The sequence below is a fragment of the Amycolatopsis sp. NPDC104587 genome, from assembly GCF_055583645.1.
Genome location: NZ_JBVJNO010000009.1, coordinates 437,623 through 492,225 on the forward strand (window position 1 = coordinate 437,623; position 54,603 = coordinate 492,225).

The following is a 54,603-nucleotide window of genomic DNA, read 5'->3' on the forward strand; positions in this document are numbered from 1 at the left end:
GGCGGTGGTCATGCTGGCACGCAGCATGATCCGCAGGCCGGCCTTGCCGCGGCCGATGATCGGGAAGAAGATCGGCGAGACGTAGAAGCCGTTGCGGAAGAGGTCCTGGGCGAGCCGGACGGTCGCGTCCTCCGATCCCACGCGGACGAACCGGATCGGCAGGCCGTCGCCGCGTTCGCCGGTCTCCACCAGGCGGTCGAAGAGCGCGATGTTGTCTTGCAGCCGCTGCTGCAACGCGGTCAGCTCGTCGGTGCGGTGCAGCTCGGCGGAGGCGAGCAGGCCGCCGAGGCCCGCGGTGTTGATCCGCTGCGACCACATCAGCGGGCCGCCGTTGCGCTGCGCGGTGTCCAGCCGCCACTGGGAGCCGCGCTTGCCGAGGAAGATCGCGCCGCCGGAGGCGCCGAACCCCTTGTTGAGCGAGGTGATGATGATCGTACGGTCGTTGATCTGCCCGAGTTCCTCGAGGACGACGCCGCGGCCGCGGTGGCCGACCGTCGAGATGCCGTGGGCCTCGTCGAAGACCAGGAACAGACCGTACTTCTCCTGCAGGGCCAGGAGTTCCTTGACCGGGGCCTGGCCGCCGGTGCTGTAAACGCCGTCGGCGACGTAGGCAACTCGCTTGTGCTGCTTGCACAGCGCTTCGAGCGCTTCTACGTCGTTGTGCGGCACCACCGCGACTTCGGTTTCGTCGGCGACGCTCGGCTTCATCGCGTTGAGGCAGAAGTGTGCGTTCTTGTCGAACACCATCAGCGGCGGCTCACCTTCGGTGAAGATCCCGGAGGCGACCAGCGGCAGCGCCGCCCACGCGGCGGCGGCGCACGAGTTGAGCGTCACGGCTTCGACGTCGAACAGTTCGGACAGTGCCGCCTCGGCGTCCTTCAGCGCCCCGAAGCGGACGCGCATCCGGGACGTCGAGGTGTTGAGCGCTCCTTCGGCGAGCACGGCGTCGGCGGCGGCCCGCACCAGCTTCGGGTGCGTGTCGAGACCGAGGTAGGAGTAGGACGACATGTTGACGAACTCGTGGCCGTCGGCCAGCGCGCGGTGGCGGCCGTCGCCGAGTCCGGCGACGACGACGTCGAACAGGCCGGCCTTGTCGGTGACGTCCCAGAAGTCGTCACTGATCCGGGCGGACTTCTTGATGTTCAGGAACGAGTGCACGGGTTCTCCTCGAGCTCAGTAGGTGTGGAAGCCGCGGCCGGTCTTGCGGCCGAGGTGGCCGGCCTCGACCAGCCGGGAAAGTGACGGCGGTGCCGCGTAGAGCGGCTGTTTGAACTCCTCGTGCAGCGCGTTCGCGATCGCGGCGACGACGTCGAGGCCGATCAGGTCGGCCAGCCGCAGCGGGCCCATCGGGTGCGCGCAGCCCAGCTCCATGGCCAGGTCGACCTGGTCGGCCGGGCAGTAGCCGGTGTCGACCATGCGGATCGCGGAAAGGAGGTACGGGATCAGCAGGGCGTTGACGACGAAACCGCTCTGGTCGGCGACGGTCACCGGCTGCCGGTCCAGGGTGTGCTCCGCGAAGGCCGTCACGCGCTCGGTCACGTCGGCGGCCGTGGCCGGCGCCGGGACGATCTCGACCAGCCGCAACGCCGTGACGGGGTTGAAGAAGTGCAGGCCGAGCACGCGCTCGGGGCGCGCCGTCGCGGCGGCGAGCCGGGTGATCGCGATCGCCGACGTCGTGCTGGCCAGGATCGTGCCGTCGCCGGCGATCTTGTCCAGTGTGGCGAACAGCCCGAGCTTGAGCTGCTCGTCTTCGGGGATCGCCTCGACGACCAGGTCGCGGTCGCCCAGTTCGGCCAGGTCCGTACCGACGCTGATCCGCGCGAGAGCGGCGTCGCGCTCGGCGGCGGTCAGCTTCCCTTTCTCGACCCGGCGGCCGAGCGACGCGGCGATCCGCGCCGGGGCCGACGTCAGTGACGCCTCCCGCGAGACCGCCAGCCGGACGTCGAGGCCCCTGGTGGCGCACAGCTCGGCGATGCCCGCGCCCATCGTGCCCGAGCCGACCACGCCGACTCTGCTGATTTCGTGCACACCCACTTGTTTCCCCGCATTCTGCCGTGCCGCGGCCATGGACGGCCCGGCGTGAAGGAATTTGTCCTGTTCAGGAACGAAATGCCCGATCGTTCTCACGAAAGGGTGGCCACCGATCCGGAACCCGCCGGAACGAGCCCACGCCGATTCCGTCGTGGCACCCCAGTGCCCCGGTTCACTTCACCCCAGCCGCGGCGTTCGCCAGTCTGCCCATGACGGGCCCCGCCGCGCCATGGGGGCCGCTCCCCCAACTTTCTCCGGGTTCCCCGACACGGTCCGCTGAAGTCCGGCTGAGCTGCGAGAATCCCGCACAGCGGGCAATGGCCTGCACCACCGGTGCGGCCGGGTCACGATCCACGGGCGGGACCCTCCGGTGTCAACCCCCGAACGGACGATTCACGATCTTGCCGCCGTCTCCGGGGCGGATCGGAAACCTGGGGGAACCCGCCCCATGCCCTTATCAGAACCCTGGCCGCGAATTCCAGTATCCGGTCCGGCTTGGCGTCGCCGGGGTTGTCGTGTATCTCCGTCGAGGGGGCCGGATAGCTGGGGGAGCAATTCGATGGGTGAATGCGATTATTCCGATGATCTTGCGCTTTTCCCGGCATGCTGATCCGCTCGCCCGAGCTGGTCGGCCGGGACGGGGAGCTGCGCGAGCTGGCCGGCGCGTTCGACGACGCGCTGGCCGGGCGCAGCGGCGCGGTCTTCCTCGCCGGGGAGAGCGGGATCGGCAAGTCCCGCCTCGCCCGTGAAGCGGCGAAGAGGGCCGCCGGCCGCGGCGCCCGGGTGCTGCGTGGGCAGGGCAGCGCGGTCGGCCCGGTCGTGCCGTTCCGGCCGCTGGCCGAGGCGCTGCTGTCGCTGACCAGGGACGCCGAGCCGGTCGATGTCGCCGAGCTCGGCCCGTACCTGTCGGCGCTGGGTGTGCTCGTGCCCGACTGGCGCGGCGGCAGCGGCGACGATCCGGCGCCGCCGTTGCTGGTGGTCGCCGAGGCGGTGCTCCGGCTGCTGGCCGTGGTCGGCCGGGCCGGCGGCGTCGTGCTGGTCCTCGACGACCTGCACCACGCCGATGCGGAGACACTGTTCGTCCTGGAGTACCTGGTCAACAACCTGGAGTCGGCCCGCGTCCTGCTGATCGGCACGATCCGCGACGGCGTCTCGGGCGCCCGCGACATCGCCCGTTCCGCGGCCCGCCGCGGCGCCTGCGCAGTGCGCACGCTGCACCCGCTCGGCCCCGGCGCCGTGCACGAGCTCGTCACGGCGTGCCTGGAGACGGACCGCACGCGGGTCCCGGCCGAGACCGCCACGCACCTGGCGCAGCTCAGCGCCGGGATCCCGTTTGTGGTCGAGGAGCTGCTGCACGAGCTGGTCCGGGACGGGGTGCTGGCCGAACGGGAAAATTGCTGGTCCGTGGCCGATGCGGGCAGCGTTCCCGCCGCGCTGGCGAGCAGCGTCGCGATCCGGATGGCCCGCCTCGGCCCCGACGGCGCCGTGCTGCTGGCCGTCGCGGCGGTGCTCGGCCCTCGCTTCGCCGCGCCGGTGGTGCAGCGCGCAGCCGAGGCCGACGACCGGACCGTGGCGGCGTTCCTCGACGCCGCGATCAACGCGCAGCTCGTCGAGCCGGACCCGGCGGCGATCGGCTGGTACGCGTTCGGGCACCCGCTGACGGCGGAAGCGGTCCTCGCGCAGCTCGGCCCGGCGCGACGGGCGGAACTGGCCCGGCTGGCCGCTGACGCGGCCGAACAGGCGCACCCCGGCCTGCCCGGCGACTGGTGCGCCCGGGTCGCCGAACTGCGTCGGCTGGCGGGCGACCGCGCCGCGGCCGGACGGCTCTTCGCCGACGCCGGGCAGCGTGCACTCGAGACAGCGGCAGCGGGCACCGCGGTCACGCTGCTCGACCGCGCCGACGCCCTGCTGACCGAAAGCCCGGACCTGCCGCTGCGCGCCACTGTCCTGGAAGCGCTCATCCACGCCCTCGGCGAAACCGGCCAGACCGACCGCGCGTTCGCCTTGGCCGCGCGGTTCTCCGAGGTCGGGGTGTTCGACCGGGCCGCGGTCCTGCACGCCGGGCTGGCCTGGGCGGCCTGCCTGGCCGGCCGCCACGACGACGGCCTCGCCCAGGTGACCGCGGCCCGCGCCCGGCCGGGGCCGGACCGGCAGCGGCCGGCGGTCGACGCCGCGCACGCCCTCCTGCTGCTCGACAGACCCGGCCGCGCGGGCGAAGCAGCGGCTCTGGCCACAGCCGCACTCGCGCAGGCGGAGCGGCACGACGACCCGGTCGTCGCCTGCCAGGCGTTGCTGGCGCTGGGCACGCTGGCCCGCGAGCGGGACCCGGACGAGGCGCGCGGCCACCTGGATCGGGCTCGCCGGCTGACGGAGACGCACCGGATGCCGTTGTGGCGCACGCACGTCCTGGTACGGCTGGGCGAGCAGGAAGCGCTGACCGAGGGGGACACCGGCGGCCTGGTCCTGGCCCGGCAGCAGGCCGAACGCGGCGGCTCGGTGGCGGCGGCCCACGTGGCCGACGTCGCGATCACCCTGTACGGCCCCGTCCTCGGCGGCGAGTACCGCGCCGCCGAGCAGCGGCTGACAAGGAAACCCGGTGGTCGTGCCCCAGTCGATCCGGGACACGCCGTCCTCCGGGCGGTGTGCGCCGCTCACCAGGCCGACCGCGCGAGCATGACGGAGGCGATCGCCGAGGTGCGCGCCCATCGCGGTGACCACCACCCGGACCTCGCGTTGAGCCTCGGGCTGGCGCAGGCCGTCTGCGCCTTGCTCGAAGAGGATCGCGACCGGGCCCGGCGCGACCTGAAGGCGGCCCGCGAAGCCGGCGCGTCGCCGCTGGCCGGACAGCACGGGCTGGCGCTGCTGCTGGACGTCCTCGCCGGTGATCTCGGCCCGGATGAGCTGGCCGCGGCGGCCGCGGCTCCCGCGAGCCGCCTGCGCTGGAACCGGCAGTTCACCGTGCTGGCGCAGGCCGTGTCGCATGGCCGTCACGGCGACACCGCCGGCGCGGAAACCGCGGCGAAGGAGGCCCGGGATGCGGCGTACCCGTACCGGATGGCCACGCACCTCGGCGCTCGCCTGGTCGCCGAAGCGGCGCTGGCCGACGGCTGGGGCGACCCGGTCCCGTGGTTGCGAGCGGCCGAGGAGTACTTCCACGAAGCGGCGGTCCCCGTCGTCGCCGGAGCGTGCCGCTCTCTGCTGCGCCGCGCCGGCGAAGCCGTGCGGCAACGCCGCCCGGGCCTCCACCGCCTCCCGCGCGAGCTGCGCGACGCCGGTGTCACGGTGCGGGAGTACGACGTCTTCCGGCTGCTGGTCCACCGCCTCGGCAACACCGACATCGCCCGGCGCCTGCTGATTTCCCCGAAGACGGTGGAAAAGCACGTGTCGAGCTTGATGACGAAGACGAAGCTCCCCGACCGCGTGACCCTGTACGACTACGCGGCGACGCTCAGCGGGTGAGCCCGCTGACGAGCAGGTCGAGCTGGTACTCGAAATCCTGAACGCAGTCGCCTGCCGCCAACGCCGGGAGCACGCGGTGCAGGCTAGGCAGTTCCCCGGCCGTCACCATCCGCCGGAACCACGCGCTCACCGGCTCGGCCCGCTCGGCCTTCACACCGGCCCCGGTCGTCCCGGTGAGCACCGAGCCGAACAGCATGCCCAGCAGCGACCGGTAGGCCCGCGCCGCGGCGTTCTCGTCCAAGCCCGCGTCGAGCAGGGCACGCAGGAGCGCGTCGATCACCCGCAGGGCCCCCGCCGAGCGCGGGTTGGCGTCCTGCGCGGCGAGCGCCCGGACGACGACCGGATGCCGCGTGAAGCTCGCGTGCAGTCCTTCGGCCAGCGAGCGCAGCCGTGCGTCCCAGGGCAAGGCGGGGTCCGGGAGCGCCACTTCCTCGAAAGCGCGCGCGGTGAGGCCGTCCAGCAGGTCACCCTTGTTCGTCACGTGGTTGTAGAGCGACATCGCCTCGACACCGACAGCCGACGCGACCTTGCGCATCGACAGCGCCGCCAGTCCCTGCTCGTCGGCCAGCCGCAAAGCCGCATCAAGGATCTTCTCTCGATTCAGAGACATACTTACAGTGTATGCATACGCTGTAAGTATGGATGCCGACACCGTGCTCACGACCACCCGATCCGTCCGCCGCAAGCTCGACCTGACCCGCGACGTCCCGCAGGACGTCCTGAACGACTGCCTCCGCATCGCCCAGCAAGCGCCGGCGGCGGGCAGCATGGCGGCGCAGTTCCGCTGGCTTCTCGTCCGCGACGCCGACACGAAAGCCGAGATCGCCCGCTACACCCGCGCGACCGCTGAAGCGTCGTGGGCGAAGTACGGCCACCTCGTCGAGAGGCGCGCGCTGGAGTCCGCCCAGTACCTCGTCCGCAACCTCGAACGCGTGCCGGTGCTGGCGATCCCCTGCATGATCGGCCGCCCACCGGCCGACGCGTTCTCCCAGTCCGCCTACTTCGGCTCCGCCTACCCGGCCATCTGGAGCTTCCAGCTCGCCCTGCGCTCCCGGGGCCTCGGCAGCTCGATCTGCGGCTACCACCTCCAAGACCACGAAGCCGACGTCTCCGCCGCGCTCGGCATCCCCGCCGACGTCACCCAGATCAGCCTGCTTGCCGTCGCCCACACCACCCAGCGCGATTTCCGCGCCGCCGCACGCCCGGACCTGGCAAGCACCGTCTACTTCGACTCCTGGGGCACGAACGACCCGGAAGGTGAACGCATTTCCACATCCTGAGCACGGGTGCGATGGCGGCGGGATTCGGGATAGCTGTGGAGTACCCGAAGCGCCGGAAGGGGTGCGCACGGCATGAAGTTCCTGTTGATCACCCTCATCACGCACGTTCCCGACGCCGTCACGGGCGTCCTCGCGCCTGCTCACGCACGACTGCGCGACGTCGTCGCCAACGCGGAACTCGCCGAAGAGCTGGGCTTCGACGGCTACGGCGTCGGCGAGCGCCACGAGCGCCCGTTCATTTCGTCGTCGCCGCCGGTGGTGCTGAGCCACATCGCCGCCCGGACGTCCCGGATCCGGTTGTTCACCGCCGTCACCACACTCAGCCTGCTCGACCCGGTGCGGGCGTTCGAGGACTACTCGACGCTGGACAACCTCTCCGGCGGCCGGCTCGAGCTGATCATCGGCAAAGGCAACGGCGCCGCCCAGCGCGAGCTCTTCCACGTCACGCCGGACGACCAGTGGGACCGCAACGCCGAGGGGTACGAGCTGTTCCGGCGGCTGTGGCGGGAAGACAAGGTGACCTGGTCGGGACGCTTCCGCCCGTCGCTGGCCGACGCCGAGGTCTGGCCGCGGCCGCTGCAGCAGCCGATCCGCGTGTGGCACGGCAGCGCGACGAGCCGCGATTCCGTGGACCTCGCCGCGCGGTGGGGTGACCCGCTGTTCTCGGCGAACGTCACCAACCCCCTCGAGCCCTACGCCGAGCTGGTCCGGCACTACCGCGAACGCTGGGCCCACCACGGCCACGACCCGGCGGCCGCGCTCGTCGGCGCCGGCACCGCAGGCTTCCACGTCGCCCGGACCTCACAGGAGGCACTGGCGACCTACCGGCCGATTTTCGAGAGCCGGCTGGCCATGCAGACGAAGCTCGGCCTGGAGCCGGTGTTCACCACGCTCGAGGACTTCGTCGAGCGCAGCTCGGCCCTGGTCGGCAGCCCGGCGCAGATCATCGACAAGGTGCTGCGCTACCGCAAGGAACTCGGGCATCAGGTCATGCACCTGCACGCCGACCGCGACGGCCTCACCACCCGCCAGCACCGGGACGCCCTCGAACTGTTCCAGTCCGACGTCGCTCCCGCGCTGCGTCGCGAGATCCCCGCTCCGCCGTGGCCCGCCTGAAAGGTTCGCTCATGCCCGAAGTCCCGCTCTCCGTCTTGGACCTCGTCCCGATCAGCTCCGGCTCAACGGTCACCGAAGCCGTCCGCAACACCGTCGACCTCGCCCGGCAGGCCGAACGGTTCGGCTACCAGCGCTACTGGTTCGCCGAGCACCACCTCAACCCGGGTGTCGCCGGCGCATCCCCGCCGGTGCTGATCGCTCTCGTCGCGGGCGCCACCGAACGCATCCGGCTCGGGTCCGCCGGCGTCCAGCTCGCCCACCGCACGCCGCTGGCCACGGTCGAGGAGTTCGGCCTCATCGAAGCGTTGCACCCCGGGCGGCTCGACCTCGGCCTCGGGCGCAGCGGCAAGCAGCTGGTCCGCGAATACGCCGCCGCGGCCGCCCGGCCCACTTCGCCCACCCAAGCCGCCAACGGCCTGTTGATCCCGCCGAAGCCGGACTTCAGCGGCCTGGCCCGATCCGCGCGGATCGGCGTGACCTTCGGGCTGCTGCAGCAGCCCGGCGCCGAGTCCCCCGACTACGGCGAACAGGTCGACGACATCCTCGCATTGCTCGCCGGCACCTACCGCTCCGGCGACGGCGTCGATGCCCACGCCGTGCCCGGCGAAGGCACCCGAGCACAGCTCTGGATCCTCGGCAGCAGCGGCGGGCAGAGCGCGTCCGTGGCCGGCCGCAACTCGCTGCGGTTCGCCGCGAACTACCACGTCAGCCCGTCGAGCGTGCTCGATGCCGTCGACGCCTACCGGAAGGCCTTCCGGCCCTCCGACGCGCTCCGGAAACCCTATGTCGCGGTGTCCGCGGACGTGGTCGTCGCGGAGGACGACGCCACCGCCCGCGAACTGGCTGCGGGTTACGGCTTGTGGGTCCGCAGCATCCGCCGCGCCGAGGGCGCGATCCCGTTCCCCACCCCGGAAGAAGCAGCCGCCCATGCCTGGACCGACGAGGACCGCGCGCTGGTCGCCGACCGCGTGGACACCCAGTTCACCGGCTCACCGGCCACGGTGGCGGCCCGGCTGCGGCAGCTGCAGGAGGCGACCGGCGCCGACGAGCTCGTCATCACCACGATCACCCACGACCACGCCGACCGCGTCCGGTCCTACCACCTGCTCGCCGAGCACTGGAACCGGTGAACCAACGGAGAGCTACTTGCGGGGCAGGCCCTGAGGGTTGACCTCCGACGCCGGCAATGCCTCCGACACCAGGTTCCAGCGCTTGAGCACCTCCGCGTACTGACCGTTTTTGATCACCGTGTCCAAGGCCTCCTGCAGCGCCTTGACGAAGCCGTTGCCCTTCTTCGTCATCGCCGCGATGTCGGCCTGGATCGTGCCGCCACCGGAGACCGTGCCGACGATCTTCGTCTTGCCCTCGACCGCCACGTGGTAGGCCGACGTCGGGTTCGGGCCGACGTAGGCGTCGATCCGGCCCGACTGCAGGGCCAGGTAGTAGTCGGAGGTCGCCTGGTAGTACTGGAACTTCACCGGGGCCAGCCCGGCCGTCTTGTTCTGCTGGTCCCAGCGCAGCAGGATCTGCTCCTGGTTGGTCCCCGCGCCGACACCGACGGTGAGCCCGGCGATGTCCTTCGCCTCCTTGACCGCGATGTTCTTCTCGTTCTTGACCTCGAACGCGATCGTGTCCTTGCGGTAGGTCGCGAAGTCGTACTTGTCCTTGCGCTCCTCGGTCACCGTGATGTTCGAGAACCCGGCGTCGAACTGGCGGTTCTCCACCGAGAGGAACAGGTTCTCCCAGGACGAGGCCTGCAGTTCGAGCTTCAGACCGAGCACGTCGGCCACCAGCTGCGCGAGGTCCGGCTCGACTCCGATCACCGTCTTGTCGTCGTCGGCGCGGAACGACAGCGGCGGGGTGCCGTTGCCCGTCGTCCCGGCCACCAGCGTGCCGCGGGAGCGGATGTCGGCGGGAACGAGCGCGGCGATCGCGTCGACTTTCTGCGCCCGGACGCGGTTCTGGTTAGCGGTGATGTTGACGCCGCCCGGCTGGTTCGCCGGGGCGTTGGTGGCCGCCTCCGGGCTACCGCACGCGGCGAGCGCGAACACCGAAGCCAGCACAATCGTTCTCAGTTTCATGACTCTCCTCAAAGGACTTTGTCGACGAAGGCCCGCGTGCGGGCGTGACGGGGGTGGTCGAGGACTTCGGCAGGCGGGCCTTGTTCGACCACCCGCCCCTCGTCGAGGAACACGACGGTGTCGGCGACTTCGCGGGCGAAGCCGAGCTCATGGGTGACGACTACCATGGTCGTACCGGCTTTCGCGAGGTCCCGGATGACCTCCAGGACTTCGCCGACCAGCTCGGGGTCGAGGGCCGAGGTGGGTTCGTCGAAGAGCAGGACGTCCGGTTCGAGGGCCAGCGCCCGCGCGATCGCGACCCGCTGCTGCTGGCCGCCGGACAGCCGCCGCGGATACTCGGACACCTTGTCCTCGAGCCCGACGCGGGCGAGCAGTTCGCGGGCCTTGGCCTCGGCTTCCGCGCGCGGGCGACGCTGGGCGGAGATCGGCGCCTCGACGACGTTCTCCAGCACGGTCAGGTGCCCGAAGAGGTTGAAGTTCTGGAAGACGAACCCGATCCGGGTGCGCTGCTTGAGGATGTCCCGCTCTTTCAGCTCGTGCAGGCGGTTGCCGGAGCGGCGGTAGCCCATCAGCTCGCCGCCGACGCTGATGAACCCGCGGTCGGCGCGCTCGAGGTGGTTGATCAGCCGCAGCAACGTCGACTTCCCGGACCCGGACGGTCCCAAGAGGACGGTGACTTCCCCCGCCCGGACCCGGAGGTCGACACCGTCGAGCACGGTCAACGCACCGAAGCTCTTGTGCACACCGCGCACGTCCACCATGTAGTCCGTGGTCATGACCGCCCCCGGATGGCGCGCAAGCGCTGCAGCGGGGTCGGCGGCAGCGTGCGCTGGGCGCCGCGGCCGAAGTGGCGTTCGACGTAGTACTGCGCGACCGACAGCACCGTGGTCAGCGCGAGGTACCAGGCGGTGGCCACGAGCAGCAGGGGTATCACGCGGCCGCTGCGCGTGTAGATCACCTGGACCTGGTAGAAGAGCTCCGGCAACGCCATCACGTACACCTGCGACGTCGCCTTCAAGAGCCCCACGATCTCGTTGGCCGCGGTCGGCACGATCGTGCGCATCGCCTGTGGCAGCACGATCCGGCGGAACTGCCGTCCGGCCGGGATGCCCAGCGCCGCCGCGGCTTCGCGTTGCCCGGCGTCGACCGAGAGGAACCCGGCGCGCACGATCTCCGCAGCGTAAGCACCTTGGTGCAGCGCGAGCCCGAGGCCGGCGGCGAGGAATGGCGGGATCAGGCTCATCGTCCCGACCGAGACGAACGACGGCCCGAACGGGACGCCGAAGGAAATCTCGTTGTACAGGATCGCGAGGTTGTACCAGAACAGCAGCTGCAGAATGAGCGGGACCGACCGGAAGATCCACGTGTAGGTCCAGCTGACCGCCCGGAGAAGCGGGTTCCGGGAAATGCGCATCAAGGCCAGTATCGTGCCCAGCAGGAATCCCGCGACGACCCCGAACAACGTGAGCTCCAGGGTCAGCGCGACCGCTTCCAAGATCGATTTCTGGAAGACGAACCGGGAGAACGTCGGCCAGTCGAACGCCTTGTTGGTCACCAGCGCGTGCCCGGCCATCGCGACGAGCACGGCCACGACGGCGGCGGCCACCCAGGTCATCGGGTGCCGCGCGGGCACGATCTTGAGAGACTCCTCCGGCGCGGCGGCGGGCGCGGGACGGGTGCCGAGGTCGCTGGTCATCTCGCCCCCACGACGTCGGGAAGCGCTTTCGAGAACGGCAGGCGCGAGGTGGGGACCGCATCGACGTCGAAGTGCGGCGTGTAACCGGTGGCCAGGTAGAGACCACGCGCCTCGGGCTGGTTCGGCCCGGTGGTGAGAAAGATCCGGGTGTACCCGCGGCGCGCGGCCTCGAGTTCCAGTTCGGCGACGACCCGCCGGGCGAGCCCGGCGCCGCGGTGCGCCCGGTGGGTCCAGATCCGCTTGAGCTCGGCGGTCTCGTCGTCGTAGCGCTGGAAAGCGCCGCCTGCGACGGCGTGGCCGCCTTCGACGATCAGGAGCAGCCCACCTTCCGGCGCCGCGAACCGCGCCGCGGGGTACTCGCGGAGTTCGACGTGGACGTCGTCGAGGACGCGGTGGTAACGGGTCGAATATTCGCGGGCCAGGTCGGCGAGCAATGGCCGGACCCGCGGATCAGACTGGGCGACCCAGACGGATTCGGGCATGAGAGTACCTGCTCCGGAAAGAATGGGAAGAAAAGCGTCCGGGACGCTTTTCGCTGGCTCACAGACCTTAGGAAGCCGGGTCGATCCCGGTCAATCCGGCGGCGCCGGGTTCCAGATCCTGGACCTCAGCCCGACACGATGCGCCAGAACGCTTCCCGTTCCCGACGCGACAACGGCACCCGCGGCACGTCGGTCACCGACCGCGGCACCGGCACCGCCAAGCCGGGTTCGAACGGCGGAGCCGGCGGCACCAGTACCCAGCCGGTCCCGGTGAACGCCCGTCCGAGAGCAGCGAGCAGTCGTTTCATCGCGCACCCCTTCCGCCGGAGGACATCTTCCGCGCCCGGTCGCCGCGGACCCAGCGCGTCCACATCCTGAAAGCAGGTGCGGCCGCGCCGGGACACCGGCTAGCTGTGGAGCCATGACACCTCGCAGCCTGCACGTCGCGCTGGAGCTCGACGGTGCGCTTTTACCCCACAGCGTGGTGGAAGCCGCCGAACACGCCGGCTTCACGTTCGCCACCTTCCACGACTCGCCGCTGGGCGGACCGCGGCTCGACGCGACCACGTGTGCCGCCTACGTCGCGACGCTGACCGATCGGATCGGGCTGGCCCCGGCGGTGAACGTCACGACGGCCGAGCCGTTCCACGTCGCCGCTCAGCTCGCGAGTCTCGACCATGCGTCCCACGGGCGAGCCGCGTGGGTGGTCGCCGCCGACAACTCGGTCGAGGCGCTCGCGACAGTGGGTGCGGCCCGGCTCGACGAGGCCGCCCTGCACCACGAAGTCGCCGACGTCGTCGAGGTCGTGAGGCGGCTGTGGGACTCCTGGGACGACGACGCCGTCATCAAAGACATCGCGACCGGACGCTACCTCGACCCGGACAAGGTGCACCACGTCGACTTCACCGGCACCCGGTTCTCGGTCAAGGGCCCGCTGATCACACCCCGGCCACCCCAAGGCCGGCCGGTGGTGCTCGCCCCGGAAGAGCTGGCCGGGGCCGCGCGGCCGGACGTCGTGCTGGTCGGCGGCACCGGTCTCGGCGACGTCCGGGACCGCGCCGCGCGGGCTCGGGAGTCGGGCGCCCCACTGGTGTTCGCGGAGGTCGAGATCGGGTTCACGGCCGCCGAACGGCGGCCACGCGGCGACCGGCTGCGCTACACCGGGTCCGCGACGGGCCTCACCGAGCTGCTCGGCTGGCTCGCCGCGAGCGTCGACGGCGTCCGGCTGTTCCCCGTGGACCCGGTGGCCGGCCCGCCGGTACTGGCCGGTGAGGTGCTGCCCGCCCTGCGCGCGCAAGGTCTGCTCGTCCCGCCGGAACCCGGGGCCACCCTGCGGACGTCGCTCGGCCTCCCGCGCCCGGAAAGCGTGTTCGCGTGAGCGCGCGGCTGCACCTCGGGGTGTTCTACACCGGTGTCGGCCCGCACTACCTGTGGGACGACCCGTCGAACGCGCCGCACACCGAAGTCGACACGTACGTCTCGGTGGCCCGCACCCTTGAGCGCGGCCTGTTCGACGCGTTCTTCCTCGGGGAAGGCCTGCGGGTGCGGGAGAACCGCGGCCGGGTCCACGCGCTCGACGTCGCCGGGCGTCCGGACGCGATCACGCAGCTGAGCGCGCTGGCCGCGGCCACGACCCGCATCGGGCTGGTCGCCACGCAGAACACGACGTACAACTTCCCGGCCGACCTCGCCCGCCGGCTGTCCTCTTTGGACTTCCTGTCCGGCGGCCGGGCGGGCTGGAACATCGTCACGACCGACAACGCCTGGACCGGCGCCAACTTCCGCCGCGGCGGCTGGCTGGCCCACGAGCGCCGCTACGAGCGCGCCGAGCAGTTCGTCGAAGCAGCCCTCGCGCTCTGGTCCGGCGGCGGGCTGGTCGACCGGCACACCGACTTGGTCAGCCTGCGCGCGACGCCGACCGTGCCGCCGAGCCCGCAGGGCCGCCCGGTGCTGTTCCAGGCCGGGGACTCCCCCGGCGGCCGCGAACTGGCGGCGAAGTACGCCGACGTCGTCTTCTCCGCCAACACTGCCTACGACAAGGCCGTGGCCTACGCCGAGGACCTGCGCGCCCGGCTGGCGCGGCACGGCCGCTCCGCGGACGCCGTCCGGATCCTGCCCGGCGCGACCGTCGTCCTCGGCGACACCCCGGCCGAGGCGGCCGAGCGCGCGGAGGACATCCGGCGGCGGCAGATCAGCCCGCAGCGAGCTGTCGCGTTCTTGGAGCAGTACTGGGGCCAGGACCTGTCCGGCTACGACCCACACGGGCCACTGCCGGACATCGAGCCCGCCGAGGGTGAGCTGGACCCGTCCCGCGGGACCATCTCCATCGAAGACCGGACCGGCAAGCTCGACCGGATCCGGCGGTGGCGGGAGCTGGCCGAAGCGAAGAACCTGTCCATCCACCAGCTGGTACTCGAGGTGCAGCCACGCCGGCACGGCTTCGTCGGCACCCCGGGCCAGGTCGCCGACGAATGGGCGCGGTACGTCCGCACCCGGGCGGTCGACGGCTTCAACATCAGCCCGCACCTGGTCCCGGCCGCGCTGGACGACGTCGTCGAGCGGCTCGTCCCGGAGCTGCAGAACCGCGGCGTCTACCGAACGGAGTACGAAGGCACAACCCTGCGGGAGCACCTCGACCTGGCCTGACGCAGCGGCGAGTGAGGCGGGACGGACGGGACTTCGCTACCCCGTCCCCGGGCGGGTCGACGAGCCACGACCACTCGCGACATCGACGCGGTAGCGCCGAACTCCGCCGAGGCTCTCGAGGACTCCGCCTCGCCGTTCGATCGTCTTGGCCGAAGCGGTGTTGTCCGCCGCGCAGACGAGCACAACGTGGTCCATGCCGCGCCGGGCTGCCTTCGCCAGCATCTCGCCCAGCGCCCACGTGCCCAACCCGCGTCCCCGAGCGGACGGCCGGATGCCGTAGCCGATGTGACCGGCTCGCCGGACGAACTCACCGTTTCCGTGGCGCAGGGCGATCCCGCCGAGCACCAGACCGTCCTCGACGATCCACCGGTACGCGCAGCTCGCGTCGGCGGCGAGGCGGGCGACCCACGCGGAGAACCCCGCCGGGGTTCGGACCTCGTCGGTGGCCAACAGGCCGAAGCCGTCTTCGTGCAGGCCTGGTCCCCACTCCGCGTGCGCCTCGAGCCAGGCGGCGTGCAGGCGTTCGGCGGGCGCGACCAGGCGGGGCGGGGCGTCAGTCACCGAAGGCCGCCCGGTGGGCTGTGGCGCAGTGGGCCGTGAGATCGGCTGGGACGACAACGCTGCCGGTGATCGTCATCCCAGGTTCGAGCGGGATCGCGCGCACCCGGGTCGAGCGGAGCTGCGCCACCTGGTCGGCGGGCAGCACCGTCCAGCTGCGCGGGTCGGAGCCGACCTCGACGATCGTGTCCCCGACCGTGCCCGCCCGGTGCACCGGCCACGCCGGGACGCCGGCGTCCCGCAGCGCGGTGACCACAGCCGGGTCATGGTCATGAGAAGTCCGAAGTGAACCGTCGGCCAGCTCGGCCACGCCGACGGCTGCGCGACCGGCGGCGGCGTGCCGTGCGGAGACGACCGCGAACAGCGACTCCGTCCACGTCGGCAGCACCCGCAGCCCGGGCGCCACTCCGACGCCCCGCACCAGCGCCAGGTCGAGTTCCCCCTGCCGCAGCGCGTTCAGGCGCGCGGGCAGCGGCAGGTCGACGAGCTCCACGTCGAACCCCGGAGCCCGTTCGCGCAACGCGTCGATCCCGCGTTCCAGGCGGGCGGTGAACTGGCCGGTGCCGGTGCCGATGCGCATGACCCCCGCCCGCGGGACCGCCGCGACCCGGACCCGGTCGGCGGCCGCGAGCGCCTCCCGTGCCGCGTCGAGGGCGCGGTGCCCGGCGGTGGTGAGCCGGACCCGTCGCGGTGAGCGGTCGAACAGCCGGACGCCCAGTTCGCGTTCCAGCCGGGCGATCTGCCTGCTGACCGCGGGCTGGGCGATGTGCAACCGGTCGGCCGCCCGGCCGAAGTGCAGCTCGTCGGCGACCGTGACGAAGTACCGCAACGCCCGTAGTTCCACCGGCCCTCCCCTGCGACGATGCCGTCAGGTTATCGCTGCGCGGCCGCTTCGGTCCTGGTTCTCAGTGGGCGGTCGTGGTGAAGTCGAGGCATGAGCATTGATCTTGGCCTGCTCGGCGCCCACCTGCGCGAGCACGAAGTGAACCCGGCAGCCGCCGCGGAAGTCGAGCGAGCCGGCTACGGCACACTCTGGCTGGACGCCTCACCACCGGCCGACCTCGCCCTCGTGGAGGAGTTGCTCGACGCGACCGCCGGCCTCGTGGTCGGCACGAGCGTGGTGAACGCCTGGACCGCCGACGCGGACACCGTCGCCACCTCCTACCACCGGATCGAAGCCAAGCACCCGGGCCGGTTCCTGCTCGGCGTCGGCATCGGGCACCGCGAAGTCCACGCCGAGTACACCTCGCCGTACGACACGCTCGTGTCCTATTTGGACCGACTCGGTCACGCGGGCGTGCCGGCCGGCCGGGTGGCACTCGCCGCGCTCGGGCCGCGGATGCTGCGCCTGGCCCGCGAGCGCACCGCGGGCACCCTCCCCTGCATGGTTCCCGCGGAACACACCCGGCAGGCGCGGTCGGTTCTCGGTACGGGGAAGCTACTGCTGCCCGGGCATTTCGCCCTCGTCGAACCGGACGCCGGGCGAGCACGAGCGGTCGCCCGGTCCAACCCGCCCGGGCTCGCGCTGGGCGTCACCAACTACGCGAACAACCTCCGACGGCTCGGCTTCACCGAAACCGACCTTTCCCAGGCGGGAAGCGACCGGCTCATCGACGCGCTCGTCGCCCACGGCGACCCGGCCACGGTCGCGGCCCGGCTGCTGGCCCACCGCGACGCCGGCGCCGACCAGGTCGGCGTCTCCCCCCTCGGCGACGACCCGATCGCCACCCTCCTCTCGGTGGCCGAAGCGGTACACGCCGTCAAGGCCGGGTGATCAGCACTCGCCGTGTCCTCGCCGGTTGGCGAGAAGCTCGGCCAGGTGACGCCCGCTCCACTCGCGCATCGCGTCGATCAACTCCACCGAGCTCCTGCCGAGGTCGGTCAGCTCGTACTCGACGTGAGGTGGGTTGGCGTCGTGGTCGAGCCGGGTGACGAGACCGTCGCGTTGCATGTCGCGGAGTGTCTGTGTCGGAACCTTCGCCGTCACCGGCCCGAGGGCCTGCCGGAGCCGGCTGAACCGCAGCGGACCGTCCAGCAGCGACACCACAACCATCCCGGTCCGCTTGCCGCCGACCTACCTGGTCAGTACCGCCGCCGACTACGTCGCTGCGGGCCGGCCGGCCTACGGGACCGCGAAGTCCGCCTTAGCGACCTTCGCCCGGCACGTGGCCGCCGGATGCGTCCGCGACGGCGTGCTGGACGGCGAACGCGGAGCCCTCCTCGCACGGGAGTCCGTACTGGGCCGCGTGCTCGAGCCCGACGACGTCGCCGCCGCGGTCGCGCTGGCCGCCGACCCCGCGCTGCGCGCGGCCACCGGTTCGGTCCTGCGGATCGACGCCGGGTGGTCGGTGCTGGTCGGCGGCCCGACCAGCTGACACCTCAGGTGTACCAGGTCGGCTCCGGCAGTTCGCCGCGCAGCGCGTAGACGCCGACCTCGCGGCGCTTGTACGCCACCGGGTCGTGCAGGGAATGCGTGCGCAGGTTGCGCCAGAACCGGTCCAGGCCGTGCTTCGACGCGCTCGCGCGGGCGCCCGTCAGCTCGAAGATCTTCGTCCCGATCTCCAGGCCCGTCTCGATCACGCGCTGCTTGGCCGCGGCGATCAGCACCGCCAGCTCGCCCCGGACCTCCGGGGTCAGCTCTTCGCGGGGCGCGTGCAGCACGTGCGAGATCGCCGCGCCTGCCTTGTCGGTGAGGGCCTCGGCCGCCCACAGCTTCGCCTGGAGATCGCCGTAGCCGTCGAGGATGTACCACTCCTCGGTCGCGGCGTCCTTGTCGTCGCCACCGTAGGGCCAGGGCCGGGTGCGCTCGCGGGTGTAGGCGAGCCCGGCGTCGAGGGCGCCCTGGGCGATGCCGAGGTAGAAGTTGGTGAACACCAGCTGGATCGCCGGGACGTTGAGCGTGTTGTAGGTGAGCGGGTGGAACTTCCGGTCGACGTACCCGGCCGCGCTCGCCCACGGCACCCGCACGTCGGTGATCGCGACGCTCCCGGACTCGGTGAGGCGCTGGCCGATGTTGTCCCAGTCGTCGTGGAAGACGATGCCCGGCTGGTCGGAGGGCACGATCGCGAAGATGTGGTCCTCGGTTTCGGCGAGGACGCCTTCGAGCACGGTCAGGTCGGAGACCTTGCTGCCGGTGGAGAACGACTTGTGTCCGTTGTAGACGATGTCGTCGCCGTCTTCGGTGATGGTGAGGTCGGAGTCGCGGGGGTTGACCGCGCCGCCGAAGAAGAAGTTGTTGGTGGTGTAGAGCTCTTCGACGGCGGCGATCTGGTCGTCGGTGGCCACCAGCCGCGCCGCCCAGGCCCAGAGGTAGTGGTAGCCGAGCAGCTGGCCGATCGAGCCGTCCGCGCGGGCGATCTCGCGGGTCACGCGGTAGGCGGTGTCCCAGGTCTGCCCGGCGCCACCGTGTTCGGGCGGGCCCAGCAGGGTGACCAGGCCGGCGTCTTTGAGCAGCCGGATCTCTTCGTGCGGGGTGGCGTTGCGGCGGTCGCGCTCGACGGCGTCGACCGCGAGCTTCGCGGCGACGTCCTTCGCGGCCGCGATCCAGTCGGCGGTGGTCTTTTCCTTGGTGGTCACGGGGATCCCTTCGGTGCGCGGGCAGGACGGACCACCCGCGGACCCGGACCGTGCGCGGGCACGACGAAGAGCCCCGGGCGCGGGGTGATCAGGCGGGAATGGTCAGGCGGTACAGCGCGAACCGGCGCCGCGGACGAAGTCGACGTGGCGGCGGCGGGTGAGCTGGGTGCCGTCCATGATCCCGAGTAGACCGGGACGCCACGGGAGTGTCAACGGCCGTCCGCGCGCTGGGACCGTCCCCGCTACGCCGCCGCGTCCTCGGTCACTCCCAGGTCGGCCAGCACGCGCCGGCGGAGGTCATCGTGGTCGGCGTCGCGCGGCCGGTGCTCGGCCACGATCCGGCCGCCGTCGAGCACCAGGACCCGGCCGGCGAGCCGCAGGGCCTCGTCGACGTCGTGGGTCACCAGCAGCACGCCGGGCCGGTGGCGCCGCCAGAGGTCCTGGACCAGGCCGTGCATCGCGATCCGGGTGAGCGCGTCGAGGGCGCCGAACGGCTCGTCGAGCAGGAGCAGGCCGGGTTCACGCACCAGGGCGCGGGCCAGCGACACGCGCTGGGCCTCGCCGCCGGAGAGGGTGAGCGGCCAGTCGTCGGCGTGGTCGGTCAGGTGGACTTCGGCAAGGGCCTTCTCGGCCAGCGCGCGGTTGCGGGACTTCGAGACGCCGTCCTGGCGCAGGCCGAGCACGACGTTGCGCCAGACCTTCCGCCACGGCAGCAGCCGCGGCTGCTGGAAAGCGACCGAGACGGTGCCGCCCACCACGACGTGGCCGTCGACGTCGTCGTCCAGGCCGGCCAGCACCCGCAGCAGCGTCGACTTACCGGAGCCGCTGCGGCCCAGCAGCGCGACGAACTCGCCGCGGTCGACGGTCAGATCGAGTCCCTCGAGGATGGTGCGGTCGCCGAACCGCTTGGTGAGGTCCCGGACCTCGGCTACCGGGTTCGCCACCGCAGCACCTTCCGTTCGAGCAGCCGGACCAGCGCGTCGGTGACCAGGCCGAGCAGGGCGTACAGGACGAGGCCGACCACCACGACGTCGGTGCGCAGGAACTCCCGCGCGTTGTTGATCAGATAGCCGACCCCGGCGTCGGCATTGACGGTCTCTCCCACAATCAGCGCCAGCCAGGCGATCCCCAGCGACTGCCGCAACCCGACCAGCGCCTGCGGCAACGCCCCCGGGATCACCACGTGCCACAACCGCTCCGCGCGGCTGAACCCGAGCGCCCGCGAAGCTTCGACGAGGTCCGGGGCCGCGCCGCGGATTCCCGAGTGGACGTTCAGGTACAGCGGGAAGGCCACGCCGAGCGCGACCAGCACGATCTTGGTCTCCTCGCCGATGCCGAACCACAGGATGAACAGCGGGATCAGGCCGAGGAAGGGCAGCGTGCGCAGCATCTGCACGGGCGGGTCGACCAGCACCTCGCCCCAGCGGGACAGTCCGGCCACGATGCCGAGCACCACCCCGATGACGGCGCCGATCGCGAACCCGGCGCCGACGCGGCCGAGCGACACGGCGAAGGCGTCACCGAGTTCACCGCTGCGCGCGACTTCGACCCCGGCCTGCACGACCGTCCACGGTGAGCTCAGCTTGTCGGGCGGCAGGACGCCGGTCGCGCTCGCGATCTGCCAGGCGGCGATGAGCACCACCGGGCTGATCCAGCGCCGCAGATCGGGCCGCCGCGACGACTTGCGCGACGGACCTTCAGTGCGTTTGCGGGCTCGCGCGAGCACGCCGGTGGTGGATATCGACACGGATTTCTCCCTGGGGAAGTGGCGGGTCAGCCGAGGATCGACCGGCCCAGGCCGGTCAGCACGGCGTCGTCCTGTGGGGTGTGGACGCGGCTGCACAGCACGTCCCGGTAGTGCCGCTGCAGGGGGTTGGCCCGGGTCAGCCCGGGGTTTCCGGCGAGGGCGACAGCCTGCTCGACGGCCTCGATGAGCAGGCGGGTCGCGAGCACCTTGGCAACGCCCGCCGCGGCCCCGGGATCACCTTCGTCGACTCGGCGAGCGAGTCCGAAAAGGACTTCCTCCGCGCCGGTGATCCGGGCGGCGATCTCGCCCACACCGCTCTGGAATCTCGGCAGTGTGGCCAACGGCTTGCCCAGCCCACTCGGCACGCGCTCGCGGAGGAAACCGGTGAGCCAGTCCAGCGCATTCCGGGCGACGCCGAGGTAGAGCGCCGGGAGGGCCAGCGGGAACGTCAGGACCGACGGCCGCTGAACGTCCGGTGTGGACAGTCCCGCGGTCGCGCCTCCGGCGATCGGGACGTCGGTGAACACCACGTCGTGACTCGCACTCGCGCGCAGGCCGAGGTGGTCCCAGGTCGGCTCGATCTCGATTCCGGGGGTGTCGGCGCGGACCAGGAATCCCCCGACTCGCGGTTCGGGTTCGTCGGTTCTGGCCCAGACGACCATCCAGCGCAGCCCGACCGAGCCGGTGGAGTAGATCTTGCGGCCGGACAGGCGCCAGCCGTCCGCGGTCCGGCGCGCAACGGTCGCGGGCAGCCCGCCGCGTGTCGGCGACCCGAGTTCGGGTTCCACGCGTAACGCGTTGATCAGCACGGGCCGCTCGGCGGACTCGGCGAGCACCTCTCGGTAGAGGTCATCGGGCCAGGTCGGGTCGATTCCCTGGGCGGCGTGGATGAACAGCGTCATGGCGGTCACCAGGGCCACCGACGGGTCGCCGCGGCCGAGTTCGGCGAGCAGCCGCGCGGTGTCGAGCACTCCGGCGCCAGGACCGCCGTAGCGCGGGTGCACGGTGGTGGTCAGCAGTCCGGCCGCGTGCACGAGTTCGACGCCCTCGTGCGGGAAAGTCGCGTCGCGGTCGTGCTCCCCCGCCCGCTCGGACAGCCGGGCGACGATCGACGGCAACGCGGACAGATCGGGCTGCGGCACGGTGGCGACGGTCGCGGTCACGAGTTCCTCCGGTCTGCTCGGGGCCTGCGAGGCGCACGATAAGCCGACCGGACGGCCGCGGGCCAGCGACGTCCACCAAATGGACACCCGGAGATGTCCAATTGACAGCGCGACTGCCCGTGTCGTTCGCTACTGAGGCGTTTGCCGTGCAGCGAAAGGAAAGCAGATGCCCGTCGAGTTCGTCGGCATGATCGGCACCCAGGACGCGAGCGAGACCCGGCCGGCGAGAGGACCGGTCGTCGACCCGGCCTACGTCCGCCGGTTCGCCCGGGCGCACGAGGACGGCGGGTTCGACCGCGTGCTCATCGGCTACGGCGCGGGCTGGCCGGAAGGGCAGCAGGTCGCCGCCTACACCGCCGCGCACACCGAGCGCCTCGGCGTGCTGATCGCCCACCGGCCGGGGTTCGTCGCGCCGACGCTGGCCGCGCGCGCGTTCGCCACCCTCGACCACTTCAGCGGCGGACGCGTCGCGGTGCACACCATCACCGGCGGCAGCGACGTCGAACAGGCCCGCGACGGCGACTACCTGCCCAAGGACGAGCGCTACGAGCGCACCGACGAGTACCTGGAGATCCTCAAACGCGCCTGGACGTCCGGTTCCGCGTTTTCCCACCACGGCAAGCACTACCGGCTCGACGACTACACCCCACAGGTGCGCCCGGTGCAGAACCCGCGGATCCCGCTGTACTTCGGGGGTTCGTCGGAGGCGGCCTACCGCGTCGGCGGCAAGCACGCCGACGTGTTCGCCCTGTGGGGCGAGCCGCTGAAGGAGACGGCGGAGCAGATCGCGTCCGTCCAGGCGGCGGCGAAGGCGGCCGGACGGCTCACCCCGCCGGGGATCAGCGTGTCGTTCCGGCCCATCCTCGCGCCGACCGAAGAGCTGGCGTGGGAACGCGCCGAGCGGATCCTCGACAAGATCACGGCCTCCGGGGCGGCGAAGGCGGCGCGGGAGTGGCGTGACGGTGGCCCGCCGACCAATGTCGGCAGTGTGCGGCTGCTGGCAGCGGCGGCGAAGGCCGATCGCCACGACCGTGCACTGTGGACTCCCCTGGCCACCGCGACCGGCGCCGCGGGCAACTCCACCGCGCTGGTCGGCACGCCCGAGACGGTGGCGCAGGCGTTGCTGGACTACGTCGACATCGGCGTCACCACCCTGCTGATCCGCGGCTACGACCCGCTCGACGACACGATCGACTACGGCAGGCACCTGCTGCCGCTGGTGCGGTCGGAGCTGGCCCGCCGCGAGCGCCGGCCCGCCGCGGTGGCCGCCGTATGACGCTCGCCCGGACCGAGGTGGCCCGCTGGGCGCCACCCGCGACGGCGACCGTGCGCGGCACGGTGGTCGTCCTCCCCGGCCGGGGCGAGCACCCCGGCGTCTACGAGCGGCTCGGCACCCGGCTGGCCTTCGACGGCTACCGGGTCGTCGCGGTCGCCGCCGACGGTGACGTCGCCGCCGAGCTCCGCGGCGGCCCGGTGCCGGTGGTGCTGCTCGGCAGCGACACCGGCGCGACCCGCGCCCTGGCGCTGGCGGCGGAACTGCCCGTGCACGCCGTGGTCGCGGCCGGGCTGCCGCTCTCGTGCCCGGCCGGCGACCTGCCTTGGGAGGGGGAACTGGACGCGCGGACGGCGTGTCCGGTGCATCGCGCCCGGCTCGAGGGCGACGAGCGACTGGCGCGGGGCGCGTTGACGCGCGAACCCGCCGGCCCGCCCGCCGCGGTCCCACCCGGACCGGTACTCGTGCTCCACGGCGCCGCCGACCGCGTCGCGGACCCACAGGCCGCCCGCGAGTTCGCCGAGCGCCTCCCCGCGGGCCGGTTCGTGCAGGTCGAAGGCGGGCGGCACGACGTGCTCAACGACGTCGACCACCGCAGCGTCGCCGCCGAAATCGTCCAGTTCCTGGAATGGCTGCGGGCCGGAACGCGCTCACCGGCACTGGTCCGGGGATGATGGCGGGCATGCGCATCTCGGCCAGGGCGGACTACGCGATCAGGGTGCTGCTGGAGCTCGCCGCGGACACCACGCGGCCGATCACCTGCGAAGCCGTCGCCTCCACCCAGGACATCCCGGCCCGGTTCATCAAGGCGGTCATCCGCGACCTGCGCCAGGCGGGCCTGGTCCGCAGCCAGCGCGGCTGCGAGGGCGGCTACTGGCTCGCTCGCCCGGCCGGCGAGGTCACCGTGCGGGACGCCGTGGTGGCGGTCGACGGCGAGTTCCTCTCCGTGCGCGGCGAGCCCCGGCCCGCTCTGGCTTACCACGGTACGGCCGCCGGCCTGACCCCGTTCTGGTCCGACGTCGAAGCCGGGCTCGATGCCATCCTGCGTGCGACGACGATCGCCGACCTGCTCAGCGACGCGACCCCGGTCCGCGTCGCCACGTGAAAGGACTTCGATGACCGACCTCTGGCACCAGCCGCTGCGCCACATCCGCGGCGCCGACCTGACCGGCGACACCAACCAGACCACCGGGATGACCCGCCTTGAAGCGATCTCCGGCAAGACCGTCGGCTCGTCGAAAGTCTGGATGGGCGAGACGCACGTCGCGCCGGTCACCAACTCCGGCGACCACCACCACGGCGAAGCCGAGACGGCGATCTACGTCAAGTCGGGTCACCCGGTGTTCGTCTTCGCCGACGGTGAGGAGGAGATCCGCATCGAAGCCGGGCCTGGTGACTACATCTTCGTGCCGCCGTACGTGCCGCACCGCGAGGAGAACCCGACCGACGAAGAAGCCGTCGTCATCATCGCCCGCAGCAGCCAGGAGGGCATCGTGGTCAACCTGCCCAGTCTGTGGGCCCCGGTCGACGTGCCCGAGGACTGACCCGTGACCCCGGCGCTCGACGTCGTCGAGTACACCGACCCCGCCTGCCCGTGGGCGTGGGGGTCGGAGCCGAAGTTCCGCCGGCTGCGGGCGGAGCTCTCCGGCGTCCGGTGGCGCCGGGTGTTCGGCATCCTGTTTGACGACGACGAAGACCCCGCGCCGGATCCGGTCGCCGAAGCCGCTTGGTATGCGAAGTTCATCGACGGCGTCACCGAGCACACCGGCGCTCCGAAACCGCCGGAGCTGTGCTGGGTGGCGAAGACGAGCTGGCCGGCCTCACTCGCCGCGAAAGCCGCCGAAGCACAAGGGGAAGCCGTCGCCGACCTGGTCTTGAGACGGCTGCGCGAGACGACCTTCGTCCTGGGTACCCCGGCCGACAGCACCGAACGCGTGCTCGCCGCCGTCGAGGACGTACCTGGCCTCGACCTCACGGCCCTGCACGTGGCCATGCTCGGTGACGAAGTCCGCCGAGCCGTGCGCGACGATTGGCGCGAGACGAGGAGTCCGTGCCCGGAAGTCCTCGACATCACCGCGCCCGGGCCGCACAGCGGGCGCGCGAAGCACCTCGAACACCACGTCCGCTACGCCTTGCCGACGCTGACCTTCACCGGTCCCGGCGGCCGGTTCGTCGTGCCCGGCTGGCGCCCGCTGCGTGAATACCTCGACGCCGCAAGGGCAGCGACAGTCCACAGTGGAGTTCTTCCCGGCTCGTGAGAACCCGGGCGCGGGCGTTGACTCCACTCCGCCACGAGGGAAAATAGACACATGCCGGTGACTGATTAGTCCCGGACCCGCCTCCGAATCTCCGCGGCCGACACCGCATTGGGGAGTTCCGTCATGCCCTCGAAACCCCGGCTCGCGCTCCTGCTCGCCGCTCTGCTCGGCCTCACCACGCTCGCGGCCTGCGGTTCGTCCCCATCGGACGCTTCGGGTGAGGTGGTGCTGCGCGTCGGCGACCAGACCGGTGCCACCCAGTCCCGGCTCAAGGCAGCCGGGCTCCTGGACAACCTGCCGTACAAGATCGAATGGTCGCAGTTCGCCGCCGCGGTCAACCTCCACGAAGCCCTGCGCGCCGACGCGATCGACATCGGCGGCGCCAACGACTCCCCCACCGTCACGGCGATCGCCGGCGGCTCCAAGATCAAGGTCGCCGCGGCCTGGAACAACGGCGGCAAGGGCACCTACCTGCTGGTGCCGAAGGACAGCCCCGCCCGTACGGTCGCCGACCTCAAGGGCAAGCGCATCTCCCCGACCACCCGCGGCAGCGTCGCGCACTACCTGGTGATCGGTGCGCTGAAGCAGGCTGGGTTGTCGGACAAGGACGTCACGCTGAACTTCCTCGCCCCCGCCGAGGCGAACGGCGCCTTCTCCACCGGCAACATCGATGCCTGGGCCACCTGGAGCGTCTACGCCGCCCGCGCCCGCGGCGAGCTCGGCGCCCGCGTCCTGTCCGACGGCGCCGGCATCAACAGCGGCCTCAACGTCCTCTCGGCCACCGACAAGGCCCTGGGCGACCCGCGCAAGCGCACCGCCATCCAGGATTTCGCCGGCCGCGTCGACAGGAGCTACTCCTGGTCCAAGGACAACCCCGACGCGTTCGACAAGTGGTACGCCGACTTCGCGCACCAGCCCCTGGCGATCGCCGCGCAGGTCCGCCCGGACGAGACGACCTACCAGCGCATCCCGGTCGACGCCGCGCTCGCCGCCCAGCTCCAGAAGACCTACGACACCTGGGTGCAGCAAGGGCTGTTCCCCGGTGGCAAGAAGCTGAGCGAATACGTCGACTCCGGGCTCGATCCGCGGTGACGCGCGCCCTCGACCGGCCCCCGGCCACGGGGATCCGGTTCCCGTACCGCGCGGTGTCCTGGCTGACCCCGCTGGCCTTGCTCGTCCTCTGGGAGCTGCTCGCGCAAACCGGGATCCTGCCGAAGCAGGTCCTGCCCGCGCCCAGCAGCGTGCTGGTCAAGGCCGGAGATCTGCTGGCCGACGGCGAACTGGTGACGAACCTGCTGGCCAGCCTCCAGCGGTCGGCGACCGGGTTCGTCATCGGAGCGAGCCTCGGCCTCGGGATCGGGCTGCTCGTCGGACTGTCCAAAGTGGCCGAAGCGCTGCTGGACCGCAGCATCCAGATGGTCCGCGCGGTGCCGTTCCTGGCCATCCTGCCGCTGGTCATCGTCTGGTTCGGGATCGGCGAGGCCGGGAAGATCTTCCTGATCGCGCTCGGCACCGCCGTCCCGCTGTACCTGACCACCGTGCTCGGCATCCGGCAGATCGACCCGAAGCTCCTCGAGATGACCGACGTGGTCGGCCTCGGCCGCACCGCACAGATCCGCTGGGTCGTGCTGCCGGGCGCGCTGCCCTCGATCCTCGGCGGCCTCCGGCTGTCGCTCACCGCGGCCTGGCTCGCGCTGGTCATCGCCGAAACGCTCGGCGCGGACGCCGGGCTCGGCTTCATGGCCACCAACGCCCGCGAGTTCCTGCAGACCGACGTGATCGTGCTCGTCGTGCTCATCTACGCCGTGATCGGGATCCTCTGCGACCTCGTCACCCGTCTCCTCGAACGCCGCCTGCTGCGCTGGCACCCCACCTACGCCCGCCTGACCGCCTGAGGACCCGCCATGACGCTCTCCCGACGCACGTTCCTGACCGCCGCCGGACTCACCGCGCTTGCCGCCCCGCTCGCCGCCTGCGGCGGTTCGGCCGGTGGCGCCACCCAGGGCAAGGTCCGGCTGACCTACAGCACCATCTCCGTCCCGAAGTCCCGTGGCGTGCTGGAGAAGACCCTCAAGGACCAGGGCATCACGGTCGAGTGGGTCGGTCCGTTCCCCAACCACGCGCCGACGCTGCAGGCGGTCGTCGGCGGCACGGCCGACTTCAGCTTCGGTGGCAGCACAACCCCGGCCGACCAAGCGATCCTGTCCGGTGCCGACCTCGTCTACGTTGCCTGGGCGACCTCGAACCCGCGGACCACCGCGATCGTCGCCGGCGCGAACACCGGCATCTCGAAGGTCACCGATCTCGTCGGCAAGACGGTCGCGGTCAACAAGGCCGGGCTCGGTGAGTTCCTGCTGGTCGCCGCGCTGGAGAAGTACAAAGTGCCGCGCGAGTCGGTGAAGGTCACCTACCTCAACCCGCCCGAGGCGTCGGCCGCGTTCGGCGCCGGGAAGATCGACGCCTGGGCCATCTGGCAGGGCTTCCGCGAGATCGCCGAGGTCCAGTACGGCGCGAAGCCCATCTTCGTCGACGGCGACGAGCTGGACTTCCAGATCGACTTCACCAGCTACCTCGTCCGCCGCGACTACGCCGAGCAGAACGCCGACACCATCCGTAAAGTGATCGCCGCGTTCCAGGCCGACTACGAGTGGCAGAACCAGCACTACAAGGAATCTCTGGACATCGGCAACGCCGTCTCCCACTACCCCCAGGCGGTGCTGGACAAGATGGCCGCGAAGAACGTCCAGACGAAGCTGGCGTTGATCAACGACGACGGGATCGCACAGCTGCAGCGCGGCGCCGACTGGCTCACCCAGCGCAAGGTCCTCAGTGGCCCGATCACGATCGCCGACCACGCGGTCAAGCTGTGAGCACCGCCGTGCGCGTGCGCGCGCTGACTAAGGGCTTCGGGCCGCGTACCGTCCTCAATGGACTTGACCTCGACATCGCGCCCGGCGAGTTCGTCGCGCTGATCGGCGAGAGCGGCTGCGGCAAGACGACGCTGCTGCGGCTGCTCGCCGGGCTCGACAGTCCTGACGACGGCGAGCTGGCCGCGCCGGCCGAGCGGATGGTGGTGTTCCAGGAACACCGGCTGCTGCCCTGGCGGCGGGTGTGGCAGAACGTCGCGGTCGGCCTTTCCCGCGAAGCCGCGGCCCGCGCGCTGACCGAGGTCGGCCTGGCCGGGCACCTCGACGCCTGGCCGGTCACGCTGTCCGGCGGCGAAGCCCAGCGCGTCGCGCTCGCCCGGGCGCTGGTGCGCGAGCCCCGGCTGCTGCTGCTCGACGAGCCGTTCGCCGCGCTCGACGCGCTGACCCGGATCAAGATGCACGCCCTTGTGCGTCAGCTGGTCGCCGTGCACCGTCCGGCCGTCCTGCTGGTCACCCACGATGTCGACGAGGCCATTCTGCTGGCCGACCGTGTGGTCGCCACGCGGTCCGGCCGGCTCGCCGCCGAGCACCGCGTCGACTTCGACGGCGAACGCAGCCGCGCCAACCCCGCCTTCGACGAGCTGCGCCACCGGCTGCTCGCCGAACTCGGGGTCGCCGAGCTGGCCGAGACCCGATGAACGCCGACGTGCTCGTCGTCGGCGGCGGCCTCGCCGCGACCTGGACCGCCTTGGCCGCGGCCCAGGCCGGCGGGGACGTCGTGCTGGTGGACAAGGGATACTGCGGAACCAGCGGCGTCACCGCGACCGCCGGTGTGACGCACTGGTTCGTCGAACCGTCGCGACACGATCAGGCGATCGCCGAACGGCACGCGCACGCGGGCGGACTCGCCGACCCCGAGCAGGCGCTGCGCGTGCTGCGCACGACGTGGGAACGGCTGCCCACTTTGGACCGCCACTACCCGTTCCCCGTGCGCGACGGGCGGCCTGACCGGACGAACAACGTGCGCGGGCCGGAGTACCTGCGTGCGATGCGCGGTCTCGTGCACCGCGCCGGCGTCACGGTCCTCGACCACCACCCGGCCCTCGAACTGCTCCTGCGCCCGGACGGCTCCGTCGGCGGCGCGGCCGGAGTCCGGCGGCAGGCAGGCGGCGACTGGCAGATCCGCGCGGGCGCGGTCGTGCTGGCCACCGGCGGCACCGCGTTCCGCTCGCACCTGCTCGGCTCCCGCGGCAACACCGGCGACGGCCACCTGATGGCCGTCGAGGCCGGGGCCCAGCTGTCGGGGATGGAGTTCTCGAACTACTACACCCTCGCCCCGGCGTTCTCCACGATGGCGCGGTCGATGTCCTACCTGTTCGGCACCTACACCGACGCCGACGGCCGAGTCATCGACCTGCCCTCCGGTCCGGACCGCAACCGGGTCCTCGGCGCGGCGCTGCTGCGCGGTCCGGTGTTCACGACCCTCGACCGCGCGCCGGGCTGGGTGCGGGACAAGATGCCCGTGGTCCAGCCGAACTTCCTGCTGCCGTTCAGCCGCCGCGGGATCGACCCGTACACCCAGCCCTTCGAGGTGACGCTGCTCGGCGAAGGCACCATCCGCGGCGTGGGCGGCCTGGTCGTCGACGCGGCGGACTGCGCCACGGACGTACCCGGCCTGTTCGCGGCCGGTGACGTCGCGAACCGGGTGCCGATCGTCGGCGCGATCTCCGGCGGCGGCTCGCCCAACTCCGCGTGGGCGGTGTCGTCGGGCACCTGGGCCGGGCGCGCGGCGGTCCGGCACGCCCGCAAGACCACGCCGTCTCCGGTGCGGCCGGTCGGGCGGGCCGGGATCCGGCCGAGCGGGCGTCCGTCCGCAGTGGACACCACCGGCGTGGTCGACATCGTCCGGGAGGAGCTGAACGCCTACGACAAGAACATGTTCCGCGACGAAGCCGGACTCCGAAGCTCCTTGTCTACATTGGATTCTCTGTGGACGGATCTCGAAGCGGGCCTGACCGGGTCCGGGAGGGACGCCGTGACCGCGCGCGAAACCGCGTCCCTGGTCGCCATGGGCCGCTGGGTCAAGACCGCCGCGCTGCGCCGGCGCGAGAGCCTCGGCATGCATTGGCGGACCGACGGGCAGGAGGTCGCCGCGTGATCGAACTCGTCCTCGCCGACCGCTGCATCGCCTGCGACAAGTGCGTCCAGGTGTGCCCGAGCGACGTCTTCGACGCCGTCCCCGACGCCGCGCCGGTCATCGCGCGGCAGTCCGACTGCCAGACCTGCTTCCTGTGCGAGCTCTACTGCCCGGTCGACGCGCTGTTCGTCGACCCCGACTGCCGTACCCCCGTCAGCGTCGACGAAACCGCCGTCCGGGCTTCGGACTGGCCCGCGCAGTACCGGCGCGACTCCGGCTGGGGCCGGGCGCGCCGCACCCACGCCAACGAAAGCTGGCGGATGAGCGACATCTTCGCCGCCGCCCGCGCCCTGGGACAGGAGACCCCGTGACGCTCGAATTCATCGGTTACGCCGCCGGCCGCCAAGCCAGCGAGATCGTCGCCCCCGAAGGCCCGATCATCCAGCCCGGCTACCTGCGCGAAGTCGCCCGCACGCACGAGGAGGCCGGGTTCGACCGCGTGCTGATCGCCCAGTCGGCGAGCAGCCCGGACGGCTTCGTGCTCGCCGACCAGGTCCTCGCCGCCACCGAGCGGCTCGGCGTGCTGCTCGCGCACCGGCCCGGCTTCGTCGCGCCCACGCAGCTGGCCCGCAAGTTCGCCACGCTCGACGCGTTCCACCCGGGCCGGATCGCCCTGCACGTGATCACCGGCGGCGACGACGCGGACCAGGCCCGCGACGGCGACTTCACCGACAAGCCCACCCGCTACCGTCGCACCGACGACTTCCTTTCGGTCGTGCGCCGCACGTGGGACTCATCCGAGCCGTTCGACCACGAAGGCGAGTTCTACCGGATCCGCGGCGGCCTCTCGGACATCCGCCCCGCGCAGGGAATCCCGGTGTACTTCGGCGGCGCGTCCGCCGACGCCATCCGGGTCGGCGCGAAGCACGCCGACGTCTACGCCTTCTGGGGCGAGCCCCTCGCCGGGATCGCCGAACGCATCGAGCAGGTCCGGGCCGCCGCCGGCCGGGACATCGCGTTCAGCGTCAGCCTCCGGCCGATCCCCGCCGCGACCGAGACCGAGGCCTGGGAACGAGCCCGCGACATCCTGCGCCTGACCCAGGATCGTGTCGGCGAGTTCAAGGGCCGCCGCGACTCGAGCGAGGCTGTCGGATCCCGGCGGCTCCTGGAGGCCGCGGCCACCGGCGACGTGGTCGACGAACGGCTGTGGACGGCGGTGGCGAAGACGACCGGCGCCGCGGGGAACTCGACCGCGCTGGTCGGCAGCTACGAGCAGGTCGCGGACTCGCTGCTGGACTACGTCCGGCTCGGGGTCGGCACGCTGCTGATCCGCGGGTTCTCGCCGCTGGCCGACGCCCGCGACTACGGCACGCTCATCAAGCTGGTCCGGGAGAAAACCGACGCGGTTACCGTCGGGGCATGAAACCGAGCACGTCGCACTGGGGCGCCTTCTCCGCCGAGGTCGACGCCGAGGGCCGGTTGCGGGTCGAACCGCACCCGGCCGACCCGGCGCCGTCGCCGCTGCTGGGCAACCTGGCCGCCGCGCTCGACCACCCGACCCGGGTGACCCGGCCCGCCGTCCGCCGCGGCTGGCTCGAGGACGGTCCCGGCCCGGATCCCCGTCGCGGCCGCGACGAGTTCGTCGAGGTCAGCTGGGACGAGGTGCTCGACCGCCTCGCCGCCGAGCTGGACCGCGTCCGGAGAGAGCACGGCAACCAGGCGATCTTCGGCGGCTCCTACGGCTGGGCCAGCGCGGGCCGGTTCCACCACGCCCAGAGCCAGCTGCACCGGTTCCTGAACACCATCGGCGGCTTCACCTCGTCACGGAACTCCTACAGCAACGGGACGTCGTCGGTGCTGCTGCCGCACGTCGTCGGCGACGCGCACGCGGTGCTGCGGCAGGCGTCGACCTGGCCGACGATCGCCGAGCACACCGAACTGATCGTCGCGTTCGGCGGCGTTCCGGAGAAGAACGTCTTCGTCACGCCGGGCGGGGTCACGGTCCACGGCATGCCAGGGCACCTCGCGCGCTACACCGGCCGCGTCGCGCTGCTCAGCCCGCTGCGCGACGACCTCCCGTCCACAGTGGACGCGAGATGGTATCCGATCCGGCCCGCGACCGACACCGCGCTGATGCTCGCCCTCGCCCACACGCTCGCCGCGGAAGGCTTGCACGACAGGCAGTTCCTCGACCGCTACTGCGTCGGCTACCCCGGCTTCGAGCGCTACCTTCTCGACAAGGACCCGGAATGGGCGGCCGGGATCACCGGCATCCCGGCCGCCGACATCGTCGCGCTCGCCCGGGAGATGGCCGCGCACCGGACGCTGGTCACCGTGACGTGGTCGCTGCAGCGCGGCGAACACGGCGAGCAACCGGTCTGGGCGGGCATCGCCCTCGCCGCGATGCTCGGGCAGATCGGCCTGCCCGGCGGCGGGTTCGGCCACGGCTACGGCTCGATGGGCGACGTCGGCGACACCGGACCCGAGCTGCGCGTCCCGTACCTCCCCCAGGGCAAGAACCCGGTCGGCGAGTTCATCCCGGTCGCCCGGATCGCCGACCTGCTGCTGCACCCCGGCGACCCCTACGACTACAACGGTGAGGTCCGCCGCTACCCCGACATCCGGCTCGTGTACTGGGCGGGCGGCAACCCGTTCCACCACCACCAGGACCTCAACCGCCTGCGCGACGCCTTCACCCGCCCGGACACCGTAGTCGTCCACGAACCCCACTGGACGGCCACCGCCCGCCACGCCGACATCGTCCTACCCGCCACCACCGCGCTGGAACGCGAAGACCTCGGCTCCGGCCGACGCGACACCCACGTGATCGCCATGCACCGCATCACCGCTCCCGCCGGAGAAGCACGTGACGACTACGCGATCTTCGCTTCGCTGGCGGAGCGACTCGGCGTCTCGCCGGAGTTCACCGAAGGCCGCACGGCCCGGCAGTGGCTGGAGCACCTCTACGGCGGCTGGCGGGAGACGCCGTCGTTCGCCGAGTTCTGGACCGCCGGGGAACTGCGGCTGCCGCCCGGCCGTGAGCACCACACGCTCTTCGCGGAGTTCCGCGCCGACCCCGATGCCCATCCGCTGCGCACCCCGAGCGGCCGCATCGAGATCACGTCGGCGACCGTCGCCGGCTTCGGCTACGCGGACTGCCCCGGCCACCCGGCCTGGCTGCCACCGAGCGAGTCCGGGCCGCTGTGGCTGATCGCCAATCAGCCGCACACGCGCCTGCACAGCCAGCTCGACGCCGGCGACACCAGCCAGGCGGGCAAGGTGGCCGGCCGCGAACGGATCCGCCTCAACCCGGCCGACGCGGCCGCCCGCGGCATCACAACCGGCGACGTAGTCCGCGTGTTCAACACGCGCGGCGCGTGCCTGGCGGGCGCGGTCCTCGACGACGCGCTCCGCCCGGGAGTGGCCCAGCTCCCGACCGGAGCGTGGTTCGACCCCGTCGACGACCATCCCTCGGGGCCGTTGTGCGCGCACGGCAACCCGAACGTCCTCACCGCCGACATCCCGTCGTCCCGGCTGTCGCAAGGCTGCGCGGGCCAGCACGCGGCCGTCGACGTCGAACGCTTCGACGGCCCGCTCCCGGAAGTACGAGCCCTGCGCCCACCGATCGTGAGAGGACCTCGATGACCGCCTTGCAGCCCGTGACGTCCGACAGCCACCTGCGCGAAGCCTTCGGCTGCTTCCCGTCCGGCGTCACCGCCGTGTGCGCCATGGTCGACGGTGTGCCACGCGGGATGGCCGCGAGCTCGTTCACGTCGGTTTCGCTGGCGCCACCGCTGGTGTCGCTCTGCATCCAGCGGACGTCGTCGACCTGGCCTCTCCTGCGCGAACGGGCCCGGCTCGGCCTCAGCGTCCTGGCCGAGGGCCAGGACGCCGCCTGCCTCAGCCTGTCGGCCCGTCACGGCGACCGCTTCCGCGACGTCGAGTGGGAACCCGGCCCCCACGGCAGCGTGTTCATCAGCGGCTCGAGTGCCTGGCTGGAGTGCTCACTGCACGAGGAGGTGCCGGCCGGCGACCACCTGATCGCCCTGCTGCGCATCCACGGCCTGCACACCGCCGAAAACCCGCCCCTGGTCTTCCACGGCAGTCGTTTCCGCCGGCTCGCCGCGGTGTGACTCCTCAGCCGGGCCGGGCGACGAACTCCAGGGTGCGCCGCTGCTCCTCGTCGGTGCCGACCGGGCTGACCAGCAAGTCGGTCACCCCGGCATCGGCGAACCGGCGGACCGTGGTGGCCACCAGTTCTTCGTCGCCGGCGGTCACGGTGTCCTCGATCCCGGCTTTCCGTTGCTGCCGCAGCAGGCGCCGGTAGCTCGCGAACTCCCCCGCACCGCCGAACCGGGCCCGGATGTCGTCCCGGACCCGGTCCGGGACCGCCGTCACCGACAGCATCGCCGACGCGACCACGCGCGGGGCCGGCCGCCCGGCACGGCTCGCGGCATCGGTGATCTTCGGCACGACGTCGTCGCCCAGCACCTCCGGCCCGGCCCACACCGTCACCGTGCCGTCGGCCAGCTCTCCCGCGATGCCCAGCATCACCGGCCCGAGCGCGGACACGAGCACCGCCGGCGGCTCGGCCCCGGGCACCTCGACCGTCCCCGACACCGAAAGCGACTCGCCGCGGAAGACGACGGTTTCCCCGCGCAGCAACGGGATCAGGGCTTGCAGGTACTCCCGGACGTGCCGCGCGGGCCGCTCGTAGGAGAGCCCGTAGCCGCCCTCGATGATCTCCCGGTGGCTCGGCCCGATCCCCAGCGTCAGCCGGCCGCCGGTCGCCGCCTGGGCGGTCAGCGCCTGACCGGCCAGCGCCAAGGGGTGCTGGGCGAACGTCCGCACGACCGCCGTTCCCAGCCCGATCCGAGGAACGCGCTGCCCGGCGACGGCCGCGACGGTCAGCGCGTCCCACGCCGTCAGCTGCGGGAGGAACGCGCTGTCCAACCCCAGCTTCTCCGCCTCCGCGATGTCGTCGACGATCTCCTCGAGCCCCGCTTGCCCGGTCCCGTACAGCCCGATCCGCATGCCGCCTCCAACCGGAATGTCAGATTCACCTTCCGTCCCGAACGTAGCATAAGATGAATCCAGGATTCCGTTTTGAGAGGAGACCGACCATGCGGGCCGACGCGGTGCGCAACCGCGAACGGATCGTCACCCAAGCCGTGCGGCTGTTCGCCGAACGCGGCCCCGACGTGCCGATGTGCGAGATCGCGGACGCGGCAGGCCTGGGTGTCGGGACCCTCTACCGCCACTTCCCCGACCGGCGGTCGCTCGCAGTGGAAATCGGCCTCGGCGCCCTGCGCGACCTCGCGGAATTCGCCCGAGCCGCCCGCGAGCGCGAGAATTCGGCGTGGGCCGAGCTGCTGGCGGTCATCCGCCACTGCGCGACTCTCCCGCTGGCGCTCGCCAAGTCCCTGACCGCGCTGCTCCCCGAGGACGAGAACCAGACCGAGCTGGAGCACTCGGTCGACACCTTGCTCACCGACATCCTCGTCCGCGCGCAACGCGAAGGCACCCTGCGCGCGGACGTGCCCATCGAGGAAGTCCAGCAGCTGCTGAGCACGATCATCTGCCGCCCGGGCGCCCGACCCGACGACTACCTGACCATCGTCATGCTGGACGGGCTCCGCGCCGGACCGGCTTAGGTCATCGGGGCAGATCGCCGCTGCTGGCGAAATCGAGGCGCTTGGCGACCGACACGGCCTGGTCGGCGAACCGTTCGTAGAACCTGGTGGTCAGCGCACTCGTGACGGCGGCGCGCTGGTCGTGCGGCCACCGATCCCCGGTGATGGTGGCCAGGAGATCGGCGTGGAGGGCATCGACGGCCTCGTCGGCCCGGCGCAGCTCGGCGAAGCCGTCGGACCCGGTGCGGATCTGGGCGGCGACGCGTTCGGCCATGTCCGCGTCCAGCTCGCCCATCCGCTCGAACGTCGGCACGAGGTCGGCCGGCACCGCGTGGCCGGGATGGGCGAAGCGCGCGGTGTCGGCGATGTGCGCAGCCAGGTCCCCCATGCGTTCCACCTTTTCGGCGCAGTACACGACCGCCAGCACGCGGCGCAGGTCGCCGGCGACCGGGGCCTGCAACGCCAGCAGTGCGTAGGCGTCTTCTTCGCATTTCGCCCTTCGCTGGTCGAGCGCGTCGTCCTCGGCGATGACCTGCTGGGCCAGCACCAGGTCCGCGTGCACCAGCGCTGCCGTCGCGTGGCGCATCGCGGACGCGGCCGCGTCGCACATCTCGGCCAGCAGCCCGGTGAGTCGCTGCAAGTCGCTCTGGAAACCTTCGCGCATGGCGGAGGAGTGTAGTGATTCGGAGTGGCACGAGCGTGATCGCCCTGCCGGCAGGTGAGGACTCGTACCGGTCGAAACCAGGGACCGAGCAGATTGCCGCAGTCGCCCGATCGGGCTAATTCCCGCCCAGTCCATGAGCACATTTGCGCATAGCTGCATGCAACGATCCACTCGGCGCATCCGATTCCGTCGAGAAAGGATCACCCATGTCGGTCACAGACGAACTGCTGGCCAACAACGCCGCCTACGCCGAAGGTTTCTCCGGGCCGCTGCCCCTGCCGCCCGCCAAGCACGTCGCCGTGCTCGCCTGCATGGACGCGCGCATCAACGTCTACGGCGTGCTCGGCCTCAACGAGGGCGAGGCCCACGTCATCCGCAACGCCGGCGGGGTCGTCACCGAGGACGAGATCCGCTCGCTCGCGATCAGCCAGCGGCTGCTGGGCACCGAGGAGATCATCCTCATCCACCACACCGACTGCGGGATGCTCACCTTCACCGACGACGACTTCAAAAAGTCCATCCAGGACGACGTCGGCGTGAAACCCGCCTGGGCCGCCGAAGCGTTCGCCGATCTCGACGAGGACGTCCGGCAGTCGGTCGCGCGGATCAAGAACAGCCCGTTCGTCCCGAAGAAGGACTCCGTCCGCGGCTTCGTCTTCGACGTCGCCACCGGAAAACTGAACGAAGTGAACTGACGCGACCGCCGGGCCGGATCAGGACTCGCGGTGACTGTCCGGTCCGGCGGCTTTCTCCGCAGTTCTGGCGAGGATGTCCGCCTCGAGTTCTCGGCGGTGACGTCCGCGAGGACGCACGCAGCCGTTGACCGGCATCGGCGTGGAGGCAGCAACCAGCGGACTCCAGACTTTGACGCTCCCAGTCCGTACCAGCAGGCCCCGCCACCCTTCCATGACCGGCGACCCAGCCAACGTGCTTCACAGATGTCTGCGAAATGCGGCCGACAACGTAGCGAGGCCAAGCAGGCCGCCCGCGGCGGCAAGCCAGAGCCCTGCGACGTACGCAACTCGGATCACCCCGGGCACGAGGATCAGTAGCGCAAGAAGGAGTCAGCCGGGAGGGAGCTCTTCAACGGCGAAAGTCCATCAGGAGCAGCACCGATCCAAAATCCAAAGAACGTCCTCACCGGCTGCTGGGCCCGATCAAGCCATCCGGAGGGGGTGAACACGTACACATCGAAACCGGTGAAAATGGCACGACGATCGTGACGACGTGGCACACCCGGCCGAACCGCACCGAAACCGCTGACAGCTGACCCACGGCGGCGCGACGCGGGTAGGGTGTCGGGGCCGGACGATCCGCGATCGTCCCGGCCGGCACTTGAGCCCCCAGGTGCGCCCGCCCCAGGCGGTGGCACCCGGCCGCCGAGCCTCCGCAGAAAGCAGACCGATGTCCCGACCCGGTGACGGAGCGCTCGGCAGTTCCGAGCCGCCGGTCCCGACCGACTCGGACCTGCGGGCGCTGTTCGGCCAGTCGCCGGCGGTCTTCGCGTCGCTGTCCGGCCCGGACCACGTGCTGGAAGCCGCCAACCCCGCCTTCTTCGACGCGGTCGCCCGCTCCGGCGCGTCGTCGCTGGGCGTTCCCCTCCGCCAGGTGCTGCCGGAGCTGGCCGGCCAGGGCTTCCTCGCGCTGTTGGACGGGGTCTACCGGACGGGAGAACCGGCCACCGGGCGGGACGCGCGGGTGGTGCTGGGGCTCGGCGCGGACGCGCGGGAAGCCTTCTTCGACTTCACCTACGAGCCCCGGCGTGACGCGTCCGGCGCCGTGACGGGTGTGCGCCTCATCGGCGTCGAAACCACGCAGGTCAACCACGCGCAGCGGCTCACCGCCGAGCACCGCGTCCTGCTCGAGCAGATCGCCCGCCAGGCGCCGCTGGAGCAGATCCTCGACGGGATGGCCCGGGCGATCGAAGAGCTCGCCCCGGACGTGCTGGTGTCGGTCCTGCTCGCCGACCCCGACGGCCGGCACTTGCGCCACGGCGCCGCTCCCAGCCTGCCGGACTTCTACAACGAGGCCATCGACGGCATCGCCACCGGCGAAGGGGTCGGCTCGTGCGGCACCGCCGCGCACCGGCGTCGGCCGGTCATCGTCACCGACATCGCGAGCGACCCGTTCTGGGACGACTTCCGCGAGCTCGCCGGCCGCGCCGGCGTCGCCGCGTGCTGGTCGACGCCGATCCTGGGCCGCGACGGTCGGTTGCTGGGCACGTTCGCGATGTACCACCGCACGCCACGCTCCCCCCAGGAGACCGACCTCGCGCTCACCCGGCTCTTCGCCGGCACGGCCGCGCTCGCGATCGAACGCCACCACGTCGAGCTGGCCCGGCAAGCCGCCGAGGCCAGGGAACGGGCGGCCCGGCAGGACCTCGCGTTCCTGCTGTCGGCGAGCACCGCGCTCTCGGCGGACCTCGACCACGTGCAGGCCCTGCAGCGGCTGGCGCAGCTGTGCGTGCCCACGCTAGCGCCGCTCTGCGTGGTCGACATCATCGAGGACGGCCGGTTGCGCCGCGTCGGCAGCGCCGGCGCGAACGCCCACGACACCGGCCTCCTGGAGGCCCATCGGCCGGCCCTGCGCAGCGACAGCGCACTGGCCCGGGTGCTCGCCTCCGGCCTGACCGAGGTCGCCCGGCAGCCGCCTCTGACGCCCGGTCCGTGGCACGAGCTGGGCGTCACCGGCTACCTGTGCGTCCCGCTCATCGAACGCGGCCAGACCTTCGGCGTCCTCACGCTGCTCAGCACCGGCGAAGCCGGGTTCGACGGGCACACCGTGTCCCTCGCCGAAGAGGTCGCCCGGCGCGCCGCGTCCGCCGCCCGCAACGCGCGCCAGTACCGCCAGCGCGTCACGCTCGCCCGCGACCTGCAGGCCGGCCTGCTGCTGCCGGACCTGCCCGCGGTCCCCGGAGCCGAGTTCGCGACCTTCTACCACCCCGCGGGCGAAGGCCTGGAGATCGGCGGCGACTTCTACGACGTCTTCCCGCTCGACGACCGGACGTGGGCGTTCATGCTCGGCGACGTCTGCGGCCGGGGCGCCACGGCCGCGACCACCACCGCGCTGGTCCGCCACACCGCCCGCGCGGTCGCGCCGCTGCTGGGCGACCCCGTCGCGATCGTCCGGGCCGTCGACCGCGCCCTGAGCAACCGCCCCGACGCCCACGGCACCGACTTCGTCACCATGGTCTACGGCCACCTGACCCCGCGCGACGACGGCCTCGCCGTCAACCTGCTCCGCGCGGGCCACAACCTGCCGGTGGTGCTCGACGCCGCCCACCGCACGCACGAGCTCGACATCCCCGGGAAGCTCCTCGGCCTGGGTGGCGAGCCGCGTCTCGAGCCGCGGCAGCTCCTCCTGCGACCGGACGAAAGCCTCGTGCTGCTCACCGACGGGTTCGTCGAAACCCGCAACCCGCAAGGCGAGCAGTTCGGCGACAACCGCCTGGTGAGCGCGATCGGGTCCGCGCCGGCCCGGCCGGGCGCCCAGGACGTCCTGGACGCCGTCACCGCGGCGGTTCGCGCTTTCGCGCAGGACGAAAGCGGAACCGACGACCAGGCGGCGCTCGTCATCACGGCCAAGCCGGACGCCGCCGACCGCGGCCGGTGAGCGCCCGCGGTCGGGCCGCCAGGATTCGGGGTACTCGCGCAGTCCGCGCCCACCGGCCACGGAGGACGAGCATGCCCGAGCCGACCCCGCCCGAGCCCCTGCCGGCGGAACTGCGCGCGCTGGCCGCCGACGCCGAAGCGCTCGCGACCCGGACCGCTGAGGTCGCTGCCCGGCTGCGGACGGCAGCGTCTCGCCCGGCCTGTCCCGAAAGCGAGCCACGACCTGAGCGACTACACCGACGAAGTCGCCCGGACCGCCGAAAACCTGGCCCGGGGGCGTCCCGCGACCCTGGCCTGTGCAACGTTCCGTGGGGCGTCTGCCCGGCGCACGGCACCACACGGTGCGCACGAGCGGAGAGCGCGCCTCGTGCACCACTCCCGGCTCCGCACGCCGTGCGGCGAGCCGGCGGTCGCGGTCGTCACCGACGAAGACGGCGCGACCGGCAAGATGTGCGCGGCCCACGCGCGCGACACCGCCGACCGGCTGCACGGTGTCCTACCTGGAGCACCGGACCTCGAGCGGCTGACGCCGGTCCGATCGGCTCGGCGTCGCACTTTCTTGACCCGGCGGCTCAGGCCGTCGACGCGAGGGCCATGACGGAAGTCTTCTTTCCTTTGGCGTTGTCAAGCGTCAGCAGGCTGATACCGACGTAAATGCCTCCTACCGCTCCCAGCGCGGCCACACACAAAAAAGCAGCGAAGCCGGCCGGATGCGGCGCCAAAGTCATCAACCGCACCACTGCGGCAGTGGTGACCGCGGCGCTGACCGTGAGCGCCACTCCGATCGCGACGTGCAGCCTGCTGTCACGCAGCGACGCTCGCACGACCTGCGCAACCCCATAAATCGGCGCGATCATCGTCAACGACGTCAGCAGCGCGCCGGGTTTTTGCTCGATCCACAACAGCACAGTCACAGCGGTCGACAAAACTTCAAAACCGACGGTCATCCTCACGCTCAGCCGCGGCAGGTAAATCACCACCAGGGCGATGACGAACAACGCGGGTGCTGTCACGCACATCGCCATGAAAGTCGAGCCTTCGGTGAAAAGGCCGATCAGGCACCATGTCGCGGCGCACAGCCCGCCGGCGAGGCCGGCCGCCTGGACGCGCACACGCAGCGTGCCGGAAAGACCTGGCCGGCTCGTCGAATGTGCTTTGGCGGCCCGGTGAACCACTGCCGCGGACAAGAACCCGAGAGCGGTCAGCAACTTGAAGAGCTTGCCCGGGCGGGCATCGATCGTGGCCGACCGCTCCTCGGCGAAGTCCCCGATCCGATCGGGCCGGCGGATCGCCGCTGCCCAACGCACGATTCTGTGGGCCAGCCACGGCGACACCTCGGTGCACTCGTTGACCAGAAGGCCCATGACGACACCCAGGAGCACATCCAGCACGCCGTTCACCACGCACCTCCCGGAAGGAACCGGCGGATCGCCGAGCCCCCGGCGGAATCCGGGCGGCGTTGGGAAAGCAGCGCGGTAGCTTCGACGCGGCCCGTTGGTGTCAGCCGGTAATAGCGACGGCGGGGGCGAACCTCGTCAACCCGCAGTTCTTCCCAGGTGCCGGTGATCCACCCCCACTGCTCCAGTCGCTCGAGGACACCGTAGACGGTCGGCCCCGAGCGGTGAATGGCTTTCATGATCGTCCAGCCGTGCAGCTCCTGGTTCTGCTGGAAGCTCGCGACAAGCAGTTCCAGCACATCCAGGAGCGGTTCGGTAATCCGCCTGTTCACCGCCACGACGCTTATCTTACCTAGGTAATGTTAGGCCGATCCGGTACACCGCAGCCGCCGACCCCTCGCGCACAGTCACCCTCCGAGAGATCCTCGACGCGGCTCCTGAGACACCCGCGCAATCGAAGTCCGGACTGTCTGCGGCCCGGAATCACGCCTGGCGCCGGCAACCGTGGTTGCGCCGGCTTGCGATCACCGTCTTGTGGTGGCCAGTGCGGAACCAGCGGAACACGGAGCCCCGGTCATCGCGTGCACGCCTGTCCGGCGAGCAACCCAGGGACGATCGCCGAGACCGGACACCCAGCCGAGCCACACCTCGCGGCAGCTGGCCGACCGGCGCTACGGGATAGGTTGACTGCCTGATCGGCAACCCGTTTTGCCAGCTTCGTCCGGCACCGTTCGTCGTGGTCGCATCCACTCCTCGGCATGTGCGCGCGTCGCCGATCACCGTGTTCGCGCCATTAACGCCGATCGGGAAGGCGGCGTGGATGGCGTCGCCGAGCAGCGATGTTGCCGCGCTCCAAGACGTTCCGTACTCTGGCCGAAGAGTCTTGACAGACATAGTCCATTCAGGTCGACCTCGGCGATCGATCAAACCAGGTGGCCGCCCCGTACCTCCGTCGGCCGGCGGCCGCTCAGGATCACGAAGAACTCGGACGGCTGCCCCGGCGTATCCGGCCGTGTTCGCCGGTACCGCGGGAAGCTTCACGGTCACCTCGACTTTGCGCAACGACCACCACACCGTCGTCATGCTCGACGGGTCGATCGACGCGCGGACGCTCCGCCTGTTGTCCGCGCACGTCGCCGGGCTACTCCACGCCGGCACGCGGCACCTGGTGGTCGATCTGTCCCGGGTCGCGCAGGTGGACGACAGTCTCTTCGCGCTGATGCACCGGGTCGAGGACAGGTTGGCGGCCCTGGGCGGCCTGTTGGAGCTGACCGGGCTCGCCCCGCCCGTGCTGTATGCAATGGATGACGCCCTGCTGGGCGAGGTCTTCTCCCGGTACCGAGCCGTCCTCCACGACCCGGACCCGCGTGCCGCGTCGTGGTCGGTGTCGCTTTGCCCGCAAGGGCTTGAGGACGTCGCCGAGCCGGGATCCGCCGATCGGTACCGGACCTTCATCGACACGGCCGCCCACGGCCGCGGAGAGCGATGGGGGAAGCGCCGGTGAGGGCGGTCATCGAACGACCGAAACGACGGACGTGGCTGCGGATGTTCGGAGGCGGCCTGGTCTTGTGGATCCTGTCCGCGGTCGTCACCTACCTAACCGGGAACCCCAACCTCATCCCCACCCTGGTGCTGCTCGGCAGTTTCCTGGTGCCGGTGACTTTCGTGGTGTGGGCTTTCGAGCGCCAGGACTCCGGCGAGATCACTGCCGAGCTCGTGTTCCGCACGTTCATCGTCGGCGGGGTGCTCGGCGTGCTCGGCGCGTCGGTACTGGAGACGTACCTGCTGCACCCGTCGCCGTGGCTGTACGCCGGCGTCGGGCTCATCGAGGAAGCGGTCAAGCTGGCCGCGCTCGCCCTGCTGACCCGGCGCCTGGCCGTGAAGTCCGTGCGCGACGGAGTGATCCTGGGTGCCGCGGTCGGGTTCGGTTTCGCCGCCTTCGAGTCGGCCGGGTACGCGCTGACCGCGCTGATCACCCCTCAGGGACTGTCTCTGACGGACTTGGTGACCACCGAGCTGCTGCGCGGGCTCCTCGCCCCGGTCGGCCACGGGCTGTGGACCGCCGTGCTCGGCGGGCTCCTGTTCGCGTGGAGCACCCGCGACCACTTCGTCCTGACCGCCCGGCTCGCCCTCGCCTACCTGGGCGTTTCACTCCTGCACGCGCTGTGGGACTCGATGTCCTCGATTTCCGTCTACCTCACGCTGGTGCTGACCGGTCAGCCGTGGCAGTACGAATTGCTGGTGCGCGGCCTGCCACCCGCACCGACCGGTGCCCAGGTGGGGCTGTACACGACGCTGACCTGGGTGGGCCAGGGTGTGATCGCGGCGATCGGCGTGGTGTGGCTGCTGGTGCTGGTCGCTCGGGCTCGCCGGGAGCGGCGGGACCGGCGGGACGCGCCACCGGCACGGGCCTACCGCGTGGCGACGTCTCGGCATCCGGCTCTTCCGCTCTGACCTCGACGGGGCCGGGCCAGGTGGTTTGGCCGGCGTCCTCCGGGGAAACCGACGAGATTCGACGAGCGGGGTGAGCCAGATGAACGCACCACGCCAGCTGGCCGTCGGGGTGCTGGCCGACGAGGGCCTGCCGGAGCAGGTGATCACGACGATCGCCGACGACCTACCCGGAATCTTCGCCACCCGGGTCAGCGGAGAGACGCAGTGGCGGGTGGAGCACGAGGTGGACCAGCTGCCGCTGAACGAAGACGGTGACATCCCGATGCGCATGCTGTCGGAGCGCCACCGGCAGGACCAGGGCTGGGACGTGCTGGTCCTGGTCACCGATCTGCCCCGGCGGGCGGGGACGAAGCCCGTCGTCGCGGGCGTCGACGTCGAGCACGGGGTCGCGATGATTTCGCTGCCCGCCCTCGGCGCCGTCCTGGTGCGGCGCCGAGTCCGGGCGTTGCTGGTCCGCGTGGTGCGGCAACTGGTGTCGGGGCGGCTCGGGATCGACGGAGACCAGCGCGGGCAAGGGATGCTGGCACGGTTGCGTGAGGCGCTGGCCCCGACGCAGCGGATGTCCGACGGACACCCATCGGCCGCGACCCATCTGGCTCTGGTCGGGCTGCGCGGCCGGCTGCGGCTGCTGGCAGGGATGGTGCGCGACAACCGTCCGTGGCAGCTCGTCCCGCACCTGGCGGGCGCCACCGCCGCTGCGGCCGGCACCGCCGCCTACGGCGTCATCACCAGTTCGTTCTGGAAGCTCGCCGACGCGCTGTCCCCGCTGCGGCTGGCGGGGATCACGGTGGTCACCGTCGTGATCATGGCGGGGTGGCTGATGGTGTACAACCACCTGTGGGACCGGCCTTCCCAGGCCGTCGAGCGACGCAAAGCCGTGCTGTACAACGTGTCCACGGCGGCCACGCTGGCGATCGGGGTGGTGTGCATGTACGCGATCCTGTACGTGGTCGCGTTGCTCGCGGCGGCCGTCGTGATCGACAGCGGCTATTTCGCGCAGGCCCTCGGGCACCCGGTCGGTGTGGGTTCGTACCTGAACCTGGTGTGGTTGTGCAGTTCAGTCGGGATCGTCGCCGGCGCGCTCGGGTCGAGCCTGGAGGACGAGGAGACTGTCCGCAAGGCGACCTACAGCCGCCGCGAGCGGGAACGCCAAGAGCACAACCGGCGCGGGCGGGAAGAGCGGACGCCCCCGGGCGGAGAACGTCACACGCAGACCTCGTGAAGCGACGAGTGACGGCCGGCCCGCACGGCACACTCGACCGGCCGGCGGTGGCAGCCGGGCGCCGGCGAGGCGGGCCGCGACCGTCGGGCTGGCCACCGGCTGGGAGCCACCCGTCTCCGCGGCATGGCCCCTGACGGTCATCTCGTCCAGGGCGGCGACCCACGTTCAGCAGCAGATTGCGAGACAGGTCCCGGCTCGAGGTCGGCTTGCGCCGGCGCAACCGGGACAAAGCCGGGCCGATCTTGTCCAGCAAGATCGACGGCGAAGGCCCCGCCGGCGGGCTGGGAGTCTCGGTCACCCAGCCGCCCTGCCCTCGCCTGGTGGTCGCTCGGCTTGCCCCGGCAGTCAGCCGTTGGTCCCGTTCCCTGGGTGGCGGCCGTGCAAGGTCTCCGAGGGCAGAAGGCCGAACTTGCCGCGGTAGGCGGCCGAGAACCGGCCGGCGTGCAGGAAGCCCCAGCGAGCGGCGACCGCGGCGATGGTCGTACCGCCAGGATCGGCCACCGCGAGCTCGTCGTGTACCCGGGTCAGGCGCACATCCCGCAGGTAGGCCATCGGCGGCAGGCCGAACCAGCGCTGGAACCCCTCCTGCAGCGCGCGGACGCTGACCGAGCCTTCACGGGCCAAGGTGCCCGAAGTCCACGGCAGACCCGGGTCGTCTTCGATCAGCTCGACAACCCGGCGCAGTGCCTTGGGCGGGGCCGGCGCCGCCGGGGCACGCAGGGTGTCGCTGTAGCTGTTCGGCTGGGCCAGTAGCAGACCGGCGATCACCAGGCTCTGCAAGTGCGCGGCCGCCGTGGGGTGGTGCGTGATCCCGCCCGGCCGGCCCGCCTCACGCTCCAGCAGAGCCAGCACCTCGAGCCATGACTGCGCCGCCGGGGTGTCCAAGTCCATCGCGGTGGTGAAGCGCAACCGCTCGCCGAGGGGCCGCCCGATCTGGCGCTGCAACTCCAGTTCCAGCTCGTGCCGGTCGATCATGAGGCAGAGCTGGGCGCACGCGGCTCCCCACCGCAGGTCGGCCGGATAACCCGGCACGAACACGGCGGCCCGTCCAGGTCCGGCGAACACCGGTTCCCCCGAGCCGCAGCGCTGCTCGGAACGTCCGATGACCGGGACGTTGACGTGGTAGTTGCCGGCGTCGACCGTGCCGAGCCGAACCGCGCTCTCGTAGCGCAGGTAGCCCGCGGTCACCGCGCCGACGCGGACCGCGTTGAGTCGCATGTCGAAATCGTTCTCACGGTCCAGCAGCTCGATCCGATGAGGCAGGTACGTCCGGGTCACCGCTTCGTGCGCTTCGTCGACGTCCACCGCGCGAGCGACCGGATGCCCGGGCAGCAGCTCCGTTTGAGGCAAGCCCGTCATGAGCCGAACAGTAATTGTCTCCTCACGCTCGCGCCGACGCGGGCAACGGACAGGGTGCCGCGCGAATCGGCTGTGCCGCAGCGGCGCCGGGCACTTCACTGGAGTGGCTGGGTGAGCTACCGCGGGGAGAGCCGTGCAGGTGATTGACCAGGGACCGTCGATGACGCAGTCCGTGCAGGTCGAGCCGTTGGATGACGTGCGACCGGGAGCCCGCCTGCTGCGTCCCCGCAGTCCGTTCCACGCGCGGACGGGGATCGAGCTGATGGCCGTCATCGACGGACAGCGAGCACATGGCCTCGAACTGCTGATCCTCGACTTGACCGAACCGGTCACCTTCGGCGCGGTGGCCCTCCAGATCGTCGTGCAGATCGCGACGGAACTCCGTCGCGTCGACGTCGGGCTGCGGCTGCTCGGCTCGGAACAGGCCGTCGGCTCGGTCTTGACCGCGGCCGGCGTGCGGTCCCTGTTCACCCTGCACGGCACGGTCGGCGAAGCACTCGGATTCCGGTGACCGCTCGGTCGTCACCGCGGCCATGCGGCGTCGCGATCGGCTTCGCCTGCCGCTACTCGCCGTCCAAGCCTCGACGGCGCGACCAGACGCCGGCGTCCGTGACATAACGGACGAGCAGTCGCGCGAACTGCGTGCGCTCCTCCGGCGACCAGGCGGCCGTGATGTCCTCGAACGCCGTGCGCTGGCCGGCGGCGAACCGGGTTCGCTCGGCCTCACCGCGATCGGTGAGCTCCAGCACGGTCCGGCGGCCGTCGGCCTGGGACGCCGCCCGCCGCAGCAGGCCGTCGGTGATGCAGGCCGCGACCGTCCGGCTGGCCACCGGCTGCGCGACGCCCATCTCCGCGGCCAGCCCCCCGACGGTCATCTCCCCCGGCGCGTCGGCGACCACGTTCAGCACCAGATTGCGTGACAGGTCCCGCCCCGAAGCCGGCGTGCGCCGGCGCAACCGAGACAGGGCCGGGCCGATCTGGTCCAGCAGGGCATCTTCGGCGGAGTCGCTCACCGCACAGATCGTAGTACTCCATGTATTTGCATGCCAGAACGAAAGTGCATAGCATTAGGTATGCAACTGTGAGCGAGAAAGCGAGACAGCCATGGCCACCACCGCCATCACCGGCGCCCGGATCTTCGACGGCGAGAAGACGCTGGGGGTGCAGACCGTCGTCCTCGACAACCGGAAGATCCGGCAGGTCGGCGGCGAGGTGCCCGAGGGCGCCGAAGTCGTCGACGGCCGGGGCGCGACGCTGCTGCCCGGGCTGATCGACGCGCACGTCCACTCCGCCCCCGGCTCCCAGGCACTCGCCCTGCGGTTCGGCGTCACCACCGAACTCGAGATGCAGGGCATGAACACCCGCGAGAACCGCGCGCACATCACCGAGGACGACACGGTCGCCGACATCCGGTCCTCCGGCTTCGCCATCACGCCGCCCGGCGGGCACCCCAGTGAGCTCATGCCCGAAGGGTTCCGGCCGGCCGGAACCCTGCCGCCGGTCATGCCGCTGATGCCGTTCTCCACCACCCCGGAAGAAGCCGCCGCGTACGTCCCGCAGCTCCTCGCGCGGGGCTCGGACTACATCAAGTTCATGATCGACGACGGCAGCGTCGAAGGACACCCAGGCCTGCCGATGCTCGACCAGGCCACGCTCGACGCGGGCGTCGCCGAGGCCAAGAAGCACGGCGCCCTCACCGTCGCCCACACCCTGACCCTCGACGCCACCCGGATGGCCGCCGAAGCCGGCATCGACGGCGTCGTCCACGTCTTCATGGACCGGCCGCACACCGCGGAGATCGTCGACCTGATCGCCGACGCGGACATGTTCGTCGTGCCGTGCGTCTGCCTCGACGCGTCGATGATGGGCATCACCGGCAGCGACCTCGCCGACGACCCCCGGGTCGCCCGCCGCCTCGACGTCAAGTGGGAAGAAACCCTGCGCTCCAGCTACAACCGCTATCCGCAGGGCAAGCTCGAAGACGTCCTGGAAACCGTCCGGGCACTGGCCGACGCGGGAGTGGACATCCTGGCCGGCACCGACGCCTCCATGGCGGAAACCTTCTTCGGCGGCCTGGCCCACGGAGCCAGCCTGCACCACGAACTGCAGTACCTCGTGGCCGCCGGACTGACTCCGGCTCAGGCGCTGCGCGCCGCGACGGCGACCACCGCCCGCCGCTTCGGACTCGGCGACCGCGGCCGGATCGCCGAAGGACTCCGCGCCGACCTCCTGCTGGTCGACGGCGACCCCACGACGACCATCGGCGACACGCTCGACACACGCGCGATCTGGCGGCGGGGCACCCGCTTCGAGGAAGCGTGACACCGCGCCCGCGGCGATCTCGCCGGGCCGGACCGAGACCGGAGCTCGACCTGCTCTTCGGCGGGTCGGGCACATTCGCGGGCGGCCGCACGCTGCCGAGCGGAGCGTGTGGGTGACCGGTGGCGAGGCCCCCGGGGTCCGGCAGGCGCGGTGGCCGGGCAGGACCTGCGACCGGCGGGGCGGCGGGGACGTCCACCACCCGGCGCGGCAGGCCGGTGCCGGTGTTCTGACGCGGTGGCGGGTTTGCGCCCGGCGGCCCTGTCGGAGGATCCGTGGGCGGCCCATGCCTCGGCCCGCTCGACGAGCGGTGGTGAGCGCAACGCCGCTACAGCCGCTCCGATGGGGCGGGTGATGCGGAAATCCGGGTGAGCCCCTTCACACGATCGGGTCGTGACGATCTTCTCGACGTGGTGTCTGTCGTGTGTGGAGGAAGGATCGAGGTGCTTCCTCTTTGACCGCAAGACATCCACGCGAAGGAGCTACCGATGACGAACGCCGCCACCCAGGTTCCCGCCCAGCAGAACACGGCCGACGCCGACAAGAAGAACTCGACCCGCGGCGCCCTCGTGACCACCCAGGGCTCGACGACGATCTCCGACGTCGTGGTCCAGAAGATCGCCGGCCTGGCCACCCGGGAAATCTCCGGTGTGCACGCCCTCGGCGGCGGCGCCGCCCGCGCGTTCTCGGCGATCCGCGAGCGGATCCCGGGCGCGACCGCGTCGGCGGGTCAGGGCGTCTCGGTCGAGGTCGGGGAAAAGCAGGCCGCGGTCGACCTGCAGATCGTCGTCGAGTACGGCGTCTCGATCGCGGACCTGTCCCGCTCGGTGCGCCGCAACGTGATCACCGCGGTCGAACGCATGACGGGCCTCGAGGTGGTCGAGGTCAACATCCACGTCGGCGACCTGCACCTGCCCTCCGACGACGAGGGCGAGAGCACCGACAACGGCCGGGTGCAGTGACCGCCGAGCCGGATGCCGCCCGGATCGCCGCCGCCGTGCGGGAGGTGCCCGGGGTGACCGGCCTGCACGGCGGCCGGTTCGGCGAAATCGCCACCCTCGACCCACCACGGCGGATCGTCGGCGTCCGGGTGCGCGACCAGGACGTCACCGTCGCCGTCACCGCGCAGTACCCGCTCGTGGTCAGCGCACTCGCCACGGCCGTGCGCGCGGCGGCGGCAGTGTCCGAGCGTCCGGTGCACGTCGTGCTCGCGGACCTCACCACAGCACCCGTTGCCGAGGAAGAACCGAAGGAGAGTGACTCGTGAACTCAACCCAGCTCGGCCTGCTCACCGGCCTCGCCCTGGGCCTGGCCGTCGCGTTCGGCGGGTTCGGCGCGTTCGCCGCCGTCGCGGTGCTCGGCGCGATCGGCCTGCTGGCCGGCCGCTACCTCGACGGCAAGCTCGACCTGTCGCAGCTCACCGGGCGCGATCGGGGCTGATCCGCGTGACGACCATGACGACCGCATCCGAGCGCGGAACGCTCACCGTCGCCGATCAGGTGGTGCAGCGGCTCGCCTCCCACGCGGTCAGCGAAGTGGATGACGTCGGCGGAGCCGCCGGCCGTCTCCTCGGTGTCACCATCGGCAGCGAAAGCGCGGAGCGCTCGGCCAAGGTGACTGCCGACGTCGTGGGCGACGCGGTCACCCTCGACGTCCGGCTCTCGATCGCGTACCCGGCCTCCGTCACGCGCACCACACAACGGGTCCGCGACCACCTCGTCCACCGCGTCGAGGAACTGACCGGTCTCAGCGTCACCCGCGTCGACCTCACCGTCACCGCCCTGCACACCGACGTCTCACCCGGCCGGAGGGTCGAATGAAGCGGCGCCCCCGCCGGAGCATCCCGGCCCTCCTCACCGCCCTGGTTCTCCTGGCGGCGTGCGTGGTGGTCACCGTGGTCGCCGTCCAGATGATCCTGGGCGAGCGCCCGTGGCTCAGCTACAGCGCGGTGGTCGGCACGCTGCACGACCTGCGCTGGACCGACGTTCTCCCCGCCGTCGCCGGCGGGGTGGTCGCTCTCCTCGGGCTGGCGTTGCTGCTCGCCGCGGTCATTCCCGGCGCGGTCACCGTGCTCCCCTTGGACGGCCTCTTCGACTCCGGGACCACCCGAGGCGGTACCGCTCGACGCTGCGCCGCACGGCGGCGGACGTCGACGGCGTCTCCCGGGCCCGGGTCAAGCTCGGCGACCGGCGGGTCAAGATCCGGGTCGACACCACACGGAGCCGGCCCGAGGGGCTGGCCGAGGCCGTCCGCACGGCGGTCGACCACCGGATCGACCAGATCGGGCCGGCGCGCCGGCCCGTGGTCGCCGTGCGCGTCCGCGCACCGAGGAGGAGCGCATGACCGGCCTCAACCGCCCCGCACAGCTCAACCGGGTCGTCCTGTGCCTCCTCGGGCTCATCCTGCTGGCCGCAGGGGGGTTCGCCGTGGCCACCCACTTCGGCCGGCTGCGGATCGTCGATCCGTCCGGCGCGCTCGTCCCGCGCACCGACGTCCCGCCGACCTGGGTGCTGTACGTCGCGGCCGGAATCGCCGTGGTCGTCGGCTTGCTGATGCTGCGCTGGATACTCGCCCAGATGTCTCCGCGCCCGCGAACGCCGACCTGGCGCTTCGACACCGAAGAGGCGCACGGCCGGACCGAACTCGCCACCGACGTCGCGGTGGCACCGTTCGTCGCCGAACTCCGCACCTACCCGGGAGTGCACCACGCCCGCGCCACCCTGATCGGCACGCGGAAAGAACCGGCCCTCGCCCTGGTTGTTTCGGTCGCCCAGGACGGCGACCCGACCGCGATCCGAAAACGACTCGCCCTCGACGGACTGCCTCGGCTGCAGCAAGCTCTGGACCTCGAAGCGGTGCCCGTGCTCCTTGAGTTCCGGTTCACCGCCAACGCGGCACCACGGTTGACCAACCACTCGTAACACGAACCTCCGCCGCCGGTTTCCTCACCCAGAAGCGGAAGCCGTTGTTGACGCAAGGGGGAAGCGGCCGCTGCCGGAGTCATCGGGCGGGGTCAGCTGGTCCGAGTGGCCCCGGTCAACGCGAGCCGGTCGGTGACACGGGCGACGGGTTCCGGCGCCACCAGCATCAAGGTCGTCCCGGCGATGCGAAGTCGTCCCGATGGCGAGCGCGACAACGGCTGGGGCCCGATCCAGGCCGCGGCCGTGGCACGCCGAAAGATCAGCGAGCCTCGATGACCGCCTTGAACTCCGCGGCAGCCCGCTCGCCCTTCTCCTGCGGGTCCGCCGGCAAGGACGCGACCGCCTCTCCCAGCTTGCTCGCCGGCGGCGTTCTTCACGCCCGGGTCCGCCGGACGTGGTGTCCACCCGCGCCCACGCCCCGGTGGCGTCCGGCAACGAGGCGAGCACCGACGCGCTGATTCTCCGCACTCTCGCGGAGAAAACCGACGGCGGGCTCCGCGTCATCGTGGACGACCCCACTGATCGGCTGTCACCGCTCAGCCGGGCAGGTCGAGCGCTTGCGGAATGAAGTGCATTCGACCGGCCGACACGTCCTCGTGCCGTGGAAGACGCCGGCGGAACGGGGCCGAGGCTTCTGCGAGAGGGACTGGCCTCGCGGAACAGCGCCGGCCCGACGGATCAGGCGATTGGCCCGTCACTTCCCGCCTTCGCGGCGGCGATCGGCCGCATCGCGCCGCACCCGGTCGGCGTGCTCACCGATCGCGCCGACCCGTTCGGCCAGCCCGGCGTGGTCACGCTCGAGGTGCGCCCGGATCTCGGCCAGCGGAGGCAGCAAACCGGCCACGTCGTCCTCACCCAGCGCGGCACCGAGCCGGTCGGCGTTCACCTTCCCGGCGTCGCCAAGATCACCCACCAAGCTGACTTGAGCAGCGAGCTGTCGCAGTACCGCCGAGTTCCGCCGCGCCCACTGCGCGACCGCGCGTTCGCCGGCGCGACGACCACGTTCGGCATCCACCCGCGCTTCACCGGTCATCTCACCGGTCGCCGTGGGCCGCAGCCGGAGAAACCGGCGCTCGGCCGCCTGCCGGCTCGCCACCCCCAGCGCCGGGGCGAGCGCTGCCCAGCTCGCACCGCCGGCCCGCGCCGCCGCGATCAGCTCAGGCTCCCAAGAACCGAGCTGCTCCCGCACCACGCGTAAGCGGGTCAGCGCGTCGAGCGCTTCTTCGGGCGTGACGCCGTCGCGGGCAGCGCGCACAACAGCGCCGATCCCGCGCACTTCGTCACTCAAGAACTCACTGCTCATCTGTCATCCTATCGACGACGTTGTTCTTGTCATCCAGTAGACGACATGTTAGAACAGAGGTGCGTGTTGACACCAGACGTCGACGACATTCCGGAGGTGGAACCAGATGTTGATGCGCACCGACCCGTTCCGCGAACTGGACCGGATGACCCAGCAGTTCTTCGGCACCACAGCCCCAGGCACCTGGTCCAAGCCGGCCACCATGCCACTGGACGCCTACCGCTCCGGTGACGAGTTCGTGGTCAGCTTCGACCTGCCCGGCGTCGACCCGAACGCGATCGAGCTCGACATCGAACGCAACGTCCTCACCGTCAAGGCCGAACGCCGCCCCCTGCCCGGCGACGTGCAGATGCAGGTCTCCGAACGTCCGCTCGGCGTGTTCTCCCGCCAGCTGTTCCTCGGCGACACCCTCGACACCGACCACATCACCGCCGACTACGAGGCCGGAGTGCTGACGCTACGCATCCCGATCGCCGAAAAGGCCAAGCCCCGGCGTATCGAGATCACCGGCACCACGACCGACCGCAAAGAAATCCGGGCCTGACCAGGCCGTGACCCGCAGCCGGGCCGACACACGACGTCGGCCCGGCTGCCGGGCGTCCGAGCACGAAAGACGCGGCAACGATGACCACTCCCCTGCACATCCTCAACGGCCACCACCCGGCCCTGGCCGCCCTGCACGACTACCTGCTCGAGGTCACCCGGGCACTCGGCATCGGCCTCGAGTCCTGCACCGTCGACCACGACACCCCCGTGTCCGCCTACATCGCCCTCGATGAACGCCTGCCCGGCTACCCCGACCGCGACCTCGCCTTGCTGTGGGACGAAGTCCACGGCTGGTCCGCCGCCGTCGAAACCCACTCCGGCGAAGACCTCATCGTCCTGCGCTACCTCGCCGGGTCCACCATCACGCCGCCGCCGGCCCGGATCACTCGATTCCTCAAGGCCCTGCGCGAAGACGACCATCGCATCGGCCGGCTCGACCCACCCGCCATCCGCGCCGCCGGCACCCTCACCGACCTGCATGCTGCTCTCCACCAGCGGAGAGCAGCATGACCCCGCAGGACTTCCCGCTCCCGACCAGCTTCGCGCCCGCCCTGCGCGGCTACGACCGCGTACCTCGAGAACGGGCTCGACCCGCTCGGGCCGGGCGAGATCTCCTAACCGATCGACTGCGCGCGGCTGAACCATGGCTCCGGGCCGCCATCACTGGTTCGGTCGGCTTGCCGCAGTACACCGCGGTGACCTCGTACGCCAGCACAGTGCGTCGGGACCGACCCGTCGGCCGAACAGACCGGGTCCGCCAGCCACCTGCGGCTCGAACTCGACCTCGAGCACCGGCTTGGCCCG

General features: G+C 71.4%; 60 protein-coding genes (1 of these 60 only partly in view). 38 read left to right on the plus strand and 22 right to left on the minus strand.

Features of this window, described 5'->3' with window-relative positions:
• Both ACZ61C_RS29275 and ACZ61C_RS29280 read right to left on the minus strand, forming a co-directional pair.
• Positions 1-1,158, minus strand: partial view of an 8-amino-7-oxononanoate synthase family protein gene (locus ACZ61C_RS29275; RefSeq protein WP_465311057.1) — the 5' portion only. It extends 51 nt beyond the left edge of the window; the window shows 1,158 of its 1,209 coding nt (coding positions 1-1,158); it begins with the start codon at positions 1,156-1,158; its stop codon lies beyond the left edge, outside the window.
• Positions 1,159-1,173: 15 nt separating this feature from the next.
• Complete coding sequence (locus ACZ61C_RS29280; protein ID WP_465311151.1) at positions 1,174-2,028, minus strand: 3-hydroxybutyryl-CoA dehydrogenase; 855 nt, start codon at positions 2,026-2,028, stop codon at positions 1,174-1,176.
• 606 nt (positions 2,029-2,634) lie between these two features.
• On the opposite strand from ACZ61C_RS29280, the gene ACZ61C_RS29285 reads away from it, so the two are divergent.
• Positions 2,635-5,490 carry a helix-turn-helix transcriptional regulator gene (locus ACZ61C_RS29285; protein ID WP_465311058.1) on the plus strand — a complete coding sequence of 952 codons (2,856 nt, stop codon included), beginning with the start codon at positions 2,635-2,637 and terminating at the stop codon, positions 5,488-5,490.
• Here the strand turns inward: ACZ61C_RS29285 and ACZ61C_RS29290 are convergent.
• Positions 5,480-6,100, minus strand: a complete 621-nt coding sequence (locus tag ACZ61C_RS29290; protein ID WP_465311059.1) for a TetR/AcrR family transcriptional regulator C-terminal domain-containing protein — start codon at positions 6,098-6,100, stop codon at positions 5,480-5,482. The two genes, ACZ61C_RS29285 and ACZ61C_RS29290, sit on opposite strands and share 11 nt — an antisense overlap.
• Positions 6,101-6,128: 28 nt before the next feature.
• Between ACZ61C_RS29290 and ACZ61C_RS29295 the strand changes: the two genes are divergently transcribed.
• The 3 genes from ACZ61C_RS29295 (at position 6,129) to ACZ61C_RS29305 (ending at position 9,016) form a co-directional block, all read left to right on the plus strand.
• Positions 6,129-6,770 carry a nitroreductase family protein gene (locus tag ACZ61C_RS29295; RefSeq protein WP_465311060.1) on the plus strand — a complete coding sequence of 214 codons (642 nt, stop codon included), beginning with the start codon at positions 6,129-6,131 and terminating at the stop codon, positions 6,768-6,770.
• Positions 6,771-6,842: 72 nt separating this feature from the next.
• Entirely contained in the window at positions 6,843-7,886 is a 1,044-nt protein-coding gene (locus tag ACZ61C_RS29300) for an LLM class flavin-dependent oxidoreductase (RefSeq protein ID WP_465311061.1), read from the plus strand.
• Positions 7,887-7,897: 11 nt separating this feature from the next.
• Positions 7,898-9,016, plus strand: a complete 1,119-nt coding sequence (locus ACZ61C_RS29305) for an LLM class flavin-dependent oxidoreductase (protein ID WP_465311062.1) — start codon at positions 7,898-7,900, stop codon at positions 9,014-9,016.
• 12 nt (positions 9,017-9,028) lie between these two features.
• On the opposite strand, the gene ACZ61C_RS29310 is transcribed toward ACZ61C_RS29305, so the two are convergent.
• The 5 genes from ACZ61C_RS29310 to ACZ61C_RS29330 all read right to left on the minus strand — a co-directional run bounded on the left by ACZ61C_RS29310 (position 9,029) and on the right by ACZ61C_RS29330 (position 12,453).
• Positions 9,029-9,967: an ABC transporter substrate-binding protein gene (locus ACZ61C_RS29310; RefSeq protein ID WP_465311063.1), complete on the minus strand. Its 939-nt coding sequence runs from the start codon at positions 9,965-9,967 to the stop codon at positions 9,029-9,031.
• Positions 9,968-9,975: 8 nt separating this feature from the next.
• Positions 9,976-10,743, minus strand: coding sequence for an amino acid ABC transporter ATP-binding protein (locus ACZ61C_RS29315; protein ID WP_465311064.1), 768 nt, complete (start codon positions 10,741-10,743; stop codon positions 9,976-9,978).
• Entirely contained in the window at positions 10,740-11,663 is a 924-nt protein-coding gene (locus ACZ61C_RS29320; protein ID WP_465311065.1) for an amino acid ABC transporter permease, read from the minus strand. The genes ACZ61C_RS29315 and ACZ61C_RS29320 overlap by 4 nt, the downstream gene beginning before the upstream one ends.
• A complete protein-coding gene (locus tag ACZ61C_RS29325) occupies positions 11,660-12,145 on the minus strand; it encodes a GNAT family N-acetyltransferase (protein WP_465311066.1) in 486 nt (161 codons plus the stop codon). Before ACZ61C_RS29325 ends, ACZ61C_RS29320 begins: the two co-directional genes overlap by 4 nt.
• A 125-nt stretch (positions 12,146-12,270) precedes the next feature.
• Entirely contained in the window at positions 12,271-12,453 is a 183-nt protein-coding gene (locus tag ACZ61C_RS29330) for a hypothetical protein (RefSeq protein WP_465311067.1), read from the minus strand.
• A gap of 113 nt (positions 12,454-12,566) precedes the next feature.
• Between ACZ61C_RS29330 and ACZ61C_RS29335 the strand changes: the two genes are divergently transcribed.
• Together ACZ61C_RS29335 and ACZ61C_RS29340 are read left to right on the plus strand one after the other, a co-directional pair.
• Positions 12,567-13,523 (plus strand): LLM class flavin-dependent oxidoreductase, encoded by a 957-nt coding sequence (locus ACZ61C_RS29335; RefSeq protein ID WP_465311068.1) that lies wholly within the window; start codon positions 12,567-12,569, stop codon positions 13,521-13,523.
• Entirely contained in the window at positions 13,520-14,791 is a 1,272-nt protein-coding gene (locus tag ACZ61C_RS29340; RefSeq protein WP_465311069.1) for an LLM class flavin-dependent oxidoreductase, read from the plus strand. Before ACZ61C_RS29335 ends, ACZ61C_RS29340 begins: the two co-directional genes overlap by 4 nt.
• A 36-nt stretch (positions 14,792-14,827) precedes the next feature.
• Here ACZ61C_RS29340 and ACZ61C_RS29345 read toward each other — a convergent pair whose 3' ends face one another.
• Both ACZ61C_RS29345 and ACZ61C_RS29350 read right to left on the minus strand, forming a co-directional pair.
• Positions 14,828-15,352, minus strand: coding sequence for a GNAT family N-acetyltransferase (locus tag ACZ61C_RS29345; protein WP_465311070.1), 525 nt, complete (start codon positions 15,350-15,352; stop codon positions 14,828-14,830).
• Positions 15,345-16,193 (minus strand): LysR family transcriptional regulator, encoded by an 849-nt coding sequence (locus ACZ61C_RS29350; RefSeq protein ID WP_465311071.1) that lies wholly within the window; start codon positions 16,191-16,193, stop codon positions 15,345-15,347. Before ACZ61C_RS29350 ends, ACZ61C_RS29345 begins: the two co-directional genes overlap by 8 nt.
• A gap of 90 nt (positions 16,194-16,283) precedes the next feature.
• Between ACZ61C_RS29350 and ACZ61C_RS29355 the strand changes: the two genes are divergently transcribed.
• Positions 16,284-17,123, plus strand: coding sequence for a TIGR03620 family F420-dependent LLM class oxidoreductase (locus ACZ61C_RS29355; protein ID WP_465311072.1), 840 nt, complete (start codon positions 16,284-16,286; stop codon positions 17,121-17,123).
• Here ACZ61C_RS29355 and ACZ61C_RS29360 read toward each other — a convergent pair whose 3' ends face one another.
• Positions 17,124-17,402, minus strand: coding sequence for a winged helix-turn-helix transcriptional regulator (locus ACZ61C_RS29360; protein WP_465311073.1), 279 nt, complete (start codon positions 17,400-17,402; stop codon positions 17,124-17,126).
• A 10-nt stretch (positions 17,403-17,412) separates the two neighbouring features.
• On the opposite strand from ACZ61C_RS29360, the gene ACZ61C_RS29365 reads away from it, so the two are divergent.
• On the plus strand, positions 17,413-17,724 hold the full coding sequence (locus ACZ61C_RS29365; protein ID WP_465311074.1) for a Rossmann-fold NAD(P)-binding domain-containing protein: 312 nt from the start codon (positions 17,413-17,415) through the stop codon (positions 17,722-17,724).
• Positions 17,725-17,728: 4 nt separating this feature from the next.
• Here ACZ61C_RS29365 and ACZ61C_RS29370 read toward each other — a convergent pair whose 3' ends face one another.
• From ACZ61C_RS29370 to ACZ61C_RS29385, 4 genes are all read right to left on the minus strand, one after another.
• Positions 17,729-18,925 carry an acyl-CoA dehydrogenase family protein gene (locus tag ACZ61C_RS29370; RefSeq protein WP_465311075.1) on the minus strand — a complete coding sequence of 399 codons (1,197 nt, stop codon included), beginning with the start codon at positions 18,923-18,925 and terminating at the stop codon, positions 17,729-17,731.
• A gap of 242 nt (positions 18,926-19,167) precedes the next feature.
• The gene (locus tag ACZ61C_RS29375) at positions 19,168-19,869 is read right to left on the minus strand and encodes an ABC transporter ATP-binding protein (RefSeq protein WP_465311076.1); all 702 of its coding nucleotides are present in this window, start codon (positions 19,867-19,869) and stop codon (positions 19,168-19,170) included.
• On the minus strand, positions 19,854-20,672 hold the full coding sequence (locus ACZ61C_RS29380; protein ID WP_465311077.1) for an ABC transporter permease: 819 nt from the start codon (positions 20,670-20,672) through the stop codon (positions 19,854-19,856). The genes ACZ61C_RS29375 and ACZ61C_RS29380 overlap by 16 nt, the downstream gene beginning before the upstream one ends.
• Before the next feature lie 26 nt (positions 20,673-20,698).
• Complete coding sequence (locus tag ACZ61C_RS29385) at positions 20,699-21,835, minus strand: acyl-CoA dehydrogenase family protein (protein ID WP_465311078.1); 1,137 nt, start codon at positions 21,833-21,835, stop codon at positions 20,699-20,701.
• Positions 21,836-22,001: 166 nt separating this feature from the next.
• On the opposite strand from ACZ61C_RS29385, the gene ACZ61C_RS29390 reads away from it, so the two are divergent.
• The 14 genes from ACZ61C_RS29390 to ACZ61C_RS29455 all read left to right on the plus strand — a co-directional run bounded on the left by ACZ61C_RS29390 (position 22,002) and on the right by ACZ61C_RS29455 (position 34,503).
• A complete protein-coding gene (locus tag ACZ61C_RS29390; RefSeq protein ID WP_465311079.1) occupies positions 22,002-23,111 on the plus strand; it encodes an LLM class flavin-dependent oxidoreductase in 1,110 nt (369 codons plus the stop codon).
• A complete protein-coding gene (locus tag ACZ61C_RS29395) occupies positions 23,108-23,782 on the plus strand; it encodes an alpha/beta hydrolase (protein WP_465311080.1) in 675 nt (224 codons plus the stop codon). The genes ACZ61C_RS29390 and ACZ61C_RS29395 overlap by 4 nt, the downstream gene beginning before the upstream one ends.
• A gap of 8 nt (positions 23,783-23,790) precedes the next feature.
• A complete protein-coding gene (locus ACZ61C_RS29400; protein ID WP_465311081.1) occupies positions 23,791-24,213 on the plus strand; it encodes an RrF2 family transcriptional regulator in 423 nt (140 codons plus the stop codon).
• A gap of 10 nt (positions 24,214-24,223) precedes the next feature.
• The gene (locus ACZ61C_RS29405) at positions 24,224-24,652 is read left to right on the plus strand and encodes a cupin domain-containing protein (protein ID WP_465311082.1); all 429 of its coding nucleotides are present in this window, start codon (positions 24,224-24,226) and stop codon (positions 24,650-24,652) included.
• Between the two features lie 3 nt (positions 24,653-24,655).
• Positions 24,656-25,366, plus strand: a complete 711-nt coding sequence (locus tag ACZ61C_RS29410; RefSeq protein ID WP_465311083.1) for a DsbA family oxidoreductase — start codon at positions 24,656-24,658, stop codon at positions 25,364-25,366.
• A 123-nt stretch (positions 25,367-25,489) separates the two neighbouring features.
• A complete protein-coding gene (locus tag ACZ61C_RS29415) occupies positions 25,490-26,458 on the plus strand; it encodes an ABC transporter substrate-binding protein (protein ID WP_465311084.1) in 969 nt (322 codons plus the stop codon).
• Positions 26,455-27,261 carry an ABC transporter permease subunit gene (locus ACZ61C_RS29420; protein ID WP_465311085.1) on the plus strand — a complete coding sequence of 269 codons (807 nt, stop codon included), beginning with the start codon at positions 26,455-26,457 and terminating at the stop codon, positions 27,259-27,261. Before ACZ61C_RS29415 ends, ACZ61C_RS29420 begins: the two co-directional genes overlap by 4 nt.
• 9 nt (positions 27,262-27,270) lie before the next feature.
• Positions 27,271-28,236: an NrtA/SsuA/CpmA family ABC transporter substrate-binding protein gene (locus ACZ61C_RS29425; protein WP_465311086.1), complete on the plus strand. Its 966-nt coding sequence runs from the start codon at positions 27,271-27,273 to the stop codon at positions 28,234-28,236.
• Positions 28,233-28,931: an ABC transporter ATP-binding protein gene (locus tag ACZ61C_RS29430; RefSeq protein ID WP_465311087.1), complete on the plus strand. Its 699-nt coding sequence runs from the start codon at positions 28,233-28,235 to the stop codon at positions 28,929-28,931. Before ACZ61C_RS29425 ends, ACZ61C_RS29430 begins: the two co-directional genes overlap by 4 nt.
• Complete coding sequence (locus ACZ61C_RS29435) at positions 28,928-30,391, plus strand: FAD-dependent oxidoreductase (RefSeq protein WP_465311088.1); 1,464 nt, start codon at positions 28,928-28,930, stop codon at positions 30,389-30,391. The genes ACZ61C_RS29430 and ACZ61C_RS29435 overlap by 4 nt, the downstream gene beginning before the upstream one ends.
• Positions 30,388-30,741 (plus strand): 4Fe-4S binding protein, encoded by a 354-nt coding sequence (locus tag ACZ61C_RS29440; RefSeq protein ID WP_465311089.1) that lies wholly within the window; start codon positions 30,388-30,390, stop codon positions 30,739-30,741. Before ACZ61C_RS29435 ends, ACZ61C_RS29440 begins: the two co-directional genes overlap by 4 nt.
• The gene (locus tag ACZ61C_RS29445; protein WP_465311090.1) at positions 30,738-31,793 is read left to right on the plus strand and encodes an LLM class flavin-dependent oxidoreductase; all 1,056 of its coding nucleotides are present in this window, start codon (positions 30,738-30,740) and stop codon (positions 31,791-31,793) included. Before ACZ61C_RS29440 ends, ACZ61C_RS29445 begins: the two co-directional genes overlap by 4 nt.
• A complete protein-coding gene (locus ACZ61C_RS29450) occupies positions 31,790-34,015 on the plus strand; it encodes a molybdopterin-dependent oxidoreductase (RefSeq protein ID WP_465311091.1) in 2,226 nt (741 codons plus the stop codon). The genes ACZ61C_RS29445 and ACZ61C_RS29450 overlap by 4 nt, the downstream gene beginning before the upstream one ends.
• Positions 34,012-34,503 carry a flavin reductase family protein gene (locus ACZ61C_RS29455; protein WP_465311092.1) on the plus strand — a complete coding sequence of 164 codons (492 nt, stop codon included), beginning with the start codon at positions 34,012-34,014 and terminating at the stop codon, positions 34,501-34,503. Before ACZ61C_RS29450 ends, ACZ61C_RS29455 begins: the two co-directional genes overlap by 4 nt.
• A gap of 4 nt (positions 34,504-34,507) precedes the next feature.
• On the opposite strand, the gene ACZ61C_RS29460 is transcribed toward ACZ61C_RS29455, so the two are convergent.
• A complete protein-coding gene (locus tag ACZ61C_RS29460; protein WP_465311093.1) occupies positions 34,508-35,404 on the minus strand; it encodes a TIGR03564 family F420-dependent LLM class oxidoreductase in 897 nt (298 codons plus the stop codon).
• A gap of 89 nt (positions 35,405-35,493) precedes the next feature.
• Between ACZ61C_RS29460 and ACZ61C_RS29465 the strand changes: the two genes are divergently transcribed.
• Complete coding sequence (locus ACZ61C_RS29465; RefSeq protein ID WP_465311094.1) at positions 35,494-36,024, plus strand: TetR/AcrR family transcriptional regulator; 531 nt, start codon at positions 35,494-35,496, stop codon at positions 36,022-36,024.
• 1 nt (position 36,025) lies between these two features.
• On the opposite strand, the gene ACZ61C_RS29470 is transcribed toward ACZ61C_RS29465, so the two are convergent.
• Positions 36,026-36,667 (minus strand): phosphate signaling complex PhoU family protein, encoded by a 642-nt coding sequence (locus tag ACZ61C_RS29470; protein ID WP_465311095.1) that lies wholly within the window; start codon positions 36,665-36,667, stop codon positions 36,026-36,028.
• 206 nt (positions 36,668-36,873) lie between these two features.
• Between ACZ61C_RS29470 and ACZ61C_RS29475 the strand changes: the two genes are divergently transcribed.
• Together ACZ61C_RS29475 and ACZ61C_RS29480 are read left to right on the plus strand one after the other, a co-directional pair.
• A complete protein-coding gene (locus ACZ61C_RS29475; RefSeq protein ID WP_465305886.1) occupies positions 36,874-37,362 on the plus strand; it encodes a beta-class carbonic anhydrase in 489 nt (162 codons plus the stop codon).
• Between the two features lie 709 nt (positions 37,363-38,071).
• Positions 38,072-40,279: a SpoIIE family protein phosphatase gene (locus ACZ61C_RS29480; RefSeq protein WP_465311096.1), complete on the plus strand. Its 2,208-nt coding sequence runs from the start codon at positions 38,072-38,074 to the stop codon at positions 40,277-40,279.
• A 571-nt stretch (positions 40,280-40,850) separates the two neighbouring features.
• On the opposite strand, the gene ACZ61C_RS29485 is transcribed toward ACZ61C_RS29480, so the two are convergent.
• Together ACZ61C_RS29485 and ACZ61C_RS29490 are read right to left on the minus strand one after the other, a co-directional pair.
• Positions 40,851-41,678, minus strand: a complete 828-nt coding sequence (locus tag ACZ61C_RS29485; protein ID WP_465311097.1) for a hypothetical protein — start codon at positions 41,676-41,678, stop codon at positions 40,851-40,853.
• On the minus strand, positions 41,675-42,013 hold the full coding sequence (locus ACZ61C_RS29490) for a PadR family transcriptional regulator (RefSeq protein WP_465311098.1): 339 nt from the start codon (positions 42,011-42,013) through the stop codon (positions 41,675-41,677). Before ACZ61C_RS29490 ends, ACZ61C_RS29485 begins: the two co-directional genes overlap by 4 nt.
• Positions 42,014-42,687: 674 nt before the next feature.
• Between ACZ61C_RS29490 and ACZ61C_RS29495 the strand changes: the two genes are divergently transcribed.
• The 3 genes from ACZ61C_RS29495 to ACZ61C_RS29505 all read left to right on the plus strand — a co-directional run bounded on the left by ACZ61C_RS29495 (position 42,688) and on the right by ACZ61C_RS29505 (position 45,351).
• The gene (locus ACZ61C_RS29495; RefSeq protein ID WP_465311099.1) at positions 42,688-43,179 is read left to right on the plus strand and encodes an STAS domain-containing protein; all 492 of its coding nucleotides are present in this window, start codon (positions 42,688-42,690) and stop codon (positions 43,177-43,179) included.
• Between the two features lie 41 nt (positions 43,180-43,220).
• On the plus strand, positions 43,221-44,129 hold the full coding sequence (locus ACZ61C_RS29500) for a PrsW family intramembrane metalloprotease (protein ID WP_465311100.1): 909 nt from the start codon (positions 43,221-43,223) through the stop codon (positions 44,127-44,129).
• A gap of 79 nt (positions 44,130-44,208) precedes the next feature.
• Positions 44,209-45,351 (plus strand): hypothetical protein, encoded by a 1,143-nt coding sequence (locus tag ACZ61C_RS29505; RefSeq protein WP_465311101.1) that lies wholly within the window; start codon positions 44,209-44,211, stop codon positions 45,349-45,351.
• 345 nt (positions 45,352-45,696) lie between these two features.
• Here the strand turns inward: ACZ61C_RS29505 and ACZ61C_RS29510 are convergent, their stop codons facing one another.
• Positions 45,697-46,710 (minus strand): AraC family transcriptional regulator, encoded by a 1,014-nt coding sequence (locus ACZ61C_RS29510; protein ID WP_465311102.1) that lies wholly within the window; start codon positions 46,708-46,710, stop codon positions 45,697-45,699.
• Positions 46,711-46,870: 160 nt separating this feature from the next.
• Here ACZ61C_RS29510 and ACZ61C_RS29515 point away from each other — a divergent pair, with 160 nt between their 5' ends.
• Positions 46,871-47,221: an STAS domain-containing protein gene (locus ACZ61C_RS29515; RefSeq protein WP_465311103.1), complete on the plus strand. Its 351-nt coding sequence runs from the start codon at positions 46,871-46,873 to the stop codon at positions 47,219-47,221.
• 52 nt (positions 47,222-47,273) lie between these two features.
• On the opposite strand, the gene ACZ61C_RS29520 is transcribed toward ACZ61C_RS29515, so the two are convergent.
• Positions 47,274-47,723 (minus strand): MarR family winged helix-turn-helix transcriptional regulator, encoded by a 450-nt coding sequence (locus ACZ61C_RS29520; RefSeq protein ID WP_465311104.1) that lies wholly within the window; start codon positions 47,721-47,723, stop codon positions 47,274-47,276.
• Between the two features lie 91 nt (positions 47,724-47,814).
• On the opposite strand from ACZ61C_RS29520, the gene ACZ61C_RS29525 reads away from it, so the two are divergent.
• The 7 genes from ACZ61C_RS29525 (at position 47,815) to ACZ61C_RS29555 (ending at position 51,950) form a co-directional block, all read left to right on the plus strand.
• A complete protein-coding gene (locus ACZ61C_RS29525) occupies positions 47,815-49,032 on the plus strand; it encodes an amidohydrolase family protein (RefSeq protein WP_465311105.1) in 1,218 nt (405 codons plus the stop codon).
• Positions 49,033-49,517: 485 nt separating this feature from the next.
• Positions 49,518-49,991, plus strand: coding sequence for an Asp23/Gls24 family envelope stress response protein (locus ACZ61C_RS29530; protein WP_465311106.1), 474 nt, complete (start codon positions 49,518-49,520; stop codon positions 49,989-49,991).
• Positions 49,988-50,296: a hypothetical protein gene (locus ACZ61C_RS29535; RefSeq protein WP_465311107.1), complete on the plus strand. Its 309-nt coding sequence runs from the start codon at positions 49,988-49,990 to the stop codon at positions 50,294-50,296. Before ACZ61C_RS29530 ends, ACZ61C_RS29535 begins: the two co-directional genes overlap by 4 nt.
• Positions 50,293-50,469: a hypothetical protein gene (locus tag ACZ61C_RS29540; protein ID WP_465311108.1), complete on the plus strand. Its 177-nt coding sequence runs from the start codon at positions 50,293-50,295 to the stop codon at positions 50,467-50,469. The genes ACZ61C_RS29535 and ACZ61C_RS29540 overlap by 4 nt, the downstream gene beginning before the upstream one ends.
• A gap of 14 nt (positions 50,470-50,483) precedes the next feature.
• Positions 50,484-50,849: an Asp23/Gls24 family envelope stress response protein gene (locus ACZ61C_RS29545; RefSeq protein ID WP_465311109.1), complete on the plus strand. Its 366-nt coding sequence runs from the start codon at positions 50,484-50,486 to the stop codon at positions 50,847-50,849.
• 109 nt (positions 50,850-50,958) lie between these two features.
• The gene (locus tag ACZ61C_RS29550) at positions 50,959-51,372 is read left to right on the plus strand and encodes a DUF6286 domain-containing protein (protein WP_465311110.1); all 414 of its coding nucleotides are present in this window, start codon (positions 50,959-50,961) and stop codon (positions 51,370-51,372) included.
• Complete coding sequence (locus ACZ61C_RS29555; RefSeq protein ID WP_465311111.1) at positions 51,369-51,950, plus strand: Asp23/Gls24 family envelope stress response protein; 582 nt, start codon at positions 51,369-51,371, stop codon at positions 51,948-51,950. Before ACZ61C_RS29550 ends, ACZ61C_RS29555 begins: the two co-directional genes overlap by 4 nt.
• 694 nt (positions 51,951-52,644) lie before the next feature.
• Here the strand turns inward: ACZ61C_RS29555 and ACZ61C_RS29560 are convergent.
• Entirely contained in the window at positions 52,645-53,253 is a 609-nt protein-coding gene (locus tag ACZ61C_RS29560; RefSeq protein ID WP_465311112.1) for an HSP18 transcriptional regulator, read from the minus strand.
• A 106-nt stretch (positions 53,254-53,359) separates the two neighbouring features.
• Between ACZ61C_RS29560 and ACZ61C_RS29565 the strand changes: the two genes are divergently transcribed.
• Positions 53,360-53,797: an Hsp20/alpha crystallin family protein gene (locus tag ACZ61C_RS29565; protein WP_465311113.1), complete on the plus strand. Its 438-nt coding sequence runs from the start codon at positions 53,360-53,362 to the stop codon at positions 53,795-53,797.
• An 80-nt stretch (positions 53,798-53,877) separates the two neighbouring features.
• Positions 53,878-54,309, plus strand: a complete 432-nt coding sequence (locus ACZ61C_RS29570) for a DUF6292 family protein (protein ID WP_465311114.1) — start codon at positions 53,878-53,880, stop codon at positions 54,307-54,309.
• The last annotated feature ends 294 nt before the right edge of the window (positions 54,310-54,603 follow it).

Coding starts and splice junctions, on each gene's coding strand:
- ACZ61C_RS29285 (WP_465311058.1), top strand. CDS start 2,635: ATGCTGATCCGCTCGCCCGAGCTGGTCGGCCGGGACGGGGAGCTGCGC.
- ACZ61C_RS29290 (WP_465311059.1), bottom strand. CDS start 6,100: ATGTCTCTGAATCGAGAGAAGATCCTTGATGCGGCTTTGCGGCTGGCC.
- ACZ61C_RS29295 (WP_465311060.1), top strand. CDS start 6,129: ATGGATGCCGACACCGTGCTCACGACCACCCGATCCGTCCGCCGCAAG.
- ACZ61C_RS29300 (WP_465311061.1), top strand. CDS start 6,843: ATGAAGTTCCTGTTGATCACCCTCATCACGCACGTTCCCGACGCCGTC.
- ACZ61C_RS29305 (WP_465311062.1), top strand. CDS start 7,898: ATGCCCGAAGTCCCGCTCTCCGTCTTGGACCTCGTCCCGATCAGCTCC.
- ACZ61C_RS29310 (WP_465311063.1), bottom strand. CDS start 9,967: ATGAAACTGAGAACGATTGTGCTGGCTTCGGTGTTCGCGCTCGCCGCG.
- ACZ61C_RS29315 (WP_465311064.1), bottom strand. CDS start 10,743: ATGACCACGGACTACATGGTGGACGTGCGCGGTGTGCACAAGAGCTTC.
- ACZ61C_RS29320 (WP_465311065.1), bottom strand. CDS start 11,663: ATGACCAGCGACCTCGGCACCCGTCCCGCGCCCGCCGCCGCGCCGGAG.
- ACZ61C_RS29325 (WP_465311066.1), bottom strand. CDS start 12,145: ATGCCCGAATCCGTCTGGGTCGCCCAGTCTGATCCGCGGGTCCGGCCA.
- ACZ61C_RS29330 (WP_465311067.1), bottom strand. CDS start 12,453: ATGAAACGACTGCTCGCTGCTCTCGGACGGGCGTTCACCGGGACCGGC.
- ACZ61C_RS29335 (WP_465311068.1), top strand. CDS start 12,567: ATGACACCTCGCAGCCTGCACGTCGCGCTGGAGCTCGACGGTGCGCTT.
- ACZ61C_RS29355 (WP_465311072.1), top strand. CDS start 16,284: ATGAGCATTGATCTTGGCCTGCTCGGCGCCCACCTGCGCGAGCACGAA.
- ACZ61C_RS29360 (WP_465311073.1), bottom strand. CDS start 17,402: ATGGTTGTGGTGTCGCTGCTGGACGGTCCGCTGCGGTTCAGCCGGCTC.
- ACZ61C_RS29390 (WP_465311079.1), top strand. CDS start 22,002: ATGCCCGTCGAGTTCGTCGGCATGATCGGCACCCAGGACGCGAGCGAG.
- ACZ61C_RS29395 (WP_465311080.1), top strand. CDS start 23,108: ATGACGCTCGCCCGGACCGAGGTGGCCCGCTGGGCGCCACCCGCGACG.
- ACZ61C_RS29400 (WP_465311081.1), top strand. CDS start 23,791: ATGCGCATCTCGGCCAGGGCGGACTACGCGATCAGGGTGCTGCTGGAG.
- ACZ61C_RS29405 (WP_465311082.1), top strand. CDS start 24,224: ATGACCGACCTCTGGCACCAGCCGCTGCGCCACATCCGCGGCGCCGAC.
- ACZ61C_RS29415 (WP_465311084.1), top strand. CDS start 25,490: ATGCCCTCGAAACCCCGGCTCGCGCTCCTGCTCGCCGCTCTGCTCGGC.
- ACZ61C_RS29425 (WP_465311086.1), top strand. CDS start 27,271: ATGACGCTCTCCCGACGCACGTTCCTGACCGCCGCCGGACTCACCGCG.
- ACZ61C_RS29435 (WP_465311088.1), top strand. CDS start 28,928: ATGAACGCCGACGTGCTCGTCGTCGGCGGCGGCCTCGCCGCGACCTGG.
- ACZ61C_RS29450 (WP_465311091.1), top strand. CDS start 31,790: ATGAAACCGAGCACGTCGCACTGGGGCGCCTTCTCCGCCGAGGTCGAC.
- ACZ61C_RS29455 (WP_465311092.1), top strand. CDS start 34,012: ATGACCGCCTTGCAGCCCGTGACGTCCGACAGCCACCTGCGCGAAGCC.
- ACZ61C_RS29460 (WP_465311093.1), bottom strand. CDS start 35,404: ATGCGGATCGGGCTGTACGGGACCGGGCAAGCGGGGCTCGAGGAGATC.
- ACZ61C_RS29465 (WP_465311094.1), top strand. CDS start 35,494: ATGCGGGCCGACGCGGTGCGCAACCGCGAACGGATCGTCACCCAAGCC.
- ACZ61C_RS29470 (WP_465311095.1), bottom strand. CDS start 36,667: ATGCGCGAAGGTTTCCAGAGCGACTTGCAGCGACTCACCGGGCTGCTG.
- ACZ61C_RS29475 (WP_465305886.1), top strand. CDS start 36,874: ATGTCGGTCACAGACGAACTGCTGGCCAACAACGCCGCCTACGCCGAA.
- ACZ61C_RS29480 (WP_465311096.1), top strand. CDS start 38,072: ATGTCCCGACCCGGTGACGGAGCGCTCGGCAGTTCCGAGCCGCCGGTC.
- ACZ61C_RS29500 (WP_465311100.1), top strand. CDS start 43,221: ATGTTCGGAGGCGGCCTGGTCTTGTGGATCCTGTCCGCGGTCGTCACC.
- ACZ61C_RS29505 (WP_465311101.1), top strand. CDS start 44,209: ATGAACGCACCACGCCAGCTGGCCGTCGGGGTGCTGGCCGACGAGGGC.
- ACZ61C_RS29510 (WP_465311102.1), bottom strand. CDS start 46,710: ATGACGGGCTTGCCTCAAACGGAGCTGCTGCCCGGGCATCCGGTCGCT.
- ACZ61C_RS29515 (WP_465311103.1), top strand. CDS start 46,871: ATGACGCAGTCCGTGCAGGTCGAGCCGTTGGATGACGTGCGACCGGGA.
- ACZ61C_RS29525 (WP_465311105.1), top strand. CDS start 47,815: ATGGCCACCACCGCCATCACCGGCGCCCGGATCTTCGACGGCGAGAAG.
- ACZ61C_RS29530 (WP_465311106.1), top strand. CDS start 49,518: ATGACGAACGCCGCCACCCAGGTTCCCGCCCAGCAGAACACGGCCGAC.
- ACZ61C_RS29545 (WP_465311109.1), top strand. CDS start 50,484: ATGACGACCGCATCCGAGCGCGGAACGCTCACCGTCGCCGATCAGGTG.
- ACZ61C_RS29555 (WP_465311111.1), top strand. CDS start 51,369: ATGACCGGCCTCAACCGCCCCGCACAGCTCAACCGGGTCGTCCTGTGC.
- ACZ61C_RS29560 (WP_465311112.1), bottom strand. CDS start 53,253: ATGAGCAGTGAGTTCTTGAGTGACGAAGTGCGCGGGATCGGCGCTGTT.
- ACZ61C_RS29565 (WP_465311113.1), top strand. CDS start 53,360: ATGTTGATGCGCACCGACCCGTTCCGCGAACTGGACCGGATGACCCAG.
- ACZ61C_RS29570 (WP_465311114.1), top strand. CDS start 53,878: ATGACCACTCCCCTGCACATCCTCAACGGCCACCACCCGGCCCTGGCC.